The following is a 57,671-nucleotide window of genomic DNA, read 5'->3' on the forward strand; positions in this document are numbered from 1 at the left end:
TTTTTCTTTTAGTCCTTTTATTTAGAATACCCGGAAAGTGACAGAAGAGGGGTAATTGCGAAAAGCTGGACTTTGTAATTTGTACCAAGAACGAGCGCGATCAGGGACTCCCATAGTCAGTACCCAACGATCTGACTCTAAATATTTTTCTCCCCAGTATTGGGCAGCCCGTCCTCGTGCTTGACCATAAAGACGTAAAACCAGATTACCGTGACTTTGCATTTGCGCCCAACCAAATGCTTGGAATGCACTTTGGGTATCTTTACCAAAAATATGGGGTACGCCATAAGTATCCCAAAGTATTTCAGTGGATGTCGCTAGTATCGCTCCATTCTGGAGTACCACAACTAAGGCAAAGATCAAACCGAGTATAAACGGTAAAATACGGAATACTTTTCTTCTAAAAATTTTCAGTAAATAGCGCATATTTTAGTTTTTGAATTAATAAAGAGAATGTAAATAGCCTCTAATAATGATTTAGGCTTGATATATTAATTTCATACTTGTAATATACAAGTTTAAAACTTAAATATCCTGTTTTAGGTAATAAAAATTTAGTCAATTATATTGATATTTAGTACTTTTATTATTATCTCTTAATTAGAATTCGCTCAACAATATCTTCCGGTAGTTTATAAAGATTAGCAATCTCACTAATAGTAGCAACTCCTAGCTCAAACATATTCCTAATCTCCAAAATTTGCTTATTGTTAAGGATTGTCCCATCCAAATTATCTAGATTTGTACCAGATGTCTCTGGCTGACCAAACTCATAAATTCGTAACCCTTCTTTATATGGAAGTGTGCCTTGTATATATGCACACTCAACCCAAATCAATGCTTCTTCACTACGATTCTTGCCTACAGGACAAAGACGGTAATGCCTTCTTCTGTGGTAACTACTAAACTGCCTTTTAGGTTCAGTAGTACTGACCACTTCTGATTGTTGAAAGTTATCAACTTTACCTATCTCATCACTCGAAAAAACTCCTGTTCGACAACTACGCTTACCACATATTTTAACTAGCGAATATCCCTGCTTATCTATTTTTAAAAGTGCTTTGTTCCTTGTATTTGCATCATCTGATTCTAATTCTTTACGCAAATTATTGGGAATAAATCCAGGTATTTGTTCTGAAATTTCTTCAGTTAACCGATAATTAGTTGTGTAAAATATAGCATTGATAACTAACTTTAAAATTTTTAATATAAATTTATAACACTTATTATCATGAAATTCTTCAAATTCATAGAATAAAAGATCGTTCAAGAATTCTATATTAAAATCAACATCAATTTTATCAAGTAAATTATTCTCCTCTAGATAATGAAATATGGCTTTTTTATGAGAGGCAGAAGTATCTATTATCTCCCAGTCTAAAGCTTCACCAATAGTTGTATCTGGATTAATTAAAGGAATTTTTACAGAAAGTGCTTCAGTCGGATACTCCAGCCAATTATCACTCAAAACTGGAAATTCTGGAGAACCAATTAATGCTAATTCAAAACCACCACTAGCTATTTCTTTTACATATACCCCCTCCAAGTAATATTTATTTATTTGCTTAGTTTTTGTTGACAACGAACATAAAAATTCACTGTTGACTACATGTCCAAGTTCTAACTCTAAATCTTTTTGCAAACCAAAATGTAAATAAAAAGCTGGATATGGCAGTTTGACATCGCGTAAAGGAATGTTTTCTATATTTGTATTCTTAAAGGACTCTAATAAACACTGAGGAAAATCAAAAATATTTTTGCCTAAGTTATAAAAATTTACAAAATCTAATGCCAACTTCAATTCATGGAGAATGTTGGCTTTCCAAGTGTAGACAACAGGTGAATATTCATCATCAATTATCTCTGTACTTAAAGATTCTGGATTGAGAACTTGATTTGTCACTTCTGTGAAAGTCTTTTTCAGATATTTTGCATAAGTTGTATTACCAGGAGTGTCGCATACTATCTCACTAAAAAATTCATAAAAATCAGTTTGCAATGTACTAGTATTAAATATCTCATTTGAAGGTAAAACAGCAAAATCTACTAGTTGATCGGCATATATTTTTTGATATTTATTGACAAATTTAGATAAATACCTGCGAACTAAAGCATACCGATAAGGAAAATACTTTTGTTGTCTTTGAAATCCCTTAAGAGTCTTAGAATCTATTCCCAATAAAGAAGAGGTACTCATATGCAATCCTAATTGACAAACTTCTTGTACCAACAATATTCAATATCGCTTAACCCCTAAACAGAAGTTCTAAATTTGTAAATATATGCCTTTAAAGTATTGTGTTTGGTTGATTAAAGCAGAATTTAGGAATCATTATTCAGTATGAATTAGAATCCTACTGTCGAACCCGAAGAGCGGATGAATAAGTGTGAAATACTGCGCTAAATCGTTCAAGTAGACTCTCTGTTAGGAGAAGATTTAGCAGTCTATAATTAGCTGTGATTCTGTAGCAAGATACCGTAGGATATCTGTCACCTTCTTGTTCTGAATTCTTGCTCAAACAGGTGAAACCTTTATTTGCCATCTGCTCAAGGATTGTGTAAATACTGATTGAAAAAATCTTAGTGGATAATAGATTCTACTAATTAGAAATGCAAGGTAAAATCAAGAACAATACAAAGTCAATCAGAATTCAACTGTAAACGGTTTATTTTACTGGTAATTTGCTGTAGTTCTTGAGAAAGTGACTGTAGCAGGAGTGATTGGGCTGAGTGTAAAAAGAAATGATCGCCCTTGAACATTTGTAGTGAGAATGCAGCATTTGTCTGCTCGCGCCAAGCTTGAAGTTCATCGCAATTAACCTCTTGATCTTGTAAGCCACCAAAAGCAGTAATAGGACAATCAAGTGGTGGCTCAGTAGTATATACATAAGTTTCTAGAACTTCAAAGTCTGCTCGTAGAATTGGGACAAGAAGTTGCATTAATTCGGCATTTTCCAGCAGTGCTTCAGGAGTACCATTGAGACGGCGTAGTTCTTCTATGAACTCAGGCTCACTTAGAGCATGGATAGGTGGATCTGGATCAGGAATTTGTGGAGCACGGTGGCCGGAAACAAACATATGTACTGGTTCAAGACCATACTGTTTGCGGAGTAAACGGGCTAGCTCAAAACTGACAACTGCTCCCATGCTGTGACCAAAGAAGGCGAATGGCTTGTTTAAATGTGGAAGTAAGGCGGGAGCGAACTGATTCCTTGTCAGCGCTTGGGCGATCGCACCGACAAGAGGTTCTAGCCGCGAGAATGGGGCTGACTTCATCTGGGTTCCTCGTCCAGGAAGTTCAATAGAGCAAACTTCCACAGTTGTAGGTAGACTCTCAGCCCATGTGCGAAAAATGATAGAACTACCACCTGCATACGGGAAGCAGAATAAACGCACTGAAGCATAAGGATTAGGTTTGGTATATGTTAGCCAGGAGTTAAATGTTTGTGCAGTTGTCATACTTTCATGTCGAATTTCTGTTGCTCTGGTCAAGAGTCCAGAGTTTTTTGATCTTTGACTCTTGACCTTGGACAACCTTTACGAAAAATCAAATGTGTTATGATTTACCTCCAGCAGCTTCTTCCATTTTCTTGCGAAGGCTAAGTGGTCTCATATCAGTCCAAACTTCTTTGATGTAATCTAGACATTCTTGTTTTAAACCACTTTTACCAGCATCCTTCCAGCCGAGTGCGTTTTCTCGGTTAGCAGGCCAAATCGAATACTGTTCTTCATGATTGACTACAACTTTGTAAATTGTTGTGTCTTCTTTGTCGTCTTGGTACATAATTCATCTCCGTGGTATTTAATTGGCTATGTTTTCTAAGATTTGATAATCCAGTACTTTACTACAAGAAGATCCATCAACCTCAATAATTTGCACGGGTAAATCTCACGATTCCACTGCTTCAAGATGTCCCTTACCTTCTAAACTTGCCAGTTCAATATCTGCAATACATCGAACTTTCACGTAATTCAGTGTCAAGTTCCCAACCAGATGAACCCTCCCTGTTTGATGCTCAAAGTCAGCTTCTTGCAAATTAGATGCTTCTGGGTCGAGTCTGACACCTAAATCAGTACCTCCGCTAATATTTATGAATTTGATATGTACGTACCCTCGGTCAATACTTTCTTTCAGTGCTATGGCTGTTTTGTCGGGTCGTAAGCTTGCTTCAACAGGATGTTCACCTTCTGATAAACGTTGCACTAATTCATTCATACAGATGTCTCCCTCTTAAGAATCACTTTTGTTTTGATTTGTTGATGCTTGTACTTTTACTGGCTCGTAGACTGGAATCTCAAATGCTAAGGTATTGTGGCAAAACTCCTTCCATTCGGGAGTTATATTGTCAAAAATGATATTCTCATCCTTGAAAATCCCATCAGTCACTACGTAATTTTCTTGTAGGTAAGGAAAGTCATCATCAGTTAACTCTCTATTACTTTCGACTTCCTTACCCTCAACTGATTTATTTTCTATTTTTGCATTTTCAGCATACTCAGTCCACTGACTGAACTCACGTAATTTTTTCAAAGAGTAAGCTTTACAATACTTTCCCATTGTTGCCATAGTAATACCTCAGTTCATATTCTTTTGGCCAGTGATGTTATCAGGCTATGTTTTAATATTTCAACAAAATTGGCAGAATTGGTCGTGCATCAAGATTTTTTTCTCTGATACCCTCGTCAAAGGTCAACTCTAGTAGTGGAGATTCCCCTCGTTCAATAGCGACAGCACTCTGTGTACTAAGCAGAGACATAGCATCAGTCAAATGTTTGTCGCTATTAATTGTGATTTTTACGCTCGTTAGTTTTTTGACACCCAAAGGATGAGAAATTAACTTCTGATGCGCTGTTAATGATGGATCAAGCCAAGCTGTCAAAGCAATACTATCAGGAATCATAAAGCAAAAAGGTTCTTCCTGATTCACAAGATTTTCTGCTGCAAAACTAATAGACATCTGCGTAGGCGTAGCCCGCCGTAGGCATCGCATCCACTCAGACCAGTATAAAGTTGAATGGGATCGCAAGTCGCCATGATTAAACTTCCTACGGAGACCGACACCAAAAGGTGATGCTCTTGTATGCTGCCTATGAAGACGACTTAGCGTATGAACGCCTGTGTGTACAGACTGCTGTTCCACTAAATGTTTATCTTCTATCCAAATTAACTCAAGATAGGTATTCTCAAAAAAAATTATTTTTGAGGCTGTTCCTTGTTTGAAATGTTGCACCGCCTGATTAGAGCAGTGAAGACCAAGTTCTTGAAGAACTGAGATGCTTTTAGCATCTTTGGTCGTACAGACAAAAATGTGGTCTACTTCTAGAAAAAAATCATCCACGCTTACCTGGGGTGACGTTGTTTGCATAGCAACTAATTCTCAGCTTTGATTTTCTTGCTGGACTCAAATCTAGACTCTAGCTAGATAAAGAGATTTGCCTTGCTCAGGAACCCATGTGTGGAAAGTTAACTTTTAGTGTCTAAAAGTTATGCCTTAGAAACTATTTTGGGTAAACTCTATTTACCTGTACTAAAACAAGTGGAGTTGTTGGAAGTGTAATAGATTACTGATCTCACAGGTGTTGTGCCACTAGTTAGGAATATTACTTAAGTTGAACTATGCATAATTTTGGTATTAGAAGCTAGTTTTTACTTTTTGTCATTGTCAATAAAGTCAGTTGACTAGATCCAAAAATTTTGCAAACTAAAAAAAGAATCAGGGTTTGCGCCCATGTTTGGAAAACTGGCAATCATCAGTGGTTGCGATGGCGCAAAGCACCCGCAATTGCGATCGCTCTTCAGTCAATCCATAACAAAGTTAGCCAACAGGTAGATTCTAAGGTGATTTTAGAGGATTGTATTCCCCATCCCAAATCAAGGGCTGGTAAGACCTTTGGAAAACTTTTTGATCTGCTGAATTTATTTAATAACAAAGATTATCATTAAGTTGAGAAAATATCAAGCAACTTACTTCACATCTTCCCTCATTCTTCTCCTTATTGAGCGTGATTATTATTCTTGTTATGAAAAACTATGCCCACAAGGGGAATGGGGAGCAGAGGTATAGGGCACAGAGAAAGACTTACTGCCTTATACCTCTGCATCTTATGCGCTTGCGCTATGGCGCTTTCAATAAATTTATTTCTATATTTAGACGTATTGACAAAAAACATTTAAATTTAACTGTTCACGGATGATAATCAATTCATAATTAACTATGATAAATTTTGTGTACAAAATAGTTTAAATAATATTGTGAACAAGTTAAAAAAACAGAGCGAAGTAGTCACAGGCTTTGACTATGAAAATTTGGATTCTGAACAGCGAATTGTTGTTCAGCAACGAACAGGAGAAATTAAGGAGCGCTTACGACGCTCGGCACAGGATATTTGGGAAATTGGTCAGAAGCTGACTGACGTGCGTTCTCGGCTCAAACACGGACAGTTTGAGACTTGGCTGAAAGCTGAGTTTGGTTGGAGCCGACGGACAGCTTACAATTTTATTAACGTTTATGAAACATTGGCTGAACGTGCAAATTTTGCACAAATAGATATTGCCACGTCTGCGCTCTATCTTTTGGCAGCACCATCAACTCCACAAAACGTCCGCGAGGAATTTCTACAACGTGCTCAGGAAGGCGAAACCATAACTCATAAGAGTATTCGTCAAGTAATTGAGGACGAGAAATCACAGTCTATCTCTACTCCTGCTTTGCCTGAGCCATCACAACCACTCACTTCTAAGAAGCCGGAAATCCTGGCTATCATTCCCAAGGAGCCGATTAAAGTTGAAACACCAGCATTAGAGGTAACTATAGCAACGTCATCCTCAGTCTCGCCTGTTGTTGTGAATCTTAATGAAATTCAGTCAAGTTGGTTTTTACTAGAAAAGCAACATTTTGTCTTCTGTGGTGATACAGCTTCACCACAATTTATCGAGCGCATACCCTTTGCTGCTCTTGCCATTGCTATTACCTCCGATGACTGGGATCATGATTGGTTAATTGAACGGGCGAAGACTGTGATTATCTTTCCGGAATCAGATTTAAAGGAGCAGCTGATTGAACAGCTAATCAAGATGTTTTCGGCATCTGGGGATATAGTGATTTTTCCCTGGCTACCAAATAGGGATATGATAGAAATGGCTCATCAGCTAAATAGGCGAGTATTTGCGGGAGATCCCAGCATTGAGCGTTGTCGTCAGGCGATCGCACAGTCCCGATTAAAATCTGAGCCATTAGACTATGCTTAGACTACGAAATTTTATCTTCAGCTAAAATTAGGTCGTTGAAAGCCGCAGGCTGTTTCTAGCCGTTGACATCTATCAAAAGTCATAGAATATTTTGGTAATAGTCTAAAATGACACATATTTCAAATATTGATAATTATTTCCTATTAATTACAGGATTGCCAAATGCCACAAACCCTAGTAATGTAAGAAAGTCTAAATGAAAATAACTAGCAATATCAAAGCTTGCATTGCTGACTTACTAATTTTGCCCTGTCTTCCCTAGAGCAATTGAGGTTTGTTCAAGAGTTTTCCCAATTGAATTAAATAATTCTCTAGAAACACCACCTTGAGTAAGAAAGAGGTATGTCTGTTTAAGGTTTGCTGTATTTAAGTGGATTTTTAAACTAAGATACCCACAAAAACGGACTCAAACCCTTGTTCAGCCAGGAGTGAGTGTGATATTAATTTTGCCACTATTGCTTGCCTGCATCTGATTACACTAAGGCATAATAATGACTCAAGTTATCAATAATGTTCAACAAATTCCCTCTCAGTATGCGACTATCGTTGATATTCTGCGCGATCGCAGTTTCACGATGTCACACACACAAGCCTTTACTTTCCTTGAAGATGGAGAGACTCAGGAATTAACTCTGACTTACCATGAATTGGATCGGCGCAGTCGATCTGTAGCAGCTCAACTCCAAGCTCTTGGTTTGAGCGGTGAACGTGCCATATTACTGTATCCTTCTGGGCTGGATTACCTAATAGCATTTTTTGGTTGTCTATATGCTGGGGTAGTGGCAGTTCCAGCTTATCCGCCTCGCAATCAACGTAAAACGCCCAGAATACAAGCTATTAGCATAGATGCACAGGCAAGTATTGCTCTCACCACCACAGCAATGCTCCCCACATTACAATCAATACTCACACCTGAAACAAAACAGAGAAATTTTCACTGGCTGACAACTGACAACATCGCACAGGGTATAGAACATTCTTGGCAACAACCTGCAATCAATGGGGATACCCTAGCCTTTCTGCAATATACATCAGGTTCTACAGGCACGCCAAAGGGAGTTATGCTCAGTCATGGTAACCTGCTGCACAATGCCGCTGTAACTTACCAACTAATGGAACATTCACCCAGCAGCAAGTTTGTATCCTGGCTGCCTGTTTACCATGATATGGGGTTGATTGGTGGGATTCTGCAACCTTTATATGGTGCTTTTCCTTGTATCTTAATGTCGCCAGCATCTTTCCTACAACGACCTTACCGCTGGTTGCAAGCAATTTCCCGCTATAAAGGCACAACGAGTGGTGGCCCCAACTTTGCCTATGAACAATGTATTCAAAGGATTACTCAAGAACAAAAAGAAACTCTTGACTTGAGTAGTTGGAATGTCGCGTTTAACGGTGCTGAACCAGTCCGACAAGATACTCTTGAACTATTTGCAACCACCTTTGCAGAGTGTGGCTTTCGTTCGGAAGCGTTCTATCCATGTTATGGCATGGCAGAAGCAACTTTAATAGTTTCTGGTGGGATCAAAACAGCCTTAGCCCAAGTCAAAACTGTAGATAAATCTGCACTTTCACAGAATCAGATAGTTGAAGCAACTGCCCAGAGTCAAGATATCCAAAGCTTTGTCAGTTGTGGTCAAACTATTCCTCAACAGCAGATTGTCATTGTCAATCCGGAAACATTAACTCGCTGTTCATCAGATGAAGTTGGCGAAATCTGGGTATCTGGACTGAGTGTTGGTCAGGGTTACTGGAATCGAAGAGAAGAAACAGAGCAAACATTCCACGCCTATCTGAAAGACACAAAAGAAGGGCCGTTTTTACGGACTGGTGACTTAGGGTTTTTGGACAATGGTGAGCTTTTCATTACAGGTAGAGCAAAAGATTTAATTATTATTCGCGGTCGCAATCTTTACCCGCAAGATATAGAATTAACCGCAGAACACAGCCATCCATCCTTACGTTCCGGCGCTAATGCAGCATTTACAGTAGAGGTTAACAACGAAGAAAGGCTGGTAGTTGTACAAGAATTAGAGTTTCGCGCCAAGCCAAATTTAGCAGAAGTAGCTAGTGCAATTCGGCAATCAATTACTGAAGAACATGAAGTACAAGTTTATGCAATGGTTTTAATTAAACCAGGTAGTATACCCAAAACTTCCAGCGGTAAGATTCAACGTCGTGCAACTCGCGCTCAGTTTGAAAATGGCGAACTGAATGTAATTGAAAGTGACATTCTCAAAATTAGTGATATTGCCAGAAACGAAACTCAATTACAACGTTCTGAACTTTTGGCGCTTTCCCCAAGGGAGTGTCAACCAGTTTTAGAATCATATCTGATTGAACTCTTGGGGCGAGTACTTTCAATTGCAACAGATGATATTAATCCACAAGAACCATTAAGCACACTCGGACTTGATTCTTTAAAAGTATTTGAGTTGAAAAACCGGATAGAGGTTGATTTAGAGGTAGAAGTATCGGTAGCAGACTTCTTTGAAGGGATGAGTACGCGATCGCTCATCACCAAAATACTGGCTCAAATGACAGCAGAAGCTTTCATACCCTCAAAGTCTCTTAGCCAAGTTCAGCCAGCCGAAGTATATCCCCTATCTTTTGCCCAGCAGAGACTATGGTTCCTCGACCGATTAGAACCAGGCAACCCAGCTTACAATATTTCCTTAGCTGTTAATCTCAAAGGTCAGCTTGACATTACTTTACTAGAACAAAGTCTCAATGAAGTTATCCGGCGACATGAGACTTTAAGAACCACATTTACAACAGTCAACGGAGAGCCAGTACAAATTATTGCTTCTTCTCTAAAACTATCTTTATCAGTATTAGATTTTCAAAAAAATATAGAATCACAGAGCGATGTCGCAATCCAACAATTTTTGACTCAAGAAAGTCAACGACCTTTTGACATAACGCACGGGCCATTATTACGTACTAAACTTTTGCGCGTAGCACAGCAAGAGCATATTCTTTTGCTGGAGATGCAACATATAATTTCTGATGGTTGGTCTACTGAGGTATTTTTACAAGAGATTGCATTACTGTACAAAGCATTTTTAACTAGAAGTGCTTCACCTTTAGCGGAAATCTTTATCCAATACAAAGACTTTGCACATTGGCAACGGCAATGGTTACAAGGGGAAATTGTGCAAAGTCAACTTTCTTATTGGAAGCAACAACTTGCAGATGTACCAACTCTTTTACAATTACCAACGGATCGACCAAGACCTGCTGTGCAGTCCTCACGGGGTTTCCATCAATCTTTTGAGTTACCCACAACTATGCTAGGCCAACTCAAAGCGATCGCTCGTCAAGAAGGGGTGACTCTATTCATGTTGCTACTGGCAGCATTCCAGACCTTCCTTTACCGCTACACAGAACAAGACGATATTCCAGTCGGCTCACCAATTGCTAACCGTAACAGTAATGAATTCAAAGGACTAATTGGCTTTTTTGTCAATACTTTGGTGTTACGTACTAAACTTTCTGGCAACCCCACATTTCAACAGTTACTTGGTCGTGTGCGAAATGTAGCTCTAGAAGCATATAAACACCAAGATTTAACCTTTGACCAACTAGTAGAGGCATTGAATCCAGAACGAAACGTCAGTTACACACCTCTATTTCAGGTGATGTTCGATTTCCGGAATGCTCCACCTCTACCAGAAATGCCTGATTTAGTTGTCAGTCAATTAAAAATAGAAAATGAAGCGGCACAATTTGATTTGAGCCTATCTGTGGAGGTTGGGGAAGGACTGATAGTGTCATTTGAATACAACGCTGACCTGTTTGATGCCACCACCATTGCCCGAATGCTGCAACATTTTCAAAACTTGCTCTCAGGCATTGTGGCAAATCCTCAAACTAAACTTTCCAACTTGTCACTATTGACAAAAAAAGAGCAACATCAACTCCTTGTAGAATTTAATCAAAATAAATCCCAAATTCAAAATCCAAAATCCAGAATAGGACAGTGCATTCATCAGCTGTTTGAAGCACAGGTAGAGCAAACACCGAATGAAGTTGCAGTAGTATTTGCTCAAAACCAGTTGAAATATCAGGAGTTGAATCAACGTGCTAATCAGCTAGCACATCACTTACAAGCACTGGGTGTAGGGCCAGAAGTTATTGTTGGCATTTACATGGAACGCTCACCAGAAATGGTAGTAGCAGTCTTGGGTGTACTGAAGGCGGGAGGGGCTTATGTGCCTTTAGATCCTGTCTACTCCCATGAGCGACTGGCATTCATGTTGAAAAATATGCAAGTGTCAGTTTTAGTAACGCAGAAGTGGTTACTGAAAAATCTCCCAGAACACCAAGCTAAGGTTGTTTGTCTAGACTCCAGTTGGGAGAGTATTTCCCAACAGAGCAACGAAAATCTATTCAATCAAACAACTTCTGACAACTTAGCTTATGCAATTTACACTTCAGGTTCTACGGGCATCCCCAAAGGAGTAATGGTTACCCACAGCAGTTTAGTGAATGCCTATCTTGCTTGGGAGGGTGTATACTCGCTTCGCTCTGTAGCCACAAGCCATTTGCAAATGGCTTGTTTTTCCTTTGATGTTTTTACTGGGGACTTAGTTCGGACTTTATGCTCCGGTGGCAAACTAGTACTTTGTCCACGGGAATTTCTATTGCAGCCAGATCGACTTTATGCATTGATGCGTTCCGAACGAGTAAACTGTGCCGAGTTTGTGCCAGCTGTGCTGATGAACTTAGTTCAGTATTTGGAACAGACTCAACAATCCCTTGACTTCATGCGATTGCTAATTATCGGTTCTGATAGCTGGTATGTTAATGGATATCATCAAGTCAAGCGTTTTTGTGGTCATGCAACCAGATTAATTAACTCCTACGGTGTTAGCGAAGCCACCATTGATAGCTCATATTTTGAAACTACCACAACTAATTTACAGCTTGAGCGACAAGTACCGATTGGTCGTCCTTTCGCCAATACTCAAATTTATATACTAGACCGTTATCTACAGCCTGTACCCATAGGAGTTGCTGGCGAAGTTTATATTGGTGGATCTGGATTAGCTAGAGGTTACTTTAATCACTCGGAATCGACCGCCGAAAAATTTATTCCTCATCCATTTAGTCAGGAATCGGGCGCACGCTTATACAAAACTGGAGACTTAGCGCGGTACTTAGAGGATGGAAATATTGAATTTATAGGTCGAGCAGACTATCAAATAAAAATCCGAGGTTTTCGGATTGAGTTAGGAGAAATTGAGGCAGTATTAAACCAACACCCAGCTGTAGAAGAAGCTGTGGTTCTTGCTCAAGAAGATGACCCTGATAATAAACGCTTAGTTGCTTATGTGGTACAAAATTCCGAACCAGAAACTACAGCAAAATTAATTTTAGGAAAGGAATTAACCAGCCAGCAGGTGTCACAGTGGGAAGGTGTATTTGACGACCTTTATCGAGATCCTGCTGATGAACAAGCGTTAAAATTCGATATCAAAGGATGGAATAGTAGTTACACAGGACAACCAATACCACAAGCGGAAGTACGCGATTGGGTAGAGCCAACAGTCGAGCGAATTTTGTCTTTACAACCAACTAAAGTATTAGAAATTGGTTGTGGTAGCGGTCTAATGTTATTTCGGATAGCTCCCTATTGCGATCAATATTGTGCAACAGACCTCTCAGAAAAAGCTTTGCTGAATCTGAAGCATCAAATGACAATGCTAGATCAAGAACCATCAGGAGTGACTCTCATCCACAGAGGAGCAAATAACTTTGAGGATGTAGTGGCTAACAGTTTTGATGCTGTTTTGATAGTTTCTGTAATGCAGTACTTTCCTAGCATTAACTATCTACTGCAAGTGTTAGAGAACGCAGTGAATGCAGTAGCACCAGGAGGTTTTATCTTTCTTGGAGATATTCGTACTTTATCTTTATTAGAAGTATTCCATACATCTGTCCAATTCCATCGTTCGCCAGATTTACTCTCAAAAGAAGAGTTACAACAGCGCACACGAAAACAATTATTTGAGGAAAAACAGCTTGTTATTGACCCAGCCTTTTTCATAGCATTAAAACAACATTTGCCTAAAATTAGTCATGTAGAAATTATTCTTGAACGTGGTTACCATCAGAACGAACTGAATAAATTCCGCTACGATGTGATTCTCCATATTGGAGATGAAATTCCTTTGTTGGATTTGCCTTGGTTAGACTGGGAAAAGCAAGAGTTAACACTAGCATCTGTTCAGCAAATACTCGTAGAAACTACGCCTACTATCTTGGGTATTGCTCGTGTCCCGAATGCTCGAGTTGCAGAAGATATGCAGATTTGGCAGTGGTTAACTTCTCCTGGAGGTGCTGCAACTGTGGGAGATATGAGACAATCTCTAGAAAAAAATAGTGAGTGGCAAGGAATTGAGCCGGAAGATTTTTGGATATTCAGCAAAGATTTGCCTTACTCTATCGATATTACTTGGTCAAGCTGTGGAGATAATGGTCGTTACGATGTCATATTCAAGCGAAACCCAACAGTTAGGACAACGCAGTTTGAAATTACTCATAGTGCAAAACATCGCCCTTGGCGAGATTATACTAACAATCCATTACAGGCAAAATTTGCCTTGGAGTTAGTGCCACAACTGCGCGATTTTTTGAACGAAAAACTGCCAGAATACATGGTGCCTGCAAATTTAATGTTGCTGGATGCTCTACCCTTATTACCCAATGGTAAAGTAAACCGCCGTGCCTTGCCCTCATTAGATATTTCGGCAGCTAGAAATATTCTTCATACACCACCGGAAACGGAGGTAGAGCAAATGATTGCCAATATTTGGCAAGATGTATTGCGTGTTGAACGGGTAGGCATTCATGATAATTTCTTTGATTTGGGAGGTCATTCACTATTAGTGGGTCAAGTACATGCTCAATTGCGAGGGAAATTACAACGTGATGTCTCAGTAGTAGAAATATTTCAATATCCCACCATTAATTTGTTAGCAAAACATCTTAGTCAAGAACAGCAAGAACAACATTCCTTTCAAAAGATTCATAACCGAACTGAAAAACAGAAATTGGCTTTAAACCAACAAAAGCAAACTCATAAGTCATGCAAATAAACCAGAGCAATGACTCTTAGCAAAACTATGCAGACAGCAAGCTTTAGCAAGCTGTTTGCTTTAATAAAATGTGTAATTGATGAGGTAGGAGTAGGATTAATGAATAGTTATGACTCAATACAAGCGATCGCAATTATTGGTATGTCGGGGCGTTTTCCCGGTGCTAATAATATTGAAGGTTTTTGGGAGAATTTACGCTCTGGAGTAGAGTCAATATCTACTTTTACAGATGCAGAATTAATTGCCTCTGGAATTGAGCCAGAATTACTAAGTAATTCACAATATGTGAAACGCCTTGCTGTATTAGAAAATATAGATTTATTTGATAGTTCATTCTTCGGATTTAACCCTAAAGAAGCAGAAATTACAGACCCACAGCATCGGTTATTTTTAGAAAATGCATGGAAAGCGTTAGAAAATGCTGGCTATGACTCCCAACGTTGTGAAAGTCGGGTTGGAGTTTATGCTGGTTCTAGTTCAAATAATTATTTATCACTTAACTTAAATAGCGATTGTGCTGGTTCGGCTAGTAACTTCCAAAAGGGAATCGGCAACGATAAAGATTTCCTCGCTACCCGAGTTTCTTATAAATTAAATCTCACAGGCCCAAGTCTGACAGTACAAACTGCTTGTTCTACTTCCTTAGTAGCTATTTCTCTAGCTTGCCAAAGTCTATTAAATTACCAATGCGATATGGCTTTAGCAGGTGGAGTATCTATTCACATTCCCCAAAAAACAGGCTATTTGTATGAAAAAGGGGGGATTTTATCACCTGACGGTCACTGTCGCGCCTTTGATGCTAAAGCACAGGGAACTGCGATCGGTAATGGTGTGGGTATTGTGGTTTTGAAGCGATTAGAGGATGCCTTGGCTGATGGTGACTGCATTCATGCTGTTATTAAAGGTTCAGCAATCAATAACGATGGTTCGCTAAAAATTGGTTATACAGCCCCTAGTGTGGATGGTCAAGCAGAGGTGATTGCTGAAGCGATGATGCTGGCGGGTGTTGAGCCTGAGACAATCAGCTATATTGAAACGCATGGTACTGGCACACCTTTAGGCGATCCCATTGAAATTGCCGCACTCTCCCAAGTTTTTCGTAACAGCACTGAGAAGAAAGGCTTCTGTGCTATTGGTTCAGTTAAAACAAATATCGGCCATTTAGATACAGCTGCCGGCGTAACAGGACTGATTAAGACTGTTTTGGCTCTCAAACATCAGTTAATTCCACCAAGTTTGAATTTTGAGCAGCCCAATCCCCAGATTGATTTTGCAAATAGTCCCTTTTACGTCAATACAGAATTGACAGAGTGGAAAACTAATGGTGTTCTTCGGCGTGCTGGTGTGAGTTCCTTGGGTATTGGTGGGACTAATGCTCATGTCATTCTAGAAGAAGCACCAGTGCTGGAACCGTCTAGCCTTTCTCGTCCCTGGCAGTTGTTAGTACTTTCTGCCAAAACTGACTCAGCTTTAGAAACTGCAACAGAAAATCTGGCTAATCACCTCCAACTACATCCTGATGTGAACTTAGCGGATGTTGCCCATACCCTGCAAGTGGGGCGTGGTGAATTTAATCATCGTCGCGTGCTGGTGTGTCAAGATATCGAGGATGCAACCAAAGCCTTACGAGATCCGCAAAGAGTTTTGACTCGCTTAGTTGAAAATAGCGTTCATGTTGGCGCAGCCTCTCGTAGAGAAGTGACTCCGCAGGAGTATCGCCCCATCACCTTCATGTTTCCTGGACAGGGTTCTCAGTATGTGGACATGGGTAAAGAACTTTACCAGACTGAGCCAGTTTTTCAAGAACAAGTCGATTTTTGCTGTCAATTGCTGCAACCACATTTGGGGTTGGATTTGCGTTCAGTTATTTATCCGGGCGAGTCTGAATCAAAAGCCGCAGCCGAAAAACTGCAACAAACTGACATCACTCAACCAGCATTGTTTGTCATAGAATACGCTTTGGCTCAATTGTGGATGTCGTGGGGGATTTCTCCCCAAGCGATGATAGGACATAGCATTGGGGAATATGTCGCTGCCTGTTTAGCTGGTGTAATGTCTGTTGAAGATGCCTTAAGACTGGTAGCTGCTCGTGGGCGATTGATGCAACAACTTCCATCTGGTGCGATGCTCTCTGTACCCCTAAAAGAAGCGGAAGTTAGAGGTTTACTGAATGAAAATTTATCCTTAGCTGCTAGTAATGCACCAGCTTTGTGTGTAGTATCGGGAACTGATGATGCTATAGATGCATTGCAAAACCAGCTTCAAGGGATAGAATGTCGGCGTTTGCATACCTCCCACGCTTTTCATTCTTCGATGATGGAACCCATCTTAGAGCCATTCGAGAAGGAAGTCAGTAAAGTTAGACTAAATCCCCCGAAAATTCCCTTTATTTCAAATGTTACGGGCACTTGGATTACGGCAGAGCAAGCCACAGATCCAAATTATTGGGCGAAACATTTACGCTCCTGTGTTCGCTTTTCGGAGGGAATCTCTGCATTACTGCAAGAGCCAAATCGCATCCTGCTGGAGGTTGGGTCTGGACATACTTTATCTACCTTCGCCAAAAAGCATTCAGAACCGATAGCATTATCTTCATTACGACATCCTCAAGAAAAACACCCAGATGTAGCGTTCCTATTGAACATATTAGGCAAGCTCTGGCTATCTGGAGTAAAGGTGGATTGGTCGGGATTTTATGCTCATGAGCGCCGTCATCGTCTTCCCTTACCAACATACCCCTTTGAGCGCCAGCGTTACTGGATTCACGACCAAAAACCAGCCGCAACTGCCAAGACAAGTGTACAGACGCCTGTCACCTCTCTACCAGGTAAAAAGCTAGATATTGCCAACTGGTTCTACGTCCCATCATGGAAACGCTCTCCACTACCCGAAAAGCCCAAGAGTGAAAAATCGGTTTTGGCTTGCACTATGGTGTTTACCGATGAGTGTGGATTGGGTGAAGAATTAGTGAAACGATTGGAACTGGAAGGTCGAGATGCGATCGCACTCAGCATCGGATCGGAGTTGAGAAAATTAAGCGATCGCCACTACACCTTAAATCCCCAACAACCAGATGACTATAATGCTTTGCTAGAAATTCTTCTAGCAGAAAACAAATTCCCAAACACGATTGTGCATTTATGGAATGTCACCCCGATTGGTAACACAGAATCAGCAGTTGACAAAGCAGAAGATTTAGGATTTTACAGTCTGCTATATCTCGCTCAGGCACTTGGGAAACATCATTTTAAACAACTGCAAATAGCCGTCATCTCCAACAATATGCAGGAAGTGAGTGGAGACGAAATTCTTTGTCCTGAAAAGGCAACTATTCTTGGGCCTATGAAGGTCATACCAAAAGAGTATCTAAATATCAGTTGTCGCAGCATTGATATTATTACTCCCTCAAATCAATCTTGGCATCAAGAGAAACTGATAGACCAGTTGCTGAGTGAACTACAAATACAATCTTCTGACTCAGTTATCGCCTACCGAGGAAATCATCGCTGGGTACAACAATTTGAACCTGTTTCCTTCGAGTCAGCATCTGCAAAAATCCCAAAACTAAAGGAAAAAGGCGTATATTTGATCGCCGGAGGATTAGGAGGCATTGGACTAGTCCTGGCGGAGCATCTGGCGAAGACAGTAAAAGCAAAATTGCTGCTCACAGGACGTTCATCATTTCCGGCAAAAGACGAATGGTCAGAGTGGCTGAAGGTTCACAGTGAGCAAGATAGTATTAGCTGCAAGATTCAGAAACTCCAAAAACTCGAACAGTTGGGTGCAGAAATTTTGGTGGTGAGTGCTGATGTCACTGATCGCGAACAAATGCTTGGGGCGATCGCTCAGGCGCAGGAGCATTTTGGTAAGTTTAATGGTGTAATTCACGCCGCTGGGATTCCCGGAGGTGGAATTATTCAGCTAAAAACGGCGGAAATGACAGCAAAGGTTCTGGCTCCTAAAGTGAAGGGAACGCTAGTTATTAATAGTATTTTTCAGGATACTCCACTCGATTTCTTTGTTTTGTGTTCCTCAATGACTGCCATTCAAGGAGAATTAGGACAGGTAGATTATGCTAGTGCTAATGCTTTTCTGGACGCTTTTGCTCACTATAAGAGTAATCGAGATGGCATATTTACTACATCTATTAACTGGTCTGCTTGGCAGGAAGTTGGTATGGCAGCCGCAGCAGCAAATCTATCAACCCCATCCCTAAAGATTGCTAAACCTCAATTTCAAGCAGTGAACCATCCATTATTTGAGCAATGCATAGTGGAGAGTTCAGAGCAAGAAATATATATCTCGAAATTTAGCGTCATCAAACACTGGGTTTTGAATGAACACATAGTCATGGGAAAAGCGACACTTCCAGGAACAGCTTATCTGGAAATGGCTAGGGCTGCTTTTGAAACGCATAGCGAAAATCGTCCAATAGAAATCAGTGAAGTGTATTTCCTCTCGCCCTTAGTAGTAGAAGCTGATGAAGAGAAAGAAGTTCGGACACTGTTGAAAAAACAGGGAGATAAATTTGAATTCTCGATCGTCAGTCAATCTAATTCTGAGGGAGATAAATGGTTAGAACATGCTAAAGGAGAAATAGCCTTTATCGAAACAGAATTTACTAATCAATATGACATTGAAGCAATTATCGCTAGATGTAACGAACAGGAAATTACCAATGCAGAAAGAAAGAGTAAACTTCAAGGAGGGTATATAGAATTTGGCTCTAGATGGAACAACTTCAAACAGGCAAAATTCGGTGCAAATGAAGGTTTAGCTATCCTAGAAATACCTAGCCAATTTGCCAATGATATTAATTTATATAAATTACATCCGGCTTTACTAGATAATGCCGTTGGTTTTCTGAGCATCAAAGAAAAAAGCGCTTACCTACCATTTTCTTATAAAAAATTGAAGTTTAGAGAATCTTTACCTGAAAAAGTATACAGTCACATTAGATCCACTAAAAATGACAAATCTCAGAATGATACTCTGAAATTTGATATCACTATTATGGATGACCAAGGGAGAGAATTGATTGAGATAGAAGAGTATACTTTGAGAAAAGTAGATGTCAGCCCCAAAAAATCTCCTATTTCCGAAAGCCAAAACTTTTGTTTACAAATTTCTTCTCCTGGCAGTTTAGATACTTTGACATTTCAATCAGGATCGCGACAGCAACCAAGACGAGGAGAGATAGAAATTGAGGTGGCTGCAACTGGTCTTAACTTTAAAGAAGTACTTCTGGCTCTAGGAATGCTTCCTATCCCGACTGATGCCGATCTCAAGTTCGGTTTAGAGTGTGCTGGCAAAATAGTTGCATTAGGAGAAGGCGTTGAGGGATTTGAAATTGGAGATGAAGTGATTGCCTTTGGCGATGGTTGCTTTAGCCGATTCCTCACGACTTCTGCTTTGTCAGTTGCACTCAAACCTAAACATTTGAGTTTAGAAGCAGCGGCAACAATTCCCGTAGCCTTTACTACAGCTTACTATTCATTGATGCAATTGGGTCGGTTGAGTAAAGGCGATCGCGTTCTCATTCATGCTGCAGCTGGTGGAGTCGGCATGGCAGCAGTTCAAATTGCTCAGTGGGTAGGAGCAGAAATCTTCGCCACAGCAGGTAATCCAGAGAAGCGAGCTTTTCTGCATTCAATTGGGATTGAACATATCTTTGATTCTAGGTCTGTGGCTTTTGCTGATGAAGTTATGCAACGCACGCATAACAAAGGTGTAGACGTAGTTTTGAATTCCCTTGCTGGAGAATTCTTGACAAAAAGTCTAGACGTATTAGCACCTTACGGACGCTTTCTGGAAATTGGTAAGCGGGATATTCTCAATAACAGCCAATTAGGTCTAAAAGTCTTTGCAAAATGCTTATCGTTCTTTGCTATCAACGTAGATCAACAACTTCCTAACTTTAGCGACCTGTGGCGCGAAGTAGTACAACATTTCCACCAGAGAAATTTTAAACCTTTGCCCTATCAGGTCTTTGCCATTGATTCGGTGGTTCGCGCTTTTGAAGATATGGCAAGAGCAAAGCATATTGGTAAGATTGTCGTATCTTTGGAAAATCAAGACTCCCTACCTATTGGGGAAAACAAAGATACTAAAGTACCTGTAGCTTTCAGTTCTAGAGAGCCGAAAAAATCTCTTACACCTGCCCAAGCGTATCAAAAACAGCTGCTTGAGCAAGGGTTATCACCTGCTGAGGGAGTAGAAGTGTTCAACCGGATTCTGGAGAATACTTTTTCCCAAGTTCTGGTATCAACCAATGATTTTCGACTCCAAATCCAGCCGGATCTCGTGAGTTACTCACCCATTTCAGAAGCTACAAATAAAGATAACCTCTTGAAACCAACGTATTCAAGACCAGAACTAAGTACTGCCTATATTGCTCCCAGAAACGAAATCGAGCAAAAAATCTCTTCGATCTGGCAAGAATTCTTGGGGAGCGAACAAGTAGGTATCCACGACAACTTCTTTGAGCTAGGTGGCGATTCACTCCTGATAGTACAGGTACGCAGTAAATTGCAGGCGGCTTTAAACTGTGATATCTCCACAGCTGACTTATTTGAATATCCCACCATCAATGTCTTGGCAGGATATCTCAGCCAGACACAAAATCAACAGCCGCCAGCCTTCGAGCAAGTCCAAGAGCGTGCCAAGAGGCAAGAAGCAGCAATTGAAGAAGAAATGGAGCTGATGAAACTCAGGAGGAGAGTGTATGAGTAATCGATTGAAAGGAATAGCCGTAATTGGCATGGCAGGTCGGTTTCCCAAAGCCAAAAATGTGGCTCAGTTTTGGCAGAATTTGTGCAACGGTGTAGAGTCTATTTCACACTTTAGCGATGAAGAATTAATCGCACAAGGCGTAGATCCAACTTGTTTACAAGACCCTAACTATGTAAAAGCAGGGTTTGTGCTAGAAGACATCGAGATGTTTGACGCTTCATTCTTTGGCTATTCTCCTAGAGAAGCTGAGATTCTCGACCCACAACAGCGAGTTTTTTTAGAGTGTGCGTGGGAAGCTTTAGAAAATGCTGGTTACGATCCAAAAACAGACAATAACCTGATTGGTGTATATGCTGGGGGCAATCTAAGTACTTACCTGCTGAATAATCTCGCCTCACACCCTGACTTGCTCAAATCCCTGAATATGCAAATTGCCCTTGGCAATGATAAGGATTCTATATCTACACGAACTTCTTACAAGTTAAATTTAAAAGGGCCGAGTATTAGTGTTGGTACAGCTTGTTCTACCTCTTTAGTAGCTGTTCATTTAGCGTGTCGAGGGTTGCAAAGTTACCAGTGCGATATGGCACTCGCTGGTGGCATCGCCATCCAAACTCCCCAAGTAGAAGGTTATTTCTATCAAACTGGCGGGATGGCTTCAGCTGATGCTCACACTCGCGCCTTTGATGCTAAGGCCCAAGGTGGCCCTTTTGGCAGAGGCGTGGGTATTGTGGTCTTGAAAAGATTAGAAGATGCTGTAGCGGATGGCGACTATATTTATGGAGTAATTAAAGGTTCAGCTATTAATAATGATGGTGGGGTAAAAGTCAGCTACACAGCACCGAGTGTTGCAGGTCAAGCAGAAGCGATCGCCCAAGCCCAAGCGATCGCAGGATTTGATCCTGATACAATTACCTACATTGAAACTCATGGCACTGGCACAGCCTTGGGCGATCCGATTGAAATTCGAGCGCTAGAAAAAGTATTTCGTGCCCAGACCAGTAAGAAAGGTTTTTGTGCGATCGGTTCGGTTAAACCTAATGTCAGCCATTTGAATACAGCGGCTGGGGTAACGGGTTTAATTAAAACTGTTTTAGCTCTAAAGCATCGACAAATACCACCCAGCTTGTATTTTGAAGAACCCAATCCCGAAATAGACTTTGCCAACAGTCCTTTTTACGTTAATACCCAACTATCTGCATGGCAAACAAACGGGACACCACGCCGCGCTGGGGTTAGTTCTTTTGGTCTTGGGGGGACTAATGCTCATGTTGTTTTAGAAGAAGCCCCTGGAGGGGAGCAGGGGAGCAGCACTTCGGCTACTTCGGCTACGCTCAGTACAAGTACGCTCAGTGATCGAGGGGCAGGGGAGCAGGAGAGAAAGTATCAATTGCTGGTAGTTTCTGCCAAAACTGACTCTGCTTTGGAGACGGCGACTACAAATTTGGTTAATTATTTGCAACAGCACCCAGAAATTAACCTTGCAGATGTGGCTTATACATTGCAAGTTGGGCGACATGGTTTGAGCCATCGGCGGACAGTTGTTTGCCAAGATACTGAAGACGCGATCGCAGCTTTCCAAAATCCCAAACGAGTCCTAACTAGCACTCAGGATATGAATGAGCGCCCAGTAGTCTTGATGTTTACTGGTTTGGGAACTCATTATGTCAACATGGGTTCTGAATTATACCAGTTTGAACCAACTTTTCGCGAACACCTCGATCGCTGTTGCTCGTTGTTTGAACCCCTTTTAGGTCTTAATCTCAAAGAAGTTATTTATCCTACTTCCCATTCAACAATCGAAACAACCAAAGAAAAATCGGGTATAGATTTACGCCAAATGCTTGGTCGCGATCGCCAATCACCAGATCCCGCCGCCCAAAAACTAAATCAGACATACCTGACGCAGCCAGCACTGTTTGCCATTGAGTATGCTTTAGCTCAATTATGGATATCTTGGGGCATTCGTCCAGTAGCAATGATTGGTTACAGCATCGGTGAATATATCGCAGCAACAATAGCCGGAGTATTGTCTCTAGAAGATGCGATTACTCTTGTTGCCAAAAGAGCGCAAATGATTCAAGAGTTGCCAGGGGGAGCAATGCTAGCAGTTCCCTTAACAGAAGAAGAAGTGCAACCTTTCTTGAATAAAAACCTTTCCTTATCAGCAGTTAATGGCTCATTTCAGTGTGTGCTTGCGGGAACTACACAGGCTGTAGAAGAATTGGCACGCGAGTTGAGCGCTAAGGGGTTAGCCTGTCGGCAATTGCAGACTTCCCATGCCTTTCATTCTTACATGATGGAGGCGATCGCTGACTCTTTCACCGAACTAGTGCAAACTATCAGTCTCAAACCACCGCAAATTCCTTATATATCTAACGTTACCGGAACTTGGATTACAGCAGAGCAAGCCACAAATCCCAGCTATTGGACGCAGCATCTATGCCAACCCGTGCGTTTTGCTGATGGAGTAAATCAGTTGTGGACAAAACACAGTCCAATTTTCTTAGAGGTGGGGCCGGGACAAGCATTAAGCAGCTTGGCGATGCAATGCTTAGATAATGTTTCTGATGAAAATAAAGTAATATTATCCTCGCTGCGCTATGCTTATGAGCGACAATCTGACATTTCTTTCATCCTCAACACATTAGGACAACTGTGGCTTGAGGGAATCAACATAGATTGGTCGGGATTTCATACCCATGAGCGCCGATATCGCCTTCCCTTGCCAACATATCCCTTTGAGCGACAAAGATATTGGATTGAACCACAAAAATTATTACCTGCACAAATAAATTTCCAGCCCAAGTTAACAGCATCAGAGCTTTGGAAATCTTTAGTAGAAGCTGGTCAACACCAAGCTAGTACAGGAGCTTTGGAATTTGACGAGCAAATTGCTCAAGAGAAAAGAGAGTGTTTAGATCGTTTATGTATTGCTTATATTAATCTTACAACAGCACATTTAGGAGCTTTTAGCAATCCTACTAAAAAGTATTTTTTAGAAGAGTTATTTGACCAATGTCAGATTATTCCTTCCTATAGAGAATTGTTCAGTCGATGGCTAGAAATATTGGTAGAGCAAGGTCAGTTACATGAAGAACAAGGACTGTTTACTAACTTTTTACCAATATCAACAGACTTTGTAAATGAGCTTTTGGTAGAAGTCAGAACCAAATGGACAGACACACCGCAACAAATAGATTTGCTGCAACTGTATGGCGAAAATATGATAGCTCTGCTGACTGGTAAAAAAGAACCATTAGAGTTCCATGTTTCCACCTTATTAAAGTCAGGAGAATTTTTAGTCCAACAATTGCCTGAAAATAAGTACTACAACTCCATCATGCGGGTATGCTTAGAACAAGTGTTAAAACTGCTACCACCTGAAGTTAATCTCAGAATTCTGGAACTTGGCGCTGGGACTGGTACTGGCACGGCAGAGTTATTACCTATATTGCCATCAGAGAAAACTAATTATACCTTCACTGATGTAGGAGGTTTCTTCTTGAATGCAGCTAAGAAGAAATTTAGCGATTATCCATTTATTGAATACCAATTGCTAGACCTTGAGCAATCGCTACAAGAACAAGGATACTCAAGCCACAGCTTTGATGTAATTGTAGCTTTCCAAGTGTTGCACGTGGCTCGAAATATTGGAGAAACTCTCGATCGCATTCGCTCTTTACTCGCTCCTGGAGGTTTACTTCTTTTTTGGGAAACAACTCAACCACGCTTGGAATTTGAGTTCATTGACGCGCTGCTGATGAATCCCATAGAGGATTTAGAAAGCGATCGTAACATGTGCAATCCCTTTTTATCCAAAGAGCAGTGGCAACAAGAACTCAAATCTCATGGTTTTGTGCAGATGAGAGCCTTCTCAGAATTCGCACCTTTCACAGACCACATAATTGTCGCTCAGGCTACTACACAAACAACGCCCAAAGCACCAGCAGCATTTACAGCATTACTTGAAGCCGACAAAACGCATGAAGTTTCATTTGGCAAAAAGTCTAACATTGCTGACTGGTTCTACATCCCTTCATGGAAACGTTCGCTACCACCACAATCAAACGGTCAGGTCAAACAAGCAGAACGCTGGTTAATATTTGTTGATGAGTATGGGTTAGGCGCTCAAATCGTGCAGCGACTAGAACTTGAAGGTCATGATGTAATTACCGTCAGAGTTGGAAAACAATTTCAGACTACGAGTGAATCTTCAAGAGAGCATCTCGGTAAGCGTGCATATATAATAGCACCGCAACAACAAGATGATTACAATACTCTACTCAAAGAACTTCGTGCCCAAGACTTAATCCCACAAAGAATTATTCATCTGTGGAGTGTAACCCAGTCAGAATTTGCAGATTCTAACCCAACAGAAGGATTCCAAAGTTTATTATTGTTGACACAAGCGCTAGAAAAACAGAATTTTACAAATGAGTTACAAATTGCAATTATCTCCAATAATATGCAAGCAGTAACCGGAGTCGAAAATCTCTGCCCAGAAAAAGCAACACTCCTTGCACTTGTTAAAGTCATCCCACAAGAATATTCAAATATAAAATGTCGTAGCATTGATGTTGCTATTCCCTCACCAGGAAGTTGGCAAGAAGAGAAATTTGTAGGACAACTGCTGACAGAACTTAAAGCTAATTTCTCTGACTCAGTTATTGCTTACCGTGGTTTGGAACGTTGGGTGCAAACCTTTGAGTCTGTCCAATTAGATGCAAACGTCTCGGATACACTCAGGTTAAGAGAAAAAGGAGTCTACTTGATTACAGGTGGACTAGAAGACATAGGACTTGTAGTAGCCGAACATCTAGCAAAGACACTACAGGCAAAGCTGCTGATTTTAGAAGCTGAAGATTTTCCCAATCGGCAGGAGTGGGAACAGTGGCTGAAAACTCACAACGATCAAAATAACATCAGCCGCAAGATTTTCAAAGTGCAAGAACTAGAAAATTTGGGCGCAGAAATCTTAATCGAAAGCGCTGATGTGGTAAATTTAGTACAAAACAAGTTTAGTCAAATAAATGGGGTATTCCACACAACTAAAATACCCGTAGATAAGTTATTTAGCCCCATCGTAGAGATAGACCCAAGAGAGTGTCAACAACAACTTCAGCAAGAAATACAAAGACTCTTAGTATTAGAAGAAGTTTTGCAGTTACAAAAGCTTGATTTTTGTTTATTAATGTCTTCCTTAACCTCAGTTTTAGGAGGATTAGGCTCTGTTATCTACTCAGCAGCCAGTCTATTCATGAATGCTTTTGCTTGCCAGCACAATCAGAGAAATCCTATTCCTTGGATGAGCATTAACTGGGATGCGTGGCAATTTGCAGTAGGCAATTCACAAATACCTGCTAATACAGCTTTGGCTGAATTCGCCATCGAACCTTTAGAAGGTATAAATGCCCTTGAACGGATTATTGTGTGGAGTCAATATCATCAAATAGTTGTCTCAACTGGTAATTTACAATCTAGAATTGACCAATGGATTAAATTAAAGCCTTTACAACAGAAAACTAATGCTCAAAAAGCGAATTTATCTTCTCGTCACTCTAGACCGAACTTAAAAAATGCATACATTGCTCCTAGTAATGATGTAGAGCAAAAACTAGTTGAAGTTTTTCAAGAGTTACTGGGTATAGAACCTGTAGGTATTCATGACAGCTTTTTTGCTTTAGGGGGAGACTCTCTGACGGGAACTATACTCATTTCCCAACTTCGCAAAACTTTTCAGATAGAACTACCTGTTCGTTCTCTTTTTGAAGCTCCTACTATTGATGAATTAGCTTTGGTGATTGAAGAAATTCTCATAGAAGAGTTAGAACAATTATCTAGAAACGAAACAAGTGTAACTGGAGAGATTAACAAAACTCTTAATGTGCAATTGTCAAACTAGATCAAAAAAGTTGTTCATTCCAGGATAAAGATTATGAAAATTCAAACTGTCGGTGTTGTCGGAGCGGGTGTTATGGGAATTGGGTTAGCCCAAAGCCTCGCCCAAACTGGTCATCACGTAATTTTAGTAGATATTTCCGAAGAGATTTTGTCAGCTGCTAACAAACAAATCAGAAATAATATCCGTTTTCAAGGTTTTTTCAATAAAAATGAAAAAGTAGACAATCCTGATACCACTCTTCAAAGAATTAAATTTTCCACAAATTATAATTTTCTTGAAGATACAGAATTTGTGATTGAAAATGTCACTGAGAAGTGGGATATTAAAAAGGGAGTATACGCACAGCTTGATGCGATTTGTCCAGAAAAAACTATATTTGCAGCTAATACATCTGCTATTCCTATTACTCGCATTGCTTCATTAACTAAGCGTGCTGATAAAGTGATTGGTATGCATTTCATGAACCCGGTTCCCATGAAGCCGATGGTTGAAATGATTCGCGGGTATCACACATCTGATGAAACAATCTCAACAGCGAAAGAATTACTGGCTCAGATGGGTAAGGAAAGCATCCTCGTCAATGATTCGCCAGGTTTTGTTTCTAACCGAGTTCTCATGTTGACGATTAATGAAGCAATTTTCTTGCTACAAGACCAAGTTGCTTCAGTAGAAGAAGTGGATAGAATTTTTAAAAGTTGTTTTGGGCACAAGATGGGCCCTCTAGAAACTGCTGACTTAATTGGATTGGATACGATTCTTTTTTCTATTGAAGTTTTGTATGAAAGTTTCAACGACAGCAAATATAGGCCCTGTCAATTACTGAAAAAAATGGTAGATGCCGGGTTGTTTGGTCGCAAGAGTGGGCAAGGTTTTTATACTTACAATGGAGCAATTTAAAATTGGATATTAAAACAAAGTTCTTAGCCATTCTGAAAATCAAGGCAAATTGAAAAATGTCAGAAATACAAGTAAAAATTAGAGAATTTTTATCCCGATTTTTCCGAAATCATGATTTGCAGTTAGATGAAGATATCTTTGCCCTTGGTTTTGTAAATTCCATGTTCGCTATGCAACTTGTTTTATTTATCGAACAAGCGTTTCAAATTACTATTGACAATGAAGACCTAGAACTTGATAACTTCAGAACTATAAATTCTATGACTCGTTTAGTTGAACGCAAAACAACTTTAGTCGTATAAAAATGAATCAATATAAAAATTCCCATCCTTTCTACCAAACAAGTAATCATCATGAAAATTGAGTTGACATCTCAACAAAAAGATGATAAATCTAAGTTTAGAGGTTTCGTAAACGAAGAAATTATACCTCATGCAAATTCCTTCGACCAAGAAGAATATACCTCTTCAAAAGTTATAGAAAAGTTTGCTCATCAAGGATATTTGGGTGCAGTATTACCTGAAGAATTTGGTGGCAAAAGTATGGATATCATCACCTATGGTCTTCTGAATGAAGAAGTTGGACGAGGATGTTCTTCTTTACGGAGTTTGCTCACAGTTCACAGTATGGTTTCTTATGCTCTTTGTCGATGGGGTAATAAGTCTCAAAAAGAGTATTGGCTGCCAAAATTAGCATCTGGTGAAGTTATAGCTGCTTTCGCCTTAAGTGAACCAAACGTAGGTAGCGATGCCAAAAGTATAGAAACCACAGCAACACTCTCTGGTGATTATTATGTTTTAAATGGAAATAAAAAATGGATTACCTACGGGCAAATTGCAGATGTATTTTTGGTATTTGCCCAATGTTCGGGTAAACCTTCTGCTTTTTTAGTTGAAAAGAATAGTCCAGGATTTTCAATACAACCTATTTCTGGAATATTAGGCGTTCGGGCTTCAATGCTTGCTCAATTAAACTTTCTAGATTGTCGAATTCCTAAAGAAAACCTGGTAGGCAGATTGGGTTTTGGCTTTTCCTATATAGCTTCTTCTGCATTAGATTATGGAAGATATAGTGTGGCATGTGGTTCTGTAGGTATTGCTCAAGCTTGTCTAGAAGACTGCATTCATTACACGAGTGAACGAAAGCAGTTCGATGTTTATTTGAAAGAACACCAATTAATTCGGCAAATGATTACCGAGATGATAGTTAATGTGAAAGCAGCAAGATTACTGTGCTATCAAGCTGGCTATCTCAAAGAAATTGGCGATCCCAATTCCATCACAGAGACTTCAATTGCCAAATATTTTGCATCTACAACAGCAACTAAAGTCGCAAATTATGCCGTACAAATTCACGGGGCTAATGGTTGTACTAAAGAATATTCGGTTGCTAGATATTTTCGAGATGCCAAAATTATGGAAATCATTGAAGGAAGTACACAAATACAACAGATTACCATCGCTGATTACGGTTATCAGGAGTACATATCAAAACCTACTTCCACTGTTAATTATCCAAACTTACTGGCAATGATGTGAGAATATGATTAGCACAAACACTGAAATCTCAAGCGATAAACAAGTCGAGAAAAAAACTATCAAATGCGTAGTTTGGGATTTAGATAACACGCTTTGGGATGGTGTTTTGTTAGAGGATGATTGTGTTTATCTGTTCCCCGATATAATCGATATTATCAAAACATTAGATAGTCGAGGTATTTTGCAGTCTATTGCCAGTAAAAATGACTATGCCAAAGCAATGGCAAAAATCCAGGAGTTTGGGTTACACGAATATTTTTTCTATCCCCAAATCAATTGGAATTCAAAATCGAGTTCTATTCAAGAAATTGCGAAGTCGCTCAATATTGGTATCGATGTATTTGCCTTTATCGATGACCAGTTATTTGAACTTGAAGAAGTCAATTTTTCCCTTCCGGAAGTACATTGTATTAATGTAACTGATTTAACTAATATCTTAGATAAACCAGAAATGAATCCTCGTTTTATTACAGAGGATTCAAAACTGAGAAGATTAATGTATATTAGTGATATTGAACGAAATAATTCGGAAAAAAAATTTATTGGTACTCAAGACGAATTTTTAGCTACACTAAATATGACTTTTACTATCTCTAATGCTCAAGAAGATGATTTGCAAAGAGCTGAGGAGTTAACATTAAGAACTAATCAATTAAATACAACTGGTTATACATACTCCTATGACGAATTGAATTATTTCCGAAAATCAAATCAGCATAAAATACTAATTGCTAGTTTAGAAGATAAATATGGTAGCTATGGAAAAATTGGACTAGCTCTTATAGAATGTGCAGAGTCCGTATGGACTCTGAAGCTTTTGCTGATGTCTTGTCGGGTTATGTCGAGAGGTGTCGGCACAATTATGCTAAATCATATTATGACATTGGCTAAGAATAATAATGTTCATTTGCGGGCTGAGTTTGTTTCAAATAATCGTAATCGAATGATGTATATATCTTATAAATTTGCAGGTTTTCAAGAAATTGAAAAAAATGGAGACTTGGAGATTTTAGAAAACGATTTAACGCGAATCCAGCCTATTCCTGAATATGTCAAGGTCAAAATTATGGATTAGAAGGTACTGCTAGTTATCGTAGTTTGATAGGGGGGATTATGGAAACAAGAAAAGATGAAATTTTAAAACGGCGATCGAAGCTTTCACTCGCTCAACAAAAACTTCTCACAAAGCGATTGCGCGGTGAAGTTGACTCTCGCTCTCAATTAGAGGTTATTTCAAAACGTTCCCAAATAAGTCCTGCTCCCCTATCCTTTGCTCAACAACGGCTGTGGTTTCTGCACGAATTTGCTCCGAATAACGCTTTTTATAGCGAACCTGTAGCTGTAAACTTCAAGGGTTTGCTAAATGTGGCAGCACTAGAACAGAGTTTCAACGAAATTGTGCGTCGCCATGAAATTCTACGCACAAGTATCCAGAGAGTAGAAGGACAACTAATTCAAGTCATCACCCCAACCTTAAGGGTGACGCTACCATTGGTGAACTTGTGTGAATTGCCAGCATCTGATCAAAAAGCGGTAATTCAGCAACTGGTAATTGCCGAAACTCAACAAGCTTTTGACTTAACCAAAGATGTCTTACTGCGAGCTAGACTGATACAGTTTTCCGAAACAGAACACGTTTTGCTGTTAATCATGCACCACATCGTCTTCGATGGATGGTCGCTGGGGGTTCTCGTCCGGGAACTAGCTGATTTCTACGCAGTATTCGCTCAGGGGCAACCCTCGTCCCGATCAGAACTGCCAATCCAGTATGCCGATTTTGCTGTTTGGCAGCGGCAGTGGTTACAGGGAAAGGTGTTAGAAAATCAGTTAGCTTACTGGAAGCAGCATCTGAAAAATCTTCCTACTTTAGAACTACCTACCGACAAAGCTCGGTCAGCAGCACAAACCTTTAAGGGTGCAAAGCAATTTTTTGTGCTGCCCAATCTATTACTTGAAGCACTCAAGACCTTAAGCCAGCAGGAAGATGCAACGCTGTTTATGACCCTGCTGGCGGCATTTCAGACGATGTTGCACCGATACACAGGTCAAGAAGAAATCGTTGTTGGTTCTGTGATTGCTAACCGCAATCGTCTAGAGATCCAACAGTTGATTGGGTTTTTTGTCAATAGCTTGGTGTTACGCACCAACGTTTCTGGGAACCCTACTTTTCGAGAGTTATTGGCACAAGTGCGCCAAGTAACCTTAGGGGCTTATGCCCACCAGGACTTGCCATTTGAAAAGCTGGTGGAAGTTCTTAACCCAGAGCGAAACTTGAGTCGCACACCGCTGTTTCAAATTTTGTTTGTTCTCCAAAATGCCCCAATGCCACCCTTGGAGCTGGAAAACTTGACTATGACTCCATTAGAGGTAGACAATGGAACAGCGAAGTTTGATTTGTTTCTGAGCCTTAGAGATACAGAGCAAGAACTAACAGGATGTATGGAATATGACTCCAACCTGTTCGACGCAGCTACGATAACTCGGATGCTGGGACATTATAAGACCTTGCTAGAGAGCATCATCACCGATCCTGATCTGCATCTCACCGAATTGCCAATCTCGACCAAGGTGGAGCGGCAGCAACTGCTGGTGAAATGGAATAACACCAAAACAGATTACTTGCATAACCAGTGCATCCATGAGCTATTTGAGGCTCAGGTGGAGCGATCACCGGATTCTGTGGCAGTGATCTTTGAAGATGAACAATTAACGTACCAAGATCTGAATCGGCGGGCTAATCAATTGGCGCACCACCTGCGATCGCTAGGTGTCGGACCAGAGATTTTGGTGGGAATTTGTGTCGAACGATCGCTCTCTATTCTCATCGGGCTATTGGGCATCCTCAAGGCTGGTGGAGCTTATGTACCGCTAGATCCTGCATATCCACAATCACGGTTAGCTTTTATATTAAAGGATACCCAGATATCGGTGCTGTTAACTCAAGAAAAGTTAATTGCAACTTTGCCAAAACACACAGCTATGGCAGTGTGCTTGGACACCGATTGGGAGAAGATTGCCAACCAGAGCTCTCTTAATCCCATTAATAATGCAACAAATGAAAACTTGGCATATACGATCTACACTTCTGGTTCTACAGGTAGACCCAAGGGCGTGGCGATCGAACATCGTAGCACAATTGCCTTCTTAGATTGGGCGAAGAAGCTCTTTGCTACTGAAGCATTAGCTGGAGTTTTAGCATCAACCTCCATTTGCTTTGACCTTTCAGTTTTTGAGATGTTTGTCCCCCTGGGCTGTGGCGGTAAGGTCATCTTAGTTGAGAATGCTCTATATTTACCCACCTCGTCACAAGCCAATCAGGTAACCCTCATTAATACTGTTCCCAGCGTGATTGCAGAATTACTAAGGGTTGACGGTATTCCAGACTCAGTGCGTATAATTAACTTAGCTGGTGAACCAGTTCAGAATAAACTTGTACAACAACTTTATCAACAAGATAATGTTCAACAAGTTTTCAACCTGTACGGTCCCTCTGAAGACACAACTTATTCAACCTTTGCTTTGTTGCATAAGGGAGCCAACGATATCCCGCCTATAGGTCGTCCTATTGCGAACACAGAAATTTATTTGCTCGATCAAGATCTACAACCCGTTCCTGTAGGTGTACCAGGTGAGTTGTATATTGGTGGTGCAGGCCTAGCCAGAGGGTATCTGAATCAAGCTGAGTTGACTGCCGAGAAGTTTATTCCTAATCCTTACTCTTATCCTTACCCAGACGCTCCGCGAACGGGAATGTCTGATTCTAACGGACACGCTACTCAAACGACGAACGGTAACAAGCTGGGAGCAAGATTGTACAAAACGGGAGACTTGGCTCGTTATCGATCTAACGGAAATATAGAGTTTTTGGGGCGAATTGACCATCAGGTGAAAGTCCGTGGCTTCCGTATTGAACTCGGAGAAATTGAAGCGTTATTGAATCAACACCCAGGGGTAGAGCAGGCTGTGGTGTTAGCACAAGAGGATCAATCGGGCAACAAGTCCTTAGTAGCCTATGTAATTCAAAATTTACAAAACCAGAGCTTAGAAGAGTTAGTACCAGGGGCATCCAGTTATGACGAGCAGGTTTTGCAATGGAAGCTTGTCTGGGATGAAAATTACAGCAAAACCTCTGTGCATCATGACCCAAAATTCAATTTGATTGGCTGGAATAGCAGCTATACGGGTCAGCCTATTCCCGTTGAGGAAATGCACGAGTGGGTGGAGCATACAGTAGAGCGCATACTTACCTTTAAACCAACCCGTGTACTGGAGATTGGTTGTGGTACAGGTCTACTGCTATTTAAAATCGCTTCCCAGTGCACCCAATACTTGGGCACAGACTTTTCGCAAGAAGCTTTAGACTATATTCAACAGCAGTTGAATATGGAGAAGCCGCAGCTGAGACAAGTTACTCTTTGCCAAAAAGAGGCAGACCAATTTGAGGGAATTGAAGCGGAAACATTCAATGCAGTTATCCTCAACTCTGTGGTTCAGTACTTTCCTAGCATTAATTATCTGCTTCGCGTATTGGAAGGCGCTGTAGCTCGTGTGCAGGCAGGAGGCTTTATTTTTATCGGAGATGTACGTAACTTGCCACTTCTAGAGGCTTTCCATAGCTCAGTTCATCTGTATCGTGCACCCTCCTTTCTTTCTAGAACCCAGTTGCAGCAGCGGGTGAAACAAAGCATTGCCCAAGAAAAAGAATTGGTGATTGATCCAGCATTCTTCATCGCTTTGAAGCAACATCTCCCGAAAATCAGTCACGTCCAGATTTATCCTAAGCGTGGTTATCATCAAAATGAGCTTACTAAGTTTCGCTATGATGTGATTCTCCATATAAAAGCTGAAGTAAATTTCGCTCAGGAGTTTCCTTGGCTGGATTGGCAGGAGCAAGAGTTAACAGTAACTTCTGTCCGCCAGTTGCTAGAATCAACAAAGCCTGAGATACTTGGGCTACGACGTGTGCCAAATGCGCGTCTGTTGGCAGAAGTAAAAACAGTAGAACTGCTTGCCAGTGACTGTGGATATGACACAGTAAGAGATATCAAGCAAGCCTTAGAGTCACTTGATACTGGATCTGCTGTAAATCCAGAAGACCTATGGACTTTGAAGGGCGAATTACCTTATGCTATCGACATTAGTTGGGCAAGTGCTGCTGTAGATGGCAGTTACGATGTACTCTTGACGCGGTGCCCAAGGGCAGGAGGATTAAAACAAATAATTCCTGCTTTCGTTGGTGAAACAGTTCGCCCTAAACCTTGGACTTTTTATGCCAATAATCCTCTGAAGGCGAAATTTGAGCGTGAATTGGTGCCACAGCTACGCAGCTTTTTACAGAAAAAACTACCTGAATACATGGTTCCCTCTGCTTTCGTAACGTTAGAGACACTGCCTTTGACGCCTAATGGCAAGGTAGACAGGCGATCGCTGTCAGCATTTGGTTTTACAAAACTTCAGTCCGAAGTCAACTTTGTAGCTCCCTCTACCCCCATCGAAGAAATGCTAGCTGGAATATGGGCAGAGGTTCTTGCTATTGAGAAAGTAGGCATTCACAACAACTTTTTCGAGTTGGGAGGACATTCCCTTCTAGCGACTCGTGTCATTTCCCAAGTGCGGCAAGTTTTTTATGTAGAGCTTCCCTTGAGTCGCCTGTTTGAGAAGCCTACAATAGCAGAGTTCGCCCTGGACATTGAAACAGCTACTAAGACAGGTTTAGGACTAGAAGCACCGCCCATTGAGCAGATTTCACGGTCGGAAGAGTTACTTTTATCTTTTGCACAACAGCGACTGTGGTTGCTCGCTCAGTTACAGCCAAACAATCCTTTCTACAACATGCCTGCGGCTGTTCGCTTAGAGGGACAATTGAACATAGGAGCACTACAACAAAGTTTCAACGAAATTCTGCGCCGTCACGAAGCTTTGCGAACGAATTTCCAGACCGTAGAAGGACAACCCGTAACAGTTATCTCATCAGCAATACCGCTACTGTTGCCTGTATTTGACATCAGTGAATTACCTTCAAATCAAAAAGAAGTTGAAGTTAGGCAACTGGCAGATAAAGAAGCACAACAACCGTTTGACCTCAAAAGTGACCTAATGCTGCGGGTGAAACTACTACGCCTTGGTGAACAAGAGCACATAATACTACTGACCATGCACCACATTGCCTCTGATGGTTGGTCACTGGGCGTGCTGGTAAATGAGTTAGCAACACTTTATCAAGCCTTCTGTAATGAGCAACCCTCACCGTTAGCTGAATTGCCGATCCAATACGTAGACTTTGCAGCTTGGCAGCGGCAATGGTTGCAAGGGGAAGTATTAGAGACCCAGCTTTCCTATTGGAAGCAACAGCTTGACAGCTTGCCCGTGTTGCGACTGCCCATCGACCGTCCCCGACCTACAGTTCAAACTTTTCAGGGAGCCAGGGAATATCTAACATTACCCCCGGATCTTGCAAGAAACCTTAAGGTCTTAAGTCAGCAGAAAGGAGTCACATTGTTTATGACACTGCTAGCCACTTTTAAGACTTTACTGCATTGGTACGCGAGCCAGGATGACATAGTTGTAGGTACTGATATTGCCAACCGTGACCGAGCTGAAATTGAAGGTTTGATTGGATTTTTTGTCAATCAACTGGTGTTACGCACAGACTTATCAGGCAATCCCACTTTTCAACAGTTGCTGGGACGGGTGCGAGAAATGACATTAGGTGCTTATGCTCACCAACATCTGCCATTTGAGAAACTGGTAGATGTTCTCAAGCCCAAGCGGACTCTAGACCTTATGCCGCTATTTCAGGTCAAGTTTGTTTTCCAAGCCCCACTACCACCCTTGGAGCTTTCGGATCTGACTGTAAGCCTGTTGAATCCCGATACCGGGACAGCGAAGTTTGACTTGCTTGTGAACCTTACAGATACAGAACAAGGCCTGATTGCGGAGTTGGAGTATAACACAGAGATATTTAACGCTTCTAGCATGACCCGGATGCTAGGACATTTTGAAACACTTGTGCGTACTGTTGTTGCACAACCCGAAATCAAACTCAATGCCCTAGAAGAAGTTCTTGCTGACGCAGATAGGCAACAACAGATCGCTAAAGAAAAAGAACTAAAGGAAACTCGCCTCCAAAAATTTAAAAACATAAAGCGTAAAGTTAGTGAACAAAGAATTTGAATTATGAATAGTATTGACGCCAACAATAAAAAGAGCTTGAATGCCAGAAATGAGTCATTAATAAATTAGAATATCCGAGGTAGAGACGTGCAAAAGGAAATTGTTGAAGGTTATCGACTCTCTCCGCAGCAAAAGCATCTATGGTTGTTACAGCAGACTGACCATAATCAAACTTATCGTGCCCAATGTGCTATTAAGATTGAGGGAAATCTTGATACAACAAATTTAAAGATGGCTCTACAAGATGTAGTCAATCGACATGAGATTCTTCGCACCAAATTTCATTGTCTGCCTGAAATGATACTCCCAATTCAGGTTATTGCTGATAGCACCATACTGTCGCTACAGTATCACAATTTGAAAGATCTAAATCCGCAAGAAAAAAACGCGAAGATAGAAACGCTTTTTGATGAAATTAGCAATCAGCATTTTGACTTGGGGCACACGCCACTGTTGCATATAACTTTGGTTGAACTGTCATTGTCTCATTATCTGCTGTTCTTAAGTTTGCCAGCCATTTGCGCGGATACAGCAACGCTCAATAATTTAGTGCGTGAACTTAGCCATTCATATGCAGCTTACTTGCAAGGGAAACCGCTATTAGATGAACCAATACAGTACGCTGATGTTTCCGAGATTTTCAATGAATTAATTGAGTCCAAGGAGACTGAATTAGGAAAAGAGTATTGGTGTCAACAAGAAATTTCTGCTATTTTTACTTTAAAATTTCCTTTTGAACATCAACCTGCCAAAAAGCAGGAGTTTACACCTAAATTTATAACCCAGACAATTAATCCAGAACTGGCGCTGAATATTGAAGCGACAGCACGGACGTATAATACTTCAATTTCTATCTTATTCCTGGCTTGTTGGCAGATTTTGATTGGACGCATCACCGGACAGTTAGACGTAATTGTTGGTATTGCTTGCGATGGACGGACGTATGAGGGACTAGAGGAAGCATTAGGGCTATTTGCGAAATATTTACCGCTTCATTGCCATTTGGCAGAAAATCTCCGATTCAACGAGATGTTGAAACAGGTTGACGAATCAATCAGTAAACTCTCTGAATGGCAGGAGTATTTTACTTGGGAACAGAATGTTGAATCCATCAGCAATGGAATAGAGTTATCATTTTTTCCTATTGGTTTCGAGTTTGAGGAGCGGGATGCTAAATATTCTGTAGGCAATGTCTCCTTTTCTATTTCCAAGCAGTATACTTGTGTTGACAGATTCAAAGTGAAACTCTGCTGTGTTCGTTGGGATGAATCTCTGAGCTACGAATTTCACTACGATGCTAACGTCTTTGCAGTGGAAGATATCCAACGTCTAGCGGGTCAATTTGAGACTTTGTTAGCCAGCGTTGTCAAGAATCCTTCTGGAGCGATCGCTTCTTTCGACATCCTCAGCCCGAAAGAGCGAGAGCAAATTTTAGTTGAATTCAACAACACAAAAACTGCTGCCCCACAACACCAATGCATACACCACTGGTTTGAATCACAGTGCGATCGCACCCCTGACAACATCGCCGTGGTTTGTGAAAACCAGCAACTTAGCTACTCAGAGCTAAACGCACGGGCAAACCAACTAGCTCATCACTTACAACAGATGGGTGTCGGATCAGAAGTTATGGTAGGGATTTGTGTAGAGCGATCGCTCTCTATGGTCATCGGACTATTAGCCATCCTCAAAGCAGGCGGTGCATACGTACCCCTAGACCCTAGTTACCCCAAAGAACGCCTAGCCTACATGTTAGAAGATTCGCAACCAAGAGTCTTATTAACACAACAGCAGCTAGTAGAAACTCTTCCAACCCACAACGCTCAAATAATTTGCCTTAATAGCGACTGGGAACTAATTGCCCAACACAGCAAAGAAAACCCAGATGACCATCTCAGTAGCGACAACCTAGCTTACATCATCTACACCTCCGGCTCCACAGGCCAACCTAAAGGAGCGATGAATACCCACAGAGGAATCTGTAACCGCCTCCTGTGGATGCAAGACAAATACCAACTCACAACCACAGATCGAGTTTTACAAAAGACCCCATTCAGCTTCGATGTTTCAGTCTGGGAATTCTTCTGGCCATTGATAACTGGTGCGCGGTTAGTAGTAGCACAACCAGAAGGACATCGAGATCCGAATTATTTAATAAACATAATTACACAGCAGCAAATAACCACCATTCATTTTGTCCCATCAATGCTGCAACTATTTCTCGAAGCTGAAAATCTGGAAATATCTAACTGTCTGCAACGGGTGATAGTCAGTGGTGAAGCCTTACCAGTACAACTACAACAACGCTTCTTCAATCGATTGAATGCCCAACTGCACAATCTCTATGGACCAACGGAAGCGGCTGTAGATGTCACTTTTTGGCAGTGTCAAGATAGTATCACCAACCAAAACACAGTTCCTATCGGACGCCCAATTGCCAATATCCAAATTTATCTGCTGGATTGCGATCTCAATCCTGTACCCATCGGCGTATCAGGTGAATTATATATCGGTGGTGTGGGCGTGGGTCGAGGTTATTTCAACCGTCCCGACTTGACAGCAGAAAAATTTATTCCCAACCCCTTTAGCGATAACTCAGCAACACGCTTGTATAAAACAGGCGATTTGGCACGCTATTTAGCCAATGGAGAGATTGAGTATATTGGTCGGACTGACTATCAGATTAAAATCCGTGGTTTCCGCATCGAACTCGGAGAAATTGAAGCACTGATTAACGAATACCCAGCAGTGCGCGAAACTGTAGTTGTGGCCGCAGATGCTCAAAGTTTAGTAGCTTATGTAGTCCTACAAGCAGAACAAACACTGGTAATTTCTCAACTGCGTCACTTCTTGGAGTCAAAGCTACCAAATTACATGGTGCCAGCAGCTTTTGTATTGCTAGAGACTCTACCATTAACACCGAATGGTAAAGTCGATCGCAAAGCACTAAAAGCACCTGATACAGTACGTCCACAATTGGAAGCGGTTTATCAGCCACCCCAAACAGAAGTCGAACAAACTATTGCTGATATTTGGCAAAACATACTTCAAATTGAAGACGTAGGAATTTATGATAACTTCTTTGAACTTGGTGGTTATTCATTGCTTTTGATTCAGGTTCATAGCAAATTACGTGAAATATTTCAGATTGATTTATCTGTACTCGACCTGTTTAGATATCCAACTATAAACTCTTTAGCAAATTCTTTTAATCAAGACAAAAATCAACAAATATCATCTTATGTGACAGAGATGATCACTGAAAAAATTGCAGATGGCAAAGCTCAACAAAGAAAGCGTCTGCAACAACTTAAATCTATTTAAAATATTTAATGACTAAGTATAATTATGAATAATTCAACAGTATCAAATTACATAAATGGCTCAGAAATAGCGATTATCGGTTTAACAGGGCGATTTCCTGGAGCCAAAAATATTGATGAATTCTGGGATAATCTCCAAAATGGTAGAGAATCAATTTCTTTTTTCAGTGATGAAGAATTATTATCGTCAGGTATCAGTTCATCGATATTAAATGACCCTAACTATGTGAAAGCACACGCTGCATTAGAAGATGCAGAATTATTTGATGCTTCATTCTTTGGCTTTAATCCCAGAGAAGCAGAAATTACCGATCCACAACACAGAATTTTTCTAGAGTGTGCTTGGTCAGCTCTGGAAAGTGCTGGATATGATTCACAAACTTATAAAGGTACTATTGGTGTTTATGCTGGATCTAGTTTAAACACCTATTTACTAAATATTTATCTAAATCAAAATATTATCAACTCTATTGATCCTCAGCAACTCTTAATCGCAGGTAATAAAGATTTCCTAACCACGCGCGTCTCTTACAAACTTAATTTAGAAGGGCCTAGTTATGCTGTGCAAACTGCTTGCTCAACTTCATTAGTTGCTGTCCACTTGGCTTGCCAGAGCTTACTCAATGGTGAATGTGATATCGCTTTAGCTGGTGGCGTTGCTATCAGTGCCACAAGAAAACAGGGATATATGTATACAGAAGGGGGAATATCGTCTCCCGATGGACATTGCCGTGCATTTGATGCTACAGCACAGGGTTCTGTGGGCGGTGAGGGTGTGGGTATTGTGGTTTTGAAGCGATTAAAAGATGCTTTGAAAGATCGCGATCGCATTCATGCTGTAATCAAAGGATCAGCGAGCAATAACGATGGTTCATTCAAAGTCAGCTACACAGCACCCCGTATCGATACCCAAGCAAAAGTAATTAGAACAGCCCAAATAGTAGCCGAAGTAGAACCGGAAACCATCACTTATGTTGAAACTCACGGTACAGGAACAGCCTTAGGAGATCCCATTGAAATTGCTGCCCTGACGCAAGCTTTTCGCGCTAGTACCCAAAATAAAGGATTCTGCGCTATTGGTTCGGTGAAAACCAATATTGGGCATTTGGACACTGCTGCTGGTGTGACGGGATTAATCAAAACCGTACTGGCACTCAAACACAAACAAATACCTCCCAGCTTACACTTTACTGCGCCTAATCCCGAAATTGACTTTGCCAATAGTCCTTTCTACGTCAATACCACACTTACTGAATGGCAAACTAATGGCACTCCCCGACGTGCGGGAGTTAGTTCCTTTGGGCTAGGAGGAACCAATGCCCATGTGATTCTCGAAGAAGCCCCAATGGTGAAAACTTCCAGCTCCTCTCGCCCTTGGCAATTATTGATGTTATCTGCCAAAACCAGTTCAGCACTGGAAACGGCTACAACAAATCTAGTTAATTACTTGCAAGAACATCCCGATTTAAACCTCCCTGATGCAGCTTACACATTGCAGGTTGGGCGCAGAACTTTCGACTATCGGCGTGCTGTTGTCTGTCGGGATCTTGAAGATGCTGTCAACGCACTTCAAGATTCTAAGCGAGTTATCACCACTACTCAGAAAACTCAGGAACGCTCTGTTGCCTTCATGTTTTCTGGACTAGGAACTCATTACGTTGATATGGCTCTTGAACTTTACCAAACTGAGCCAACATTTTGCGCCTGTGTTGACCAATGTTGCGAATTCCTCAAACCCCATCTTGGTCTAGATTTGCGAGATGTCCTGTATCCCAGTAGAAACACTGGGAATGGAAATAAATCAAGCACTCTCTCTGCTGGGCTAGATTTGCGAAAAATGTTAGGTCGGGGAACGGAACAGGCAGATGTCGCAACTCAAAAGCTGAATCAAACTTTTCTCACCCAACCAGCTATTTTCGTCATTGAATACGCTTTAGCTCAGTTGTGGATATCTTGGGGAATTCGTCCTTCGGCAATGATTGGCTACAGCATCGGTGAATATGTAGCAGCGTGTCTGGCGGAAGTTTTATCTTTGGAAGATGCTTTAACCCTGGTAGCTAAAAGAGCGCAAATGATTCAAGAGTTGCCGTCAGGGGCAATGTTGGCGATCGCTCTTTCGGAGAATGAAATACAACCTCTGTTGAACGATCAACTTTCTATGTCTGCAATTAACGGGTCATCCTTGTGTGTGATTGCAGGTTCCACAGATGCTATAGAAGAATTGGAACGACAATTGAGTACACAGGGTTTAGTTGGAAAGCGTTTACAGAGTTCTCATGCTTTTCATTCTGTGATGATGGAAGCGATCGCACCGACTTTTCACGATTTAGTGCAAACATTCACTCTTAAACCCCCAAAAATCCCCTATTTATCCAACGTCACAGGTACTTGGATTACAGCTGAACAAGCAACAGATCCCAATTATTGGGTGAAGCATTTGTGCCAAGCAGTACGCTTTGCTTCGGGGGTGCAAGAGTTGTGGAAAAAAGATCATCCGATTTTATTGGAAGTTGGCCCCGGTCAGGCATTGAGCAGTTTTGCCCTGCAATGTCTAGAAAGTGATGACAGAGCCAAATCAGTGATGCTCCCTTCCCTACGCCATTTCTATGAGCAACAGTCAGATGTCGCCTTTTTAATGAATACATTGGGACGCCTTTGGTTGGCGGGGGTAAAAGTAGATTGGTCTGGTTTTTATGTTCCAGCTTTTTACAGGAATCGCATCCCCTTACCGACGTATCCTTTTGAACGTCAGCGTTACTGGGTTGATGCTAATCCTGAAGCGAATTTGGCAATGCCATCGCCACAACCATTACAGAAAAAACCGGATATTGCTGACTGGTTTTACATTCCTTGCTGGAAACGTTCTGCACATATAGTAGCGAAATCAGCACAAAAATTAAATTATTTAGTCTTTATTGATACTGCTGGAGTAGGTTTACAAGTTGTCAAACAGTTGGAATTAGCAGGGCATAATGTGATTAGTGTGACTGTTGGAGAGCAGTTTACACAACTAGGCGAATGTCCTACGGACAGGCTGCGCCAACGCTCCTACGCAATTAATCCGCAAGCTAGTAGTGACTATGATGCTTTGCTGAAGGAACTATGGGATTTTAAACCAAATGCGATCGCGGAGCGTGTCGGATGGCATATCGCTCATTTTTGGAGTCTCATCCCCAACACACAACCAGAATCATCCCATCAGTTCTTTGAAGAATGTCAAAATAATGGTTTTTATAGTCTACTTTTCCTAGCGCAGGCGTTAGGAAGACAAGAAGTTACCGATGATTTGCAAATTCTGGTTGTTACCAACAATGTGCAAGAGGTAAACGGCGATGAAAAGTTGTGTCCAGAAAAGGCAACTATCATGGGAATTTGTAAAGTCATTCCCCAAGAGTATCCCCATATCACCTGTCGTAATGTTGATGTTGTTATTCCTGAATCAAGAACACCCGAAAAAAATCAACTCATAGACAAACTTGTAGCAGAACTAACTCAAACAACATCTGAGAATATGATTGCCTATCGTGGCAAACATCGATGGGTACAAACTTTTGAACCAATACAAATTGAGGAGCCAAATCAAGAAACAATTCCCATCAGAGATGAAGGAGTGTACTTAATTATTGGTGGTTTGGGAGATATTGGCTTGGTGCTGGCAGAATATCTCGCCCAAACAGCACACGCCAAGTTAATTATTACAGGGCGTTCCAGTTTTCCTGCAAAACAAGAGTGGTCGCAATGGCTAGCGAATCATGATGAAAACGATGAGATAAGTTGCAAAATTCAGAAAGTAAAAGCATTAGAAAGATTAGGTACTGAAGTTCTAATTTGCCGCGCTGATGTTGCTAATCTCGAACAAATGCAAGCAGTAATGACTCAAGCATCAAACCGCTTTGGTCAGATTCATGGTGTAATCCATGCAGCAGGCATAAAGTTATTTAGCACTGTTCAACAGATCAGTAAAACTGAGTGTGAAAGTCAATTCAGAACAACAAGCTATGGATTATTTGTATTAGAAAATATCTTACAAGAAAAACAGCTTGACTTCTGCGTCATCATATCCTCATTAGCATCTGTTTTGGGGGTAATGGGCATGGCTGCCTATCCAGCAGTGCATCTATTTACTGATGCTTTTGTACATAAACATAACCAAACAAGCCTTATCCCTTGGCAGAGTATCAATTATGGCAATTGGATTACTCAAGAATCCTCGGAATCAGTAACCTTAGCCAAAGATGCCGATTCAATGATGACAAGGCAAGAAGGATTAGAGGTTTTTAAACGTGCCTTATCTGTGAGAAAATTTAGTCAGGTAATCACATCAACAGTAGACTTACAAGTTAGTATCAAAAGATGGATTAAACTTGAATTTAGTCCAGGTAATCAACTTGCAGAAAAAGCCAGTTCTGCTTCACTTTATTTAAGACCTAATTTAGATAATGACTATGTTGCTCCTACAAATGATCTAGAGCAAACCATTGCCAATATCTGGCAAGAACTCCTGGGAATTGAGCAAGTAGGTATTCACGATAACTTTTTTGAGTTAGGGGGAGATTCCGTCCTTGGCATTCAAGTTAGCGCCAGAACTGCGAAAGCAGGTTATCGGCTTGCCCCTCAGCAATTGTTTGAGCATCAGACAATCGCCGAACTGGCAGAGGTGGTAAGTACAAAGCGAGTTGTCCAAGCTGAGCAGGGTTTAGTAACTGGTTCGCTGCCTCTGACGCCTATTCAGCACTGGTTCTTTGAACAGAATTTATCAGAACCACACCACTGGAACATGGCATTCTTTGTAGAGGTAATGCAAGTTCTCGATCCGGCTTTGTTTGAACAAGCATGGCAGTATTTATTCACACACCACGATGCACTTCGCCTGCGGTTTATCCCCTCTGAGTCTGGCTGGCAGCAGGTGAACACTGACTTGGAAAAACAGGTGAATCTTACACATAAAGATTTATCAGCGTTTTCACCTGATATTCAAAAATCTTTGATGGAAGCAACCGCCACGGAACTACAAGCTAGTTTGAACCTATCAGAGGGACCAATTGTGCGGGGTGTGCTTTTTGATTTGGGTGTCAATAAATCAAGCCGCTTGCTAATCATCATCCACCACTTGGCAGTGGATTTCGGCTCTTGGCGAATCTTACTAGAGGATCTTGAGACTGCTTATCACCAGGTTAGACTTAGAAAAGCAATTCAACTGCCCCAGAAAACAACCTCTTTCAAACAGTGGTCTGAGCGACTAAAGGAATACGCTCAATCAGCAGAGCTGCACAAAAGCCTAAATTCCTGTCTCAGCGAACGTTATCAGCAGGTTTCCCCCTTACCGATAGATTATCCTGGAGGCATTAACACGGTAGCATCAGTTCAAAGTGTCTCAGTAGCGTTAAGCGAAATAGAAACTCAGGCATTACTTCAAGAGGTTCTAGCAGTCTATCGAACTAATACACAAGAAGTTCTACTTACTGCTCTTGTACAAGCTTTTACAGAATGGACAGGCATAAAATCGCTACTTTTTAATACCGAAGAAGATGCGCGGGACGCAAATACTACTATAGATAATGTGGATATATCACGGACAGTGGGTTGGCTCACTACTCTTTATCCTGTGCTTTTGGATTTAGAGGGGGCTGAGAATCCAGGGGAGGCATTGAAAGCCGTAAAAGAGCAGTTTCGATGCATTTCTAGTAGAACCATTGATCATGGAGCGCTACGCTACCTGAGCGAGGATACAACACTTACAGAGAAAATGCGATCGCTTCCTCAAGCAGAAGTGTTTTTTCTCTACCTTGGTCAATTTAGTAAAAGCTTTGATCAATCTTCTATGCTCAGACTGACTGAACAATCCACTGGATCAGCGTACAGTCCAAAAGGAACTAGTTCTCATTTGCTAGGCATGACCGCATGGGTTAATAAAGAAAGTCAATTGAGACTGGAATTTAGCTATAGCACGAATGTGCATCGACACGAGACTATAGAGAAACTATCTCATAGTTTTGTAGAAGCGCTTAAGTCTCTCATCACCCATTCTCGCTCCCTAGAAACAGTAGAGTATACCCCTTCAGACTTTTCGGCAGCAAACATCAATCAAGAAAATTTGAGTAACTTGCTGGCTCAGATTGGTCAGTGATATAGGAGGAATTTTCCATGAACCAAAATAATATTGAAGATATATACGAACTTTCACCCTTACAGCAGGGTATGCTTTTTCACACGCTGGTTACACCTAATTCGGGGATGTATTTTGAGCAGTTTTGCTATGCCTTACAAACTCAAGTTGATGTTCCAGCTTTCCACAAAGCATGGCAGCGAGTTTTAGATCGGCATCCGATTTTGCGTACCTCTTTCTACTGGGAAAATCTTGATAAGCCATATCAAGTGGTGTATCGACAAGTAGATTTGCCTTGGGATTTTCAAGACTGGCGCGAACTTTCTTTGCCGGAACAAGAAAAGCAGTTAGAAGTTTTTTTAGCAGCAGATCGCAAACGAGGCTTTACACTTTCTCAGGTTCCACTGATGCATTTGGCATTAATTCAGGTAGCTGATAACGCTTATCAATTTGTCTTCAGCTATCACCATATATTGATGGAAGGGTGGTCTTTAACATGGCTATGGAAAGAATTCTATGAATTCTATAATGCCTTTTGCAAAGGTCAGGATTTACATTTAGAATACCCTCGTCCTTTTAGAGAATACATTTCTTGGCTACAGCAACAAGATATATCAAAGGCTGAAATTTACTGGCGCAAGACGCTTAGAGGATTTACAGTACCGACACCACTAATGATAGACAAAGCTGCCAATACTTTGTTTAGCGAAAACGAAGATCATGACTGTCAACAAACCTTACTCTCGGTAACAACGACAGATGCCTTGAATTCCCTGACCCGAAAGTATCACCTGACTTTAAACATCCTAGTCAAAGGAGCTTGGGCTATACTTTTAAGCCGCTATAGTGGTGAGTCAAATATAGTTTTTGGAGCCACATCTTCAGGCCGACCTATTGAACTGGCAGAAGCAGAGTCCATGATGGGACTTTTCGCCAACACATTGCCACTACGAGTACAAGTAGATAGTAATGCTTTCCTTATATCTTGGTTGAAAAAGCTTCAAATTCAAGAAGTAGAAATGCGTCAGTACGAGTATAGTCCACTGATACAGATTCAACAATGGAGTCAAATCCCTCGTGGGTTGCCACTATTTGAGAGTCTTTTATCTTTTAATAACTATTTAGTAGATGACACTAAAGAAAAGCTAGCTGAAAGCTTGGAAATAGGTGAAGCTCGGATATTTGAAAAGACGAATTCTCCTCTGACTCTACAGGTATATCCAGGTTCAGATTTATTACTGTCGATTGGGTATGATACCCGTCGTTTTGATAGTGCAACGATTAATAGGGTATTAGGACATTTAAAGACTTTATTAGAAAGTATGGTTGCTAATCCCGAACAGCAACTTCGAGAATTGTCATTACTGACTGCACAAGAAAAAAATCAATTGCTGTTAGAGTGGAATGATACAGAAGTTGAGTATGCTCAACTTCTGTGTATTCATCAGTTATTTGAAGCGCAAGTAGAACGCACACCTGATGCAGTAGCAGTGGTGTTTGAATCGGAGCAGTTAACTTATCAAGAATTGAACGCAAGAGCTAACCAATTGGCGCATTATTTGCGTTTAATGGGAGTCAAACCAGAAGTATTGGTGGGGATTTGTGTAGAGCGATCGCTCTCTATGCTCATCGGATTATTAGCCATCCTCAAAGCTGGTGGTACTTATGTACCTCTAGATCCAGCATATCCCAAAGAACGATTAGCTTTTATCCTAGAAAATGCTCAAGTGCCATTATTGCTGACTCAAGCTTCGCTCTTGTCAGCAATACTCCAACACAAAGCTCAAGTCATTTGCTTAGATACTGATTGGCAGGCGAATGTCAACATCACAGCTTCTTTTGGAGACGCTGCGCGAACAGCGATCGCACAACAAAGTAAAGAAAATTTGTTTTGTCAGCTAACTACTGAAAACCTGGCCTACATCATTTATACTTCTGGTTCCACAGGTCAACCAAAAGGCGTACAAATTCCCCACAGAGCTTTGAGCAACTTTTTGTTGGCGATGAAGCAAACTCCAGGATTTACCGAAAAAGATACCATACTAGGAATTACTACCTATTCTTTTGATATGGCAATATTAGAGCTTTTCCTGCCAATCATAGTAGGTGGTCGCTTAGTAGTTGTCAGTCGGAAAGTAGCCTCGGACGGAACGCAGTTGTCAGCAATATTGGCTGATTCAAAAGCTACAGTCATGCAAGCCACACCAGCGACTTGGCAGTTACTTCTAGCATCAGGCTGGGATGGTAACGATCAATTAAAAATCCTCTGTGGTGGAGAAGCCTTACCCGCACAACTAGCCAATCAATTACGACAACGGTGTAACTCACTATGGCACATGTATGGCCCCACCGAAACCACTGTTTGGTCAGCAGGATATTTGATAGAAACTGATAGCAAAGTCGTAGCCATTAGTCATCCAATTGCTAACACGCAAATTTACATCTTAGATCAATACAGCCAGTTAGTTCCTGTAGGCATAGCAGGCGAATTGCATATAGGTGGCGAAGGACTGGCACGAGGCTATTTAAACCGTCTGGAACTTACCAATGAAAAATTTATCCCGAACCCATTTAGTAATAACTCAGCAGCGCGTTTATACAAAACAGGCGATTTGGGACGCTATTTAGCCAATGGAGAGATTGAATACCTGGGACGTATTGATTATCAGGTAAAGATTCGTGGTTTCCGCGTTGAACTTGGAGATATTGAAGCATTTATTAGTCAACACCCAGCAGTGCGCGAAACTGTAGTTGCGATCGCAGATGCTCAAAGTTTAGTAGCTTATATAGTCACGCACACAGAGCAAACACCAACGATTACTGAACTGCGAGGCTTTTTAGAGTCGAAGTTACCAAACTATATGGTACCATCGGCTTTTGTATTCCTAGAAACACTGCCACTGACACCTAATGGCAAGGTTGATCGCAAAGCTTTACCTGCACCTGATACCGCACGTCCCCAATTGCAAGTAGTTTATCAGCCACCCCAAACTGAGGTAGAAAAAACTATTGCTCATATTTGGCAAGAAGTGCTTCAAGTTGAAAATATAGGAATTCATGATAACTTCTTTGAACTGGGTGGTCATTCGTTGCTCTTGGTTCAAGTTCATAGCAAATTGCAAAAAACATTTCAGCGAGACTTTTCTATGATTGAAATGTTTCAGTATCCTACCATCAGTCACTTAGCTAAATATCTGATTCGAGAGTCAAGCGAACAACCATCTTTTACACAACATTCTCATCGCCCTGAAAGCATAACCGCTTCAGTACAGCAACGCAAACAAGCTAGGAAAGAACATCGAGCAGCCACAAAGCAGAAGGGTGTTTCATCATAATAATGAACTAAAAAAAATATTCAAGGATGCAAGATGACATTAAGTAAACAAGAAATTTCCAGCCAAAATTACTTTCTTGAAAATAAGCAAATATTAGATGATGATCTTGAAGGGAAAGTGATGCAACTATTTGCTTCATCGAATCAAGCGATATCTATTGAGGAAGAAATAGATAAACTAATTAATAGCTTATCTCAAGATTTTTTAAGCACATCTGATGCCAATACACGCGTTGATTTAAATTATTTATTAGAAAGCTTTTCGGATAGTCAAATCCCTCCTGAGCCTGTTAATGTTGAAACCTATCTCAAAAGCTTAAGCAACAATGTTGTTGCTCATTCAATCCATACATCCTCACCACGATTTATCGGTCATATGACCTCGGCGCTTCCTTCTTTCGTGCGCCCTCTGGCAAAATTGATGACGGCAATGAACCAAAATGCTGTCAAAATAGAAACTGCTAAATCCCTAAGTTTCTGTGAAAGGGAAGCTTTGGCGATGTTGCATCGACAAATCTACAACTTTTCTGATAATTTCTACACTCAGCATATTCAAAATAACTTGAGTACACTAGGAATTCTGGTTTCTGGTGGGACAGTGGCAAATATCACAGCGCTTTGGTGCGCCCGAAATGCTTCTTTGGGAGCGAAAGATGAATTTCTTGGTGTAGAAAAAGAAGGTTTAACCGCAGCTTTAGATTTTTACGGCTACAAAGGAGCAGTGATTATTGGCTCTGAGTTGATGCATTTCTCGTTTGATAAAGCTGCCGATTTGATGAATATTGGTACGCAGAGTTTAATTAGAATCCCCACTCACAATAACAATCGAGTTAATATACAAGCGCTGAATGAAACTGTTAAAGAGTGTCGCGCCCAAAACCTTTTGATTATTGCGATTGTGGGCGTTGCTGGGACTACAGACTCAGGAGGAGTAGACTCGCTTTTTGAGATTGCCGAGATTGCACAAGAAGCTAATGTTCATTTTCATGTAGATGCTGCTTGGGGCGGGCCACTCATTTTTTCTGAACAACATCGCCATAAACTTGCTGGCATTGAAAGGGCTGATTCAGTAACTATTGACGGGCATAAACAACTATACCTACCAATGGGCATTGGTATGCTCTTTCTGCGCGATCCTTATATAGCCACAGCAATCGAAAAGCAAGCTAGTTATACCATGCGTAAAGGGTCATTTGATTTAGGTAAACGTGCTTTAGAAGGATCTCGACCTGGTATGGCTTTATTTTTACATGCTGGGCTAAATTTGCTGGGTCTTAAAGGATATGAATTTTTGATTGATGAAGGAATTAGGAAAACTCAATATATGGCAAATCGTATTTGTAGTATGCCTGAGTTTGAGTTGTTAGCACAACCCGATACTAATCTGCTTCTATATCGCTATATTCCAGAGCCATTAAGAAAGTTGGTTGCCAACAAGCAGTTGACCAAAGCCGACAATCAACTAATCAATAATTTTAATGAATCCTTGCAGAAAACCCAGCGCGAAACTGGTCATACTTTTATTTCACGGACTACCAAATCAACTACCAACCTTGGTGAAGAAATTCCTATTATTGCCCTACGTGCAGTAATTGCCAACCCGTTAACTAAAGAAAAAGATATTGATGAAGTTTTAAATGAGCAAATCCAAATTGCTGCAAAAATGTCAATGTCAAATTTTAGTGAATCTCATGAAAAATTGACATAGTGTTTGGATAAGATTAACTGTTCTTAAGTGCTTACGTTAAAAGATGATAATTTTTATTTGTCTACTAAAGAACAAATAGTAAATTACGTAAATACTAACTAACAGAAAAAGATTACAATACATGCTATATATGTATTTTAATTAAAAAAAGATAACTTTTTGAATAAATTAAAAGGTTTTATTTATGAATATATTAAATAATATTGACAACTTAAATATTCAAGAAGAAATAGCTGTCATTGGTATGGCAGGTCGTTTTCCAGGAGCCAAAGATGTTAACAGTTTTTGGCAAAATATCCGAGATGGTGTAGAATCTATTTCTTTCTTTACAGATGAAGAACTAATATCGGCTGGAATAGATCCAGCATTGCTAGACCAAGCCAGTTACGTCAAAGCAGGTGGTGTACTGGAAGATGTAGAGTTATTTGATGCTTCATTTTTTGGCTTTTCTCCTAGAGAAGCCGAAATTACAGACCCACAACACCGTCATTTCTTAGAGTGTGTTTGGGAATCTTTAGAAAATGCTGGCTATAACTCCCAAACCTATAATGGTCAAATTAGTCTTTTCGCTGGTGTCGCTGCAAATCATTATTTACTTTCTAACTTATATCCCAACCGGGAATTGATGGAATCAGCAGACAGCTTTCAACTTTTAATTGGAAACGACAAAGATTTTCTGCCCACCCAAGTTTCTTATAAGTTAAACCTGAAGGGGCCAAGCATCAATGTTCAGACTGCTTGTTCAACATCATTAGTTGCTGTTCATTTAGCTTGCCAAAGTTTGCTCAACGGTGAAAGTGATATGGCATTGGCTGGTGGCGTTTCCATAGAAATGTTGCAAAAATCTGGTTATCAATATCAACAAGGGGGAATTCATTCTCCTGATGGACACTGCCGAGCTTTTGATGCCAAAGCTAAAGGAACTAATGGCGGTAATGGTGTGGGTGTAGTAGTTTTGAAAAGATTAGAGGATGCCATTGCTGATGGTGATTTGATTTATGCAGTAATCAAAGGTTCGGCTGTTAATAATGATGGTTCCTTAAAGGTGGGATATACAGCGCCCAGTGTGGACGGTCAAAGGGAAGTCATTTTAGAAGCGCTTGCCTTAGCTGGAGTAGAACCTGAGACGATCGCCTATGTAGAAACTCATGGTACTGGAACTGTGTTAGGAGATCCCATTGAAATCAAGGCTTTGACACAGGCTTTTCGTACTAGTACCAAAGAAAAGCGATTTTGTGCGATCGCATCAGTAAAAACCAACATCGGACATTTAAACACAGCAGCAGGAGTGGCAGGATTAATCAAAACAGTCCTAGCCCTGAAAAATCAGCAAATACCACCCAGCTTACACTTTGAACAACCCAACCCAGAAATAGACTTCTCCAACAGCCCCTTCTACGTCAACACTAAATTATTACCGTGGCAAACCAACGGCACACCACGCCGCGCTGGAGTCAGTTCCTTTGGAATTGGCGGTACAAATGCCCATGTCATCTTAGAACAAGCCCCAGTAGTTGAAAACTCCAGTACATCTCGCCCCTGGCAATTATTACTGCTATCAGCCAAAACCAGCACAGCCCTAGAAACAGCCACAGCTAATCTACTAACGCACCTCCAGGAACATCCAAAAATCAGCCTAGCGGATGTCACACACACTTTACAAGTAGGTCGTCAAGCATTTGAGCATCGTCGCCTAGTAGTGTGCCGTGACTACAACGATGCGATAGAAGTATTAAGTAGCCAAAACCCGCAACGCGTTTCAACTCAATACCACAAACCCAAACACTGTCCAGTTGTGTTCATGTTTTCTGGACAAGGGGCGCAATATGTGAACATGGCACGAGAACTGTACGAAGTTGAACCGACATTTCGTCAACATATAGATACTTGTGCTCAGATTCTCCAACCCCACCTGAATCTTGACATCCGCCAGATACTCTTCCCCAAAGAACAAGACCAAGAAACAGCTACTCAACAACTGCAACAAACTGTAATTACCCAACCAGCATTGTTTGTTGTCGAGTATGCCCTTGCCCAATTGTGGATGGAATGGGGAGTGCATCCAGAGGCAATGATTGGTCACAGTATTGGGGAATATGTAGCTGCCACCATTGCTGGTGTTTTCTCCTTAGAAGATGCTTTAACTGTGGTTGCAACTAGGGGACGCCTGATGCAACTGTTGCCCACAGGCAGTATGTTAGCAATTCCACTGCCAGCAGAAAATGTGCGATCGCTGTTAGCTAATGATGCATCTGTGCAAATTGCAGCGATTAATAGCCCCTCTGCTTGTGTGGTTTCTGGTAGTTGTGAGGCGATCGCTGCACTGCAAAATCAACTTCTTTACCAAGGGATTGAATGTCGGGTGTTGCATACATCTCATGCTTTTCATAGTGAGATGATGCAACCGATTATCCCAGAGTTTGTCTTGGCTGTGAGCAAGGTGAAACTGAATGTACCGCATATTCGCTTTATTTCCAATGTAACTGGGAGTTGGATTACTGACGATGAGGCCACTAATCCTAATTATTGGGGTGAACATTTGCGGCAAACTGTGCGATTTTCTGATGGTATATCACAACTTTTGCAACAGTTTGAGGGTGTTTTCTTGGAGGTTGGCCCTGGGCGAACATTAAGCACACTGACAACACAGCATTTACAATCTGATGCCAAACATTTGGTGTTGAATTGTTTACGCCATGTTAAAGAACAACAGTCTGATGTTGCTTATTTATTACAGGCTTTAGGTCGGTTGTGGCTTTTTAGTGTTGAGATTGATTGGTCTGGATTCTACACTTATGAGCGGCGTTATCGTCTGCCTTTACCTACTTATCCTTTTGAGCGCCAACGTTATTGGATTGAACCCAAAAAACAACAACAGGATAGCTATCCTACTTCTGTGTCACTGGGTAAAAAGCCTGATATAGCTGATTGGTTCTATATTCCTTTTTGGAAGCCTACTTTATCTCCAGCACAACTTAAACATCAAGAATTAGTATCTGATAAATCCTGCACTTTGGTATTTATCGATGAGTGTGGTTTGGGTGATAAATTGGTCAAACAATTAGAAGCACAAAAACAAGATGTAATTACTGTAAAAGTTGGTGAAGCCTTTACTAAACTAGGTAAGTCTCAATATATTATCAATCCCGAAAAAAATCATGATTATGATGTTCTAATCAAGGCAGTTTTTAAACAAAATAAGTTGCCCAAAACGATTATAAATTTATGGAGTGTTACACCTAGTACTGACAAAGAATTAGAAATTGAAAAAGTCGATCAAGCTCAAAATCAAGGATTTTATAGCCTCTTGTTTCTTGCCCAAGCTTTAGGAAGAGAAGAAATTACTGATAAAGTACAAATCACAGTTATTTCTAATGATCTCCAATCAGTAACCGGAAATGAAATACTTTGTCCGGAGAAAGCCACTTTACTTGGGCCAATCAAAGTTATATCTCAAGAATATTCCAATATAAACTGTCGTAGTATTGATGTTATACTTCCAGAACACGGCAGTTGGCAAGAAGAAAAACTTGTAGAACAATTATTAGCAGAACTGACAGTTCCTGATTCTGAAAAACTAATTGCTTATCGAGGTTTGAATCGTTGGGTACAGAGTTTTGAGCCTGTGCGCTTTGAGAAAGCTAAAATCGAAAAGCCTCGACTCAGAGAAAAAGGAGTCTATTTAATTACAGGTGGACTCGGAGGTATTGGTCTGGTTTTAGCAGAATACTTGGCTCGAACTGTACAAGCAAAACTATTGTTGATAGGACGTTCTGCTTTGCCAAAAAAAGACCAATGGGAACAATGGCTAGCTACTTATGATGAGACTGATAGCACTAGCCATAAAATTCTCAAAGTTCAGGAATTAGAAAATTTAGGTGCAGAAGTTTTAGTAATGAGTGCTGATGTGAACAACATTGAACAAATGCAAAATGTCATTGCTCAAGCTCAAAAGCAATTTGGTGAACTCAATGGTGTTATCCATGCAGCTGGAGTTCCTGGAGGCGGTGTAATTCAGCGAAAAACTCAAGCAGAAGCAGAAAGTATTCTAGCTCCAAAAGTCAAGGGAACACTAGTTATTGATTCAATTATCAAAGATATTCAGCTAGATTTTTTTATTCTAGTATCATCAATCAACTCAATTTTAGGAGATTTTGGACAAGTAGACTATTGTGGAGCAAATGCTTTTCTTGATGCCTTTGCTCACCGTAATACCTCAAAACATGGCACATTTACTACTAGTATCAACTGGGATGCTTGGCAAGAAGTTGGAATGGCTGTAAACACAGGAGTTCCTCAACATCTCCAAGAATTAAGAATAGAAGAGCTTAAACAAGGCATATTACCTAATGAAGGCGTAGATGTTTTTCTACGTACTTTGGGAAATACAATACCTCAAGTTGTAATATCTACCTCTGACTTCTTAGATAAACTCAAACATTATAATTCTTCTAAACAAATACAAACTCTAGAATTTTTAGAACCTGTCAATTTATCTGATTCCAAATATCCTCGACCTGAATTAAGTAATAATTATATTGCTCCTCGAAATGAAATTGAGCAAAAGCTAGTTGAAATTTGGCAACAAATCCTTAGAATTGACAGGATAGGCATTTACGATAACTTTTTTGAGCTGGGTGGTGATTCCCTTATAGGCATTCAACTTATTGCAACCTTAAATAAGGTATTTGATTCAAATATTTTGGTTGCCAAACTTTATGAATGTCCAAATATCGGCTCTATGGCAAATATTTTTACTCATGAAGAACCTCAAGAAAATACTCTTGAACAAAGACTAAGCCGAGGACAAAGAAGAAGGCAGGTAAAAATGCAAAGTAACTAAAAGACGAAGTTAGTTTAAGTAATTTATTTAGTTAGGAAAATGATTAGTACTAATACAATACAAGAACAAACAGCAAGTCTAGATATAGCAATAGTGGGTATGTCTGGTCGTTTCCCTGGTGCAAAGAATATAGATGATTTTTGGCATAATCTCCAAAATGGAGTTGAGTCTATTTCATTTTTCTCTAATCATGATTTAGTAGATTTAAATCTTGAAGAGGAAGTTTTAAACGACCAAAATTATGTTAAAGCAGCATCTATATTAGAGGACATTGAGTATTTTGATGCTAGGTTCTTTGGTTGCAGTCCTAGAGAAGCTGAATTCATGGACCCCCAACATCGCCTGTTCATGGAATCTGCCTGGTCAGCCCTTGAAAATGCTGGATATGACCCAGAAACCTATGAAGGTTTGATTGGGGTTTATGCTGGTATCAGTACAAATACTTACTTTTTTAACAATATATATACAAACGTTAATTTAATAGATGTTCCCAATAAATATACTTTTAATAAAGATTTTCTTACCACAAATATCTCGTATAAATTAAATTTAAAAGGCCCAAGTGTTGGTATCCAAACTTACTGCTCTACTTCATTAGTTGCTGTACATTTAGCCTGCAAAAGTTTACTTGATGAAGAGTGTGATATTGCTTTAGCAGGTGGTATTACGATTATAGTTCCACAAAAATCAGGTTACTTCTATGAAGAGGACGGAATTTTGTCTCCTGATGGTCATTGTAGAGCCTTTGATGCTAAAGCACAAGGGACTATTTTCGGCAGTGGTCTTGGAATAGTTGTTTTAAAAAGATTAACAGATGCAATAGCAGATAAAGATTACATTCATGCAGTTATTAAAGGTTCAGCAATCAACAATGATGGCTCTTTAAAAGTTAGCTATGCAGCACCTAGTGTAAATGGTCAAGCTGAAGTTATTGTAGAGGCTTTGGCAAATGCTGGAATAGATGCTGATGATATTTCCTATATTGAAACTCATGGAACTGGGACATCTGCTGGAGATCCAGTAGAAATTGCTGCGCTCACTAAGGCTTTTCGTGCTTTTACGCAAAGAAATAGCTTCTGTGCTATAGGTTCAGTAAAACCAAATATTGGACATCTAGATACAGCATCTGGTGTAGCAAGTCTGATCAAAACTGTCCTAGCATTGAAACATAAAAAAATACCTCCTAGTATCAATTTTGAAGTTTCCAATTCTGAGATTGATTTTGCAAATAGTCCCTTTTACGTTAATACTAAACTTACTGATTGGAAAACTAATAATACTCACCGAAGAGTAGGAGTTAGTTCTTTAGGTTTTGGTGGAACTAATGCCCATGTGATTCTGGAAGAAGCCCCTGATATTAAATATTTTGATGAATCTAGACCTTGGCAATTGATATTATTATCAGCCAAAACTAGCATAGCCTTAGACACTGCGACTGAAAATTTAGCTACGTATTTCAAACAACAACCAGATATAAATTTAGGTAATGTCGCTTATACTCTACAAGTAGGTCGTAGAGCTTTTAACTATCGCCGAATATTGGTGTGCGAGAGTGTTCAAGATGCTATAAATGTATTAGAAACACAGGTACAGGAAAGGATTTTTGATATATACCAAGAGCATAGAGAACAGCCAGTTGTTTTCATGTTTTCGGGGCAAGGGTCACAATATGCAAACATGGGAAGGGAACTATACAAAATTGAGCCAACGTTTAAAAAATATGTAGATACTTGCGCTCTGATTTTGCAACCTCATCTCGG

General features: G+C 40.6%; 21 protein-coding genes and 5 pseudogenes (1 of these 26 running past the window's edge). 19 read left to right on the forward strand and 7 right to left on the reverse strand.

Translation table 11 applies throughout. The features are described from left to right. Positions 1 to 51 precede the first annotated feature (51 nt). From RM368_RS23055 to RM368_RS23085, 7 genes and pseudogenes are all read right to left on the reverse strand, one after another. A pseudogene (locus RM368_RS23055) lies at positions 52 to 426 on the reverse strand (penicillin acylase family protein); the annotation flags it as partial. Between the two features lie 163 nt (positions 427 to 589). Continuing rightward, positions 590 to 2,197, reverse strand: coding sequence for a hypothetical protein (locus tag RM368_RS23060; RefSeq protein WP_322696197.1), 1,608 nt, complete (start codon positions 2,195 to 2,197; stop codon positions 590 to 592). 443 nt (positions 2,198 to 2,640) lie between these two features. Continuing rightward, positions 2,641 to 3,459 carry a thioesterase II family protein gene (locus RM368_RS23065; protein ID WP_322696198.1) on the reverse strand — a complete coding sequence of 273 codons (819 nt, stop codon included), beginning with the start codon at positions 3,457 to 3,459 and terminating at the stop codon, positions 2,641 to 2,643. A gap of 97 nt (positions 3,460 to 3,556) precedes the next feature. Beyond that, entirely contained in the window at positions 3,557 to 3,784 is a 228-nt protein-coding gene (locus tag RM368_RS23070) for an MbtH family protein (RefSeq protein ID WP_322696199.1), read from the reverse strand. 105 nt (positions 3,785 to 3,889) lie between these two features. Next, complete coding sequence (locus RM368_RS23075; protein ID WP_322696200.1) at positions 3,890 to 4,216, reverse strand: MbtH domain protein; 327 nt, start codon at positions 4,214 to 4,216, stop codon at positions 3,890 to 3,892. Between the two features lie 15 nt (positions 4,217 to 4,231). Then, a complete protein-coding gene (locus RM368_RS23080) occupies positions 4,232 to 4,567 on the reverse strand; it encodes a hypothetical protein (RefSeq protein WP_322696201.1) in 336 nt (111 codons plus the stop codon). 52 nt (positions 4,568 to 4,619) lie between these two features. After that, complete coding sequence (locus tag RM368_RS23085) at positions 4,620 to 5,366, reverse strand: VOC family protein (protein WP_322696202.1); 747 nt, start codon at positions 5,364 to 5,366, stop codon at positions 4,620 to 4,622. A gap of 329 nt (positions 5,367 to 5,695) precedes the next feature. Between RM368_RS23085 and RM368_RS23090 the strand changes: the two genes are divergently transcribed. From RM368_RS23090 to RM368_RS23165, 19 genes and pseudogenes are all read left to right on the forward strand, one after another. Then, positions 5,696 to 5,944: a hypothetical protein gene (locus tag RM368_RS23090; RefSeq protein WP_322696203.1), complete on the forward strand. Its 249-nt coding sequence runs from the start codon at positions 5,696 to 5,698 to the stop codon at positions 5,942 to 5,944. A gap of 309 nt (positions 5,945 to 6,253) precedes the next feature. Further along, positions 6,254 to 7,249, forward strand: coding sequence for a DUF3102 domain-containing protein (locus RM368_RS23095; protein WP_322696204.1), 996 nt, complete (start codon positions 6,254 to 6,256; stop codon positions 7,247 to 7,249). 491 nt (positions 7,250 to 7,740) lie between these two features. After that, positions 7,741 to 13,146 (forward strand): annotated as a pseudogene (locus RM368_RS23100) (amino acid adenylation domain-containing protein); the annotation flags it as partial. A 921-nt stretch (positions 13,147 to 14,067) separates the two neighbouring features. Beyond that, a pseudogene (locus RM368_RS38835) lies at positions 14,068 to 14,352 on the forward strand (phosphopantetheine-binding protein); the annotation flags it as partial. Between the two features lie 99 nt (positions 14,353 to 14,451). Further along, a pseudogene (locus RM368_RS23105) lies at positions 14,452 to 18,891 on the forward strand (type I polyketide synthase); the annotation flags it as partial. 165 nt (positions 18,892 to 19,056) lie between these two features. Beyond that, positions 19,057 to 19,413, forward strand: a pseudogene (locus RM368_RS38840) (polyketide synthase dehydratase domain-containing protein); the annotation flags it as partial. Positions 19,414 to 19,503: 90 nt separating this feature from the next. Continuing rightward, on the forward strand, positions 19,504 to 21,084 hold the full coding sequence (locus RM368_RS38845; protein WP_416212253.1) for a zinc-binding dehydrogenase: 1,581 nt from the start codon (positions 19,504 to 19,506) through the stop codon (positions 21,082 to 21,084). After that, positions 21,077 to 26,989, forward strand: coding sequence for a polyketide synthase (locus RM368_RS23110; RefSeq protein WP_322696207.1), 5,913 nt, complete (start codon positions 21,077 to 21,079; stop codon positions 26,987 to 26,989). Before RM368_RS38845 ends, RM368_RS23110 begins: the two co-directional genes overlap by 8 nt. A 33-nt stretch (positions 26,990 to 27,022) precedes the next feature. Next, on the forward strand, positions 27,023 to 27,886 hold the full coding sequence (locus RM368_RS23115) for a 3-hydroxyacyl-CoA dehydrogenase family protein (protein WP_322696208.1): 864 nt from the start codon (positions 27,023 to 27,025) through the stop codon (positions 27,884 to 27,886). A gap of 56 nt (positions 27,887 to 27,942) precedes the next feature. Beyond that, entirely contained in the window at positions 27,943 to 28,188 is a 246-nt protein-coding gene (locus RM368_RS23120) for an acyl carrier protein (RefSeq protein WP_322696209.1), read from the forward strand. 51 nt (positions 28,189 to 28,239) lie between these two features. Then, a complete protein-coding gene (locus RM368_RS23125; protein WP_322696210.1) occupies positions 28,240 to 29,424 on the forward strand; it encodes an acyl-CoA dehydrogenase family protein in 1,185 nt (394 codons plus the stop codon). Positions 29,425 to 29,428: 4 nt separating this feature from the next. Next, entirely contained in the window at positions 29,429 to 30,499 is a 1,071-nt protein-coding gene (locus RM368_RS23130) for an HAD-IIIC family phosphatase (protein WP_322696211.1), read from the forward strand. A 38-nt stretch (positions 30,500 to 30,537) separates the two neighbouring features. Next, positions 30,538 to 36,597 carry a non-ribosomal peptide synthetase gene (locus RM368_RS23135; RefSeq protein WP_322696212.1) on the forward strand — a complete coding sequence of 2,020 codons (6,060 nt, stop codon included), beginning with the start codon at positions 30,538 to 30,540 and terminating at the stop codon, positions 36,595 to 36,597. Positions 36,598 to 36,684: 87 nt separating this feature from the next. Beyond that, complete coding sequence (locus RM368_RS23140) at positions 36,685 to 39,921, forward strand: amino acid adenylation domain-containing protein (protein WP_322696213.1); 3,237 nt, start codon at positions 36,685 to 36,687, stop codon at positions 39,919 to 39,921. 24 nt (positions 39,922 to 39,945) lie between these two features. After that, the gene (locus RM368_RS23145; RefSeq protein ID WP_322696214.1) at positions 39,946 to 46,047 is read left to right on the forward strand and encodes an SDR family NAD(P)-dependent oxidoreductase; all 6,102 of its coding nucleotides are present in this window, start codon (positions 39,946 to 39,948) and stop codon (positions 46,045 to 46,047) included. 17 nt (positions 46,048 to 46,064) lie between these two features. Further along, positions 46,065 to 49,361: an amino acid adenylation domain-containing protein gene (locus RM368_RS23150; protein WP_322696215.1), complete on the forward strand. Its 3,297-nt coding sequence runs from the start codon at positions 46,065 to 46,067 to the stop codon at positions 49,359 to 49,361. A 33-nt stretch (positions 49,362 to 49,394) separates the two neighbouring features. Continuing rightward, positions 49,395 to 51,068, forward strand: coding sequence for a pyridoxal-dependent aspartate 1-decarboxylase PanP (gene panP / locus RM368_RS23155; RefSeq protein WP_322696216.1), 1,674 nt, complete (start codon positions 49,395 to 49,397; stop codon positions 51,066 to 51,068). Between the two features lie 184 nt (positions 51,069 to 51,252). Next, positions 51,253 to 55,911, forward strand: a complete 4,659-nt coding sequence (locus RM368_RS23160; RefSeq protein ID WP_322696217.1) for a type I polyketide synthase — start codon at positions 51,253 to 51,255, stop codon at positions 55,909 to 55,911. 39 nt (positions 55,912 to 55,950) lie between these two features. After that, positions 55,951 to 57,671 carry the 5' end (the start) of a polyketide synthase gene (locus tag RM368_RS23165; RefSeq protein WP_322696218.1) on the forward strand. The gene runs 2,884 nt beyond the window's last position, so the window shows 1,721 of its 4,605 coding nt (coding positions 1–1,721); it begins with the start codon at positions 55,951 to 55,953; the stop codon falls past the right edge of the window.

This window comes from Nostoc sp. DedSLP03 (genome assembly GCF_034530815.1).
Taxonomy (GTDB): Bacteria; Cyanobacteriota; Cyanobacteriia; order Cyanobacteriales; family Nostocaceae; genus Nostoc.

Bases quoted from the DNA above. Each gene is read 5' to 3' on its own strand.
- RM368_RS23060 (WP_322696197.1), bottom strand. From the start codon at position 2,197: ATGAGTACCTCTTCTTTATTGGGAATAGATTCTAAGACTCTTAAGGGA.
- RM368_RS23065 (WP_322696198.1), bottom strand. From the start codon at position 3,459: ATGACAACTGCACAAACATTTAACTCCTGGCTAACATATACCAAACCT.
- RM368_RS23070 (WP_322696199.1), bottom strand. From the start codon at position 3,784: ATGTACCAAGACGACAAAGAAGACACAACAATTTACAAAGTTGTAGTC.
- RM368_RS23075 (WP_322696200.1), bottom strand. From the start codon at position 4,216: ATGAATGAATTAGTGCAACGTTTATCAGAAGGTGAACATCCTGTTGAA.
- RM368_RS23080 (WP_322696201.1), bottom strand. From the start codon at position 4,567: ATGGCAACAATGGGAAAGTATTGTAAAGCTTACTCTTTGAAAAAATTA.
- RM368_RS23085 (WP_322696202.1), bottom strand. From the start codon at position 5,366: ATGCAAACAACGTCACCCCAGGTAAGCGTGGATGATTTTTTTCTAGAA.
- RM368_RS23110 (WP_322696207.1), top strand. From the start codon at position 21,077: ATGAGTAATCGATTGAAAGGAATAGCCGTAATTGGCATGGCAGGTCGG.
- RM368_RS23115 (WP_322696208.1), top strand. From the start codon at position 27,023: ATGAAAATTCAAACTGTCGGTGTTGTCGGAGCGGGTGTTATGGGAATT.
- RM368_RS23120 (WP_322696209.1), top strand. From the start codon at position 27,943: ATGTCAGAAATACAAGTAAAAATTAGAGAATTTTTATCCCGATTTTTC.
- RM368_RS23125 (WP_322696210.1), top strand. From the start codon at position 28,240: ATGAAAATTGAGTTGACATCTCAACAAAAAGATGATAAATCTAAGTTT.
- RM368_RS23130 (WP_322696211.1), top strand. From the start codon at position 29,429: ATGATTAGCACAAACACTGAAATCTCAAGCGATAAACAAGTCGAGAAA.
- RM368_RS23135 (WP_322696212.1), top strand. From the start codon at position 30,538: ATGGAAACAAGAAAAGATGAAATTTTAAAACGGCGATCGAAGCTTTCA.
- RM368_RS23145 (WP_322696214.1), top strand. From the start codon at position 39,946: ATGAATAATTCAACAGTATCAAATTACATAAATGGCTCAGAAATAGCG.
- RM368_RS23150 (WP_322696215.1), top strand. From the start codon at position 46,065: ATGAACCAAAATAATATTGAAGATATATACGAACTTTCACCCTTACAG.
- panP (WP_322696216.1), top strand. From the start codon at position 49,395: ATGACATTAAGTAAACAAGAAATTTCCAGCCAAAATTACTTTCTTGAA.
- RM368_RS23160 (WP_322696217.1), top strand. From the start codon at position 51,253: ATGAATATATTAAATAATATTGACAACTTAAATATTCAAGAAGAAATA.